Below are 56,292 nucleotides of genomic sequence, written 5' to 3'. Positions count from 1 at the left end.
GAACAGGCGCGTGCGCTCGGCGATGCCGCGGGCGTCCGGGTGACGGAAGCTGACCATCCCGCTGAAGCCCGGCCAGCGGACGTCGGAGGCCTCGGGAGCGTCGCGGAGGAAGGCGCTCACCAGCGCGGCGTTCTCCGCGTGGGCGCGCATCCGCAGCGCCAGGGTGCGCAGACCGCGGTGGGTCAGGAAGCTGTCGAACGGGCCGGGGACCGCGCCGATCGCGTTCTGCACGAAGCGCACCTGCTCGTGGTGCTCGGCGGTCGCGGTGATGACGGCGCCGCCGACGACGTCGGAGTGGCCGGCGAGGTACTTCGTCGTCGAGTGCACGACGGCGTCGGCCCCGAGCTCCAGCGGCCGCTGGTTGACCGGCGTCGCGAACGTGTTGTCGACCGCGACGAACGCGTTCTTCGACCGCGCGACGACACCCGCGACGTCGACGACGTTCAGCAGCGGGTTGGTCGGGGTCTCGACCCAGATCAGGCGCGTGTCGTCGCGGACCGCGCCGGCCAGGGCGTCGAGGTCGGTCTGGTCGACCATCGTGTACCGCAGGCCCCACTTCGTCAGCACCTTGTCGACGAGCCGGAAGGTCCCGCCGTAGAGGTCGCCCGGGATCACGACGTGGTCGCCCGCGGAGCAGATCGCCGTGAGCAGCGCGTGGGTGGCCGCCATGCCCGAGGAGAACGCGGAGCCGTGCCCGCCCTCCAGCTGCCCGAGCGCCCGCTCGAGCGCGGCCCGCGTCGGGTTGGCGCTGCGCGCGTAGTCGAAGTCCTCGACGAACTCGCCGACGCGCGGCTGCCGGAACGTCGACGTCTGGTGGATCGCCGGGATGACCGAGCCGTAGGACGGGTCCGGGTCCAGCCCGGCGTGCACGACGCGGGTGGCCAGGGCGTCGGTGCTCGGGTGCGGGTCGCGGTCGGGGGTGCTCATCGGGCCAGCGACTCCAGCAGGTCGGCGCGGGTGAGGATGCCGGCGGGCCGCCCCTCGCGGGTGACGAGCAGCGCCTGGCGGTCCCCGGACAGCAGCTCCACGGCCTCGCGGACCGGGTCGCCCGCCGAGACCGCCGGGAACGGCACCTCCATCACGTCGACGATCCGCGCGCCGAGGACGTCGGGGTCGGCGACCGCGCGCTTCAGCACGCCCCGCTCCCCGATCGACCCGACGACCGCCTGGGCGTCGCGCGCGGAGACCACCGGGAGCTGCGACACGCGGTGCTCGTGCAGCAGGGCGACGGCCTCGCGGACGGTCTGGTCGGTCCGGACCGTGACGAGCGACGGGATCGTGTCGTCGTGCTTGCGCAGCAGGACGTCGCCGACGGACTCCTCGTCCGCGCGCTCGAGGAAGCCGTACTCGGTCATCCAGTCGTCGGAGTAGATCTTGCTGAGGTAGGAGCGGCCGCCGTCGGGCAGGACCACGACGACCACCGCGTCCGGGTCGTCGATGTCGGCGGCGACCTCGAGCGCGGCGTGCACGGCCGTGCCGCACGACCCGCCCGTGAGGATGCCCTCGGTCATGGCCAGGCGGCGGGTGGTGAGGAACGAGTCGCGATCGCTGACGCGGACCCACCGGTCGACGACGGACGGGTCGAACGTCGTCGGCCAGAAGTCCTCGCCGACGCCCTCGACGAGGTACCCCTTGACGTCCTCCGCGGACGGTGCCGCGTAGATCGACCCGACCGGGTCCGCGCCGACCACCACGAGGTCCGGGTTGCGCTCCTTCAGGTAGCGCGCGGTCCCCGTGATCGTGCCGCCGGTGCCCACGCCGACGACGAGGTGCGTGATCGTCCCGCCGGTCTGCGCCCAGATCTCGGGGCCGGTCGAGGCGTAGTGCGCGGCCGGGTTCGCGGCGTTCGCGTACTGGTTGGGCTTGAACGCGCCGGGGATCTCGGCCGCGAGCCGGTCGGAGACCGCGTAGTAGGACTCCGGGTCCTCCGGCTCGACGTTCGTCGGGCACACCACGACCTGCGCCCCGTACGCGCGCAGCAGGTCGATCTTCTCGCGGGACATCTTGTCCGGCATGACCGCGATCACCTGGTAGCCCTTCAGCCGCGCGGCGATCGCCAGGCCGGTGCCCGTGTTGCCGGAGGTCGGCTCGACGATCGTCCCGCCCGGACGCAGGAGCCCGTCGCGCTCGGCCGCCTCGATCATCGCGACCGCGACGCGGTCCTTGATCGAGCCGCCCGGGTTCAGGTACTCGACCTTCGCGATCAGCTGCGGCGTCAGGTCGGCGCCGATGCGACTCAGCCGGACCAGCGGGGTGCCGCCGATGGCGTCGAGGATCGACTCCTTGATGTCGCTGGCCGGCGGTACGGCGGCGGGCGTCGGCGGATTCATGCAGTCATCGTAACCGAAGCCGCAGTATCTTCGGTGATATGGCCGCTACGCAGAACATTGCCCTGGACGACGTGGACCGGCGCATCGTCGAGGCGCTGGCGGGCGACGCGCGCATCTCCAACGCCGCCCTGGCCGAGCAGGTCGGGATCGCGCCGTCGACGTGCCTGACGCGGGTGGCCCGGCTGCGGGAGCGGGGCGTCCTGCTCGGGTTCCACGCCGAGGTGGACCTCGCCGCGCTGGGCCGCCCGCTGCAGGCGGTCGTCGCGGTCCGCCTGGCGGCCCACGACCGCGGCCAGATCCAGGAGTTCACGGACACGGTCAACGCCCTGCCCGGGGTCCTCATGGTCTTCCACGTGACGGGTCAGATCGACTACCTCGTCTGGGTCGCCGCCACCGACACGCAGGACCTGCGCCGCTTCGTCGTCGACCACCTGACGACGCACCCCGCCGTCGCGCACGCCGAGACGTCGCTGGTCTACGAGCACACCCGGGGGCCTGGGGTCTTCGGGGCGGTCGACGCGGGCTGAGCCCGGCGCTCGGTACGGGCCGGGGCCGGAGGTCGACGCGGGCCGGGGCTCGACGTCGACCGGCCCGCTCCCCGCCCGATCCCCCCCCCGGCCGCGAGGGCCGCGCGGGGGCGCGGGCGGCGCGGGCGCCGCCTACTTCCAGCGGGCGAGCAGCTCCTGCGTGTGCTCGGTCAGCGCGGCCTGCAGCAGCGGGCCGTAGCTGACGCGCCCCACGCCGAGCTTCTGCAGGCGCTCGAGGGTGTGCTTGCCCGGGTGCGCCGTGATGTTCACCGGGACGTCGATCGCCTCCACGACCGCCGCGATCAGGTCGTCGTCGCCGTGGATCGCGACCGGGTAGACCGTGTCGGCGCCGGCGGCCACGAGGGCCTGCAGCCGCTCGATCGCCTCGTCGAGGACGGAGGCCCGGTCCTCGGCGCGGGCGAAGAGGTCCGTCCGGCCGTTGACGACGATCGCCACGCCGGCGTCGTCCGCCGCGGCGCGCAGGCCGCCGATGTACGCGGCGTGCTCCTCGGTCGTGCGCAGGCGCCCACCCTCGGAGTGGACCGTGTCCTCCAGGTTCAGCCCGGCGCCGCCGGCCTCGATCAGGCCCGCGATCAGGTCGGCCGGGGAGGCGCCGTAGCCGGACTCGAGGTCGACCGAGATCGGGACGTCGACCGCGGCGATGATCGGGCGGACCGCGGCGAGGACCTCCTCGAGGGTCTGGCCCTCGTTGTCCTTCCCGCCGCGCGAGTCGGCGAGCGGATGGCTGCCGATGGTCAGCGCGTCGAAGCCGGCGCCGGCCGCGACCTTCGCGGACCAGACGTCCCACACGGTCGGCAGCACCAGGGTCCCTCCGGCTCCGTGGAGCTCCTTCAGGCGCTGGGCGTTCTTCACGGTGCGGTCGTCGGCCATTGCTCGTTCCTCCGTATCGGGGTTCCGGGCGGCGCTCCGCCGCCCCGGGAGGCCGAGTGTCCCATCCGCGTGCCCCCGCCCCGTGGGGACGAGTGCCCGTCGCCGTCCGCGAGTTCATCGGTGCCTTCCCCTACAAGACGCGGCCGTGGGCCCCGGGCGCGAACCGCGACCCGACGCCGCAGCTCGTCGGCGGCACGGAGCTCTCGCTCGAGCGCGGGCTCCTGCGCGACCCGCTCTACCGACGCCTGAAGGCGGTCCGCGAGGGCCGCGTGATCGCCGTCCGCCGCCGACGCGTTCGCCGGCGCGCTCGGCTTCAACAGCCCGCTGAGTCGTCCGTACCTGCTGAAGCAGGCGGTGCCGCGACTCGCCGCGGCGGTCGACGGCGACCCGGCCACGAAGATCGCGGCCACCGAGTAGCGACGCGTCCCGCGGGCGTACGCCGCCCGCGCGCGAGGGACGCCGACCGCGGACCGGCGTCGCGCGTCGGCCGCATCCGGCATGATCAGGCGCATCGTCCCCTCATCAGGCCCATCGGTTCGGCGCGGCCCAGCGGTCCGGCGTCTGCTCATCGCGACCGCCGTGCTCGGCCTGGTCATCGCGTGCATCGTGCTCGCGCTGCGCGCCGGCTCGGCGGACGGGGCGCCCGGCGACTCGCTCGCCGACCTCCTCGGGGTGCCCAACGGCCCGGCCGGCGGGGCGCAGCCGCCCGAGGCCCAGCAGCTCGACACCGGCTGGACCCGCGTGGCGGACCCCGCCGACGACGGCGCCTCGACCGGACGCCCGACCGGGGCCGGCCCGGGCTGGACCTCGGTCACGGTCCCCGACGTCACGCAGCCGGAGACGACCCCGGCGAGCTACGCCGGCGCGGTCTACTGGTACGCCCGCAAGGTCGACGTGCCCGCCGCCACGACCGGCGGGACCTGGGCCCTGCGCTTCGAGGGCGTCCGCCGCGTCGCCTCGGTCTACGTCGACGGCCAGGAGCTCGTCCAGAACGACGACCCCTACTCCCCCTTCGAGGTGGAGCTGCCGGCCGCCACCGCGGGCCGCACCGTCACGGTCGCCGTCCGCGTCGACGGCCGCCGCCCGTCGCCCCTGTCGGAGGGCTGGTGGAACTGGGCGGGCATCGTCCGACCGGTCTCCCTCGTGCCGCGCGCCCGCCTGAACACCGTCGACCCGGCCGTCCAGGGCACCGCGAGCTGCACCGGCCCGGAGCTGTGCGAGCGCTCGATGCGCGTACGGGCCGACGTCCAGAACCGCACCGGCGCCTACCTGCCGCTGCGCGTCCGGGTGGCGGTCACCGACGGCACCGGCGCCAAGATCGCCGGCGAGGACCGCGACCTCGGCGGCGTCGATCCGGGCGCGAAGAAGCCCGTCGCGCTCGACATCCCGGTGCCGAACGCGAAGCTCTGGTCGCCGTCGTCGCCCAACCTCTACACCGCGACCGTCGAGCTCGTCTCCGGCGCCGTCGTCGAGCAGCGGGTCGTCCGGCGCATCGGCTTCCGCACCGTCACCGCGGTCGGCTCGAAGCTCCAGCTCAACGGGCGCGAGCTCCGCCTGCGCGGCGCGTCGATCCAGGAGGACCTCCCCGGCCACGGCGCCGCGCTGACGGACGCGGACATCGCCCAGATCGTCCAGGACCTCGAGATGTCGGGCGCGAACGTCACGCGCGCCCACTACACGCTCGACGAGCGCCTGCTCTCCGCGCTGGACCGCGCCGGGATCATGGTCTGGTCGCAGGCGCCCGTCTACCAGGGCACCTCGCGCTTGTCGGACCCCGACTACCGGGAGCGCGCGCTGCGGACCAACCGCCGCGCCGTCACCGCCAGCCGCAACCACCCGTCGGTGATCGTGCACTCCGTCGCCAACGAGCTCTCCGCGCTCGTCGACAAGTACCCCGGCGCCGTCGGCTACCTGCAGACGGCCCGCCAGGACGCACAGACGCTCGACCCCACCGTCCCGGCGGCCGTCGACCTCGTCAACTACCCGAACTACCCGATCCAATCGGCGTACGGGCAGTTCCCGGTCCTCGGCCTGAACGTGTACTTCGGCTGGTACGACGGCAAGTCCGGCAAGCACTCCACGAAGGACTTCTCCGACTTCGCGCCGCACCTCCGTCGCCTCAAGCGGATGTACCCGAACGCGGCCATGGCGATCACGGAGTTCGGCGCCGAGGGCATCCGCGCGGGCTCGCGGTCGAAGAAGGGGACGCTGCAGTTCCAGCAGGCGTACTTCAACCGGATGATGAACGTCATCGACGGCAACACGAACCTGTCGGGCGCGCTCTACTGGACCGTCCGCGAGTTCGCCATCAAGCCGAACTGGACCGGCGGCACGCCGTCCAAGTCGGCCAAGCGCGACGGCATCCACCGCAAGGGCCTGCTCACGTACTACGGCCGCGCGAAGCCCGTCTGGAACTCGGCGAAGGCGCGTCTGGACGGCAGCAACTGGGGCGTCGGGGCGACGCCGCGCAGCGCCTACGGGCGCTGAGGGCGGGCGGCCCGGCGGCACCCGGGAGGGCGTCGGGCGATCGGTGGCGCAGACCACCGGGCGGGATGCGTCCGGCGGGCCCCGGGGCCCGGCAGGGCGACGCGGCCGGCCGGGCGACGCGGCCCGCAGGGCGACACGGCCGGCCGGGCGACACGGCCGGCCGGGCGACACGGCCGGCCGGGCGACGCGGCCGGTCAGACGCCGACGGCGCGGTGGTGCGCCGACAGGCGGCGCTGGAACGTCGTCATGTCGCGCCACGACCCGACGGCCGACGGCACGGCGCCGAACACGGGGATCGCGCGCAGGCCGCGCGAGCGCAGGCCCTTCGCCGAGAACCGCTCCCGCAGGCCGGGCAGCTGCCGCATCCGCCAGAGCAGGCGCAGCGTCGTCCACGGCGTCCAGCGGTCGGGGACGGCGTCGCGCAGCACCTGCCCGCCGCGGACGACCAGCGCGTCCAGCAGCGAGCCGGGCGACGAGCCGTCGGAGATCGCCTCGGCCTGCGCGGCGTCCTCCAGCAGGGCCCAGGCGACCAGCAGGTCCGACGCGATCTGGGCGTCGGTCCGCTCCGGCGCCCGGTCGACGGTGGCGGCCACCCCGGCGCGCGCCTGCTCGACGAGGCCGACCACCTCGGTCGGGATCAGCCCCGCGGCCCCGAACGCCCCGGTCGCCGCGCCGCGAACCCCGGCGCGGGCCCGGGCGTGGGTCGGGCGCACGCGGTGGCGTCGTCCCTCGTCGGACGTGGCCTCGGCGCGGAGCAGCCCCACGAGCGCGACCAGGACCTGCTCGGGGACCCGCGGCAGGCGGTCGGACCCCGCCCGGGGACGCCACGCGGCGACGGCCGACCCGGTCGCCGCGCCGAGCGCCTTCAGCTGACCCGGGGAGAGCGGGAGGAGCGGTTCGTCGGCCATCGCCGGGAGGCTACGCGGCGCGGTGGCCGGCGGTTGCGCCGGGGCTCGTTCCTCCGTCCCGCGGCCCGCGCCCCTCGACCCTCCGCAGCAGGGGGCGCGCCGCGAAGAGCATCGCCAGGATCGCCGCGACCGCGAGCCAGAGCAGCGGGTCGGTCGGCGAGAGGTGCTCCAGGCGCCCGCCGAGCAGGACGACGATGCACGTCATCGGGACGTAGCCCACGAACGTCGTCCACGCGAACCGCGGCAGCGGCACCCGCAGCGCGCCGGGCACGACGCTGGCGAGCGTGAACGGCACGACGGGCACCAGACGCGACGCCAGGAGCGGGAACGCGCCGGCGTCCTCGAGCATCGCGGCGAGCCGGTCGACCCGGTCCGCCCCGAGCAGGCCCCGGGCCGCCGGGCGCCCCAGCGACCGGCCGAGCGCGTAGCCGAGCAGCCCGGTCAGCAGCCACGCACCGAGCATCAGCGGCACGCCGATCCAGAAGCCGTAGACGTAGCCGGCGACCGCCAGCGCGAGCTCCGCCGGATAGGGGATCACGGTGTGGACGAGGACGAGGGCCACGAGGACCAGGGCGCCCGCGACGCCGAGGTCGCGCAGCTGGTCACGCAGCGCACCCGTGTCGCCGTCGAGGACGTGGCCGAGCGCGTCGTTGAGGGCCGGCACGAAGAGCACGAGCGCGACGAGGACCGCCGTCACGAGGACGGCGACGGCGGCCGCCACCACCTTCGGGCGGAGGTGGCGATCGCGCGCTGCCATCCGAGCGACGGTACGGGCGCCGGGGCCGGATGGGGTGGCCGTGCCGTGAAGGTCGGCCCGCGGTGCGGCCCGCCTCCTGCGGCGCCGTCGCGGGGACCGGCCGGGGCGGGGCGGGGCGGGGCGGGGCGGGCGGCTCTCAGCCCTCCGCGAAGACCCCGCGGAGCCGCTCGAACGCCACCGACGCCACCCGGAAGCGGACGAAGCTGCCGATCTTCTCGCGCTCGACGAGGCCGGCCTTCGCCAGCCGCGCGAGGTGGTGGCTCGTCGTCGGCTGGCTCAGGCCCAGGGCCGCCTGGATCTCGCCGCCGTTCATCGCCCGGTCGGGGTGGTGCAGCAGCAGGCTGACGATCTTCAGCCGCTGCTCGTTGGCCAGCGCGTGCAGGAGCTTGGCCAGGTCGACGGCGTCGTCGTCGGCCAGCGGCGCCTCGGCGAGCGGCTCGGCGCGGTGCAGGAAGGGCAGGTCCACGTCGACAACGTATAGATGCGGGTCGATATTGACAAGCGTAAATATGCACGCTACCTTGGATGTCAGGACATTGATCCCCATCAATACGAAAGGTCTCCTCATGATCCGTCGCTTCGCGTCCGATCTCAGCGTCTTCACCCTCGGGTCCTTCCTCGCCGTCGTCAGTCAGGGCGTCGGCTCCGGAGCGGTCCAGTGGTGGCTCTTCGCCGTCGGCGTCCTCACGATCGCCGCCGGCGCCTACGGGGCGTACGACACCGCCCGCGGTGGCGCCCACCGCAGCGTCGACGCCCTCACCGGCGTCCTCGGCGTCTGGGCCATCGTCGCCAGCTTCGCGTGGAGCGGCAGCACGCTCCTCGACCTCGCCCTCTGGACCGGCATCGCCTACGCGATCGTCGGCGCGGCCGGCCTCGTGATCCACGAGCTCCGGACCGAGCGGGTCGTGCACGCGCTCGAGGTCTCCGCCCCGGCGGCGCACCGCGAGGAGACCCTGGTCCGCTGACCGGGCGCGGTGCGCCCCGGCGGCACGGGAGCGCACCGCAGGAGAACAGGGGGCACGGGGGTCGCGGCCGGGAGGACCGCGGCCCCCGTCGCCGTGTGTGGGCGGGACCGGCCGGGACCGGTCGTCCGTCCCGGCCGCGGGCGAACTCTTCTCCCGACTCGGCGCGTCGGGCGCGGGGATCCTGCGCTGCGCCGTCGTCAGCGTGCGCCCGCTCCTCGCGTCGCGCAGGCGAGGCGAGGCGGGTAGGGCGTGGGGCGGACCAGGCCCTACAGCCCGACGGTCGCCAGGCGACCGACGATCTCGTCGGCGTAGCGCGTGTGGAAGCTCGGGTCGAAGACGACGTCGAGGTCCAGGCCCTCGCAGCGCGGGTCCGCGGCGGCGAGCTGCTTGAGCGGCGTGCGGGTGTCCCACGCGCGCTGGGCCAGCTCCTGCGCGGTGCGGTACGCCTCGTCGCGGACGAGGCCGTTGGTCTCGATCAGCGCGAGCAGCAGGCGCTGCGAGAACAGGGCGCCGGAGGTCAGCTCGAGGTTCTCGAGCATCCGGTCCTCGTGGACGACGAGGCCCGAGACGACGCGCGTGGCGAGAGACTGCATGTAGTCCAGGGCGATGGTCGCGTCGGGCAGGATCACGCGCTCGGCGCCGGAGTGCGAGATGTCGCGCTCGTGCCAGAGGGCGACGTTCTCGACGCCCGCCTGGGCGTAGCCGCGCAGGACGCGGGCCAGGCCGGTGATGCGCTCCGTCGTGATCGGGTTGCGCTTGTGCGGCATCGCCGACGAGCCCTTCTGACCCTTCTTGAACGGCTCCTCGGCCTCGCGCACCTCGGTCCGCTGCAGGTGGCGGATCTCGGTGGCCAGGCGCTCGAGGCCGGCGCCGGCGAGCGAGATCGCCTGCAGCAGCTCGGCGTGGCGGTCGCGCGGGATCACCTGCGTGGACATCTGCTCGGCCTGCAGGCCCAGGCGGGCCAGCACGCGGGCCTCGAACTCGGGCGAGGTCGCGGCGTACGTGCCGACCGCGCCGGACAGCGCGCCGACGGCGACCTGCGCGAACGCGGCCTGCAGGCGTTTGGCGTTGCGGTCGGCCTCGAACGCGAAGCCGGCCAGCTTGATGCCGAACGTCGTGGGCTCGGCGTGCACGCCGTGGGTGCGGCCGACGCAGACGGTGTGGACGTGCTCGCGGGCCTTGGCGGCGAGCGTCTCGGCGACCTCGTGGGCGCCCGTGACGAGGATCTCGCCCGCCTTGCGGATCTGCAGCGCCAGGGCGGTGTCGAGCACGTCGGACGACGTCAGCCCGTAGTGGATCCAGCGGCCGCCGGGACCGGCGTCGGCGGACAGCACGTCGACGAACGCGGCGACGTCGTGGTCGGTGATCCGCTCGCGCTCGTGCACGGCCTCCGCGGTGAACGTGGCCTTGCGGATCTGGACGAGATCGTCCTCCGTCGGCCCGTCCATCTCCTCGCACGCGGCGACCTCGACCTCCCGCCAGCTCTCGAACTTCGCGTCGTCGGTCCAGACGGCACCGATCTCGGGGCGGGTGTAGCGCGGGATCATCGCGGCCGATTCTCGCGGATCGGGGGCCGCGGGCGCGGTGCGGCGGTGGTCGTCGGACCGCGGGGCGGGGCGTGGGTGCTGCGCGGCGGGCGTGGGGCGGAGCGGGCCGGCGTCCGGCGCGCGGCGCCCCGCCGCCCTCAGCCCACCACCCGCGGCAAGAACTCCGGTCGGTCAGCCCCCAGCGTCGTCGTCGCCGCCCAGCGGGGGACCAGGTCGCCGATGCGGCCCGGCGGGGCGACCACGCGGACCGGGCGGGGTGCGCCGGCCAGGGGGACGAGCAGGTCGCCGGGGGCCGGGTCCTCGCCGCTGCCCGTCCGCTCGCCGGTGCCGACCGAGCAGAGCCAGTGCGCCGTCCGGGCGAGCGAGAGCGACGCCGGGCGCGGGCGCACACCGCGGGCGACGGCCGCGAGACCGAGCAGCGCCGCGGCCGCGGCGAGGTAGCCCGTCGCGTGGTCGAGCGCCTGGGCCGGCAGTGCGCCCGGGGCCCAGTCGTCGCCCTCGATCGCCGCGATGCCCGTCGGGCACTGGACGAGCGAGTCGAACCCGCGCCGACCGCCCCACGGGCCGACGCCGCCCCAGGCGGAGAGGACCACGACGACGAGGTGCGGGTGTCGGGCCGCCAGCTCGTCGGCGTCGAGGCCGAACCGGGCCAGCGCGCCGGGCCGGTACCCGTGGACGATGACGTCCGCCTCCCGCAGCAGGCGCTCGAGGGTCTCCCGTCCGTCGGGCGTCCCCAGGTCGAGGTCGGTGCTGCGCTTGCCGGAGAGGGTGTCGACCGCCGTGGCCGGCGACTCCGGCAGGTCCGGGCCGTCGATCCGCAGCACGTCGGCACCCCAGGCGGCCAGGGTCCGCGTGGCGACCGGGCCGGCGATCACCCGCGTCAGGTCGAGGACCCGCAGGCCCCGCGCCGCGCGGCCGGGGACGCCGGGGGCCGCGCGGCGACGGTCCGCCGCACCGCCAACGGCCGCCGCACCGCGACCGTCCGCCGCGCCGCCACCGCCGGACGACGACGAGCCGCCTCCCCCGGCCCCGAACCGCACCAGCGGCTCACCCGCCACCGCCCGGCCCTGCGGATGCCGCGCCCACTCCTCGAGCGTGCGGACCGCGAAGCCGAGCGCGCCGGCGGCCGCCAGAGCGTCCTCGAGCTCGACGGCCCGCCACCCGGCGATCGCCCGCGCCACCGCGTCCGGATCGTCGCTCGTGCCGAGGAGCTCGAGCGCGCGGCGGCGGTGCCAGGGGTAGTTCGCGTGCAGCCGGATCCAGCCGTCGGAGGTCGCGAAGAAGCGCGAGAGCGGTGCGAACGACGACGAGGACGGCTCCCCCTCGACGCGGGCGAGCCGCTCGCTGCGGGCCGCGAGGGCGACGTGCCGGAGGTCGACGCCGACCAGGTCGGGATCAGTCCTCCGGTGGGCTCCGGCGACCCCCGAGCCATCGACGTCGCGGCCACCGTTGGCTCCCGCGCCGCCGATGTCACGTCCCCCGGCGACCGCCGGGCCGTCGACGTCGCGCCCCGCACCGGCGTCCGGGGCGAGCGCGTCGCCGCGACCGGCGTCGAACGCCTCGCGAGCGTCGCTGCCGCGCCGACCGCCGCCACCCCGCGCCGCATCGAGCACCGCGGCCGCCATCGTCGACGCCGCGATCGCCGCGGTCATCGCCGGGAGGACCGGCAGGCGGGACGGGAGCGCGCCGACGTCCTCGCCGGTCACCTCCAGCGCCGGCCGGGACGCGCCGGGCCCCGCCAGGGCGGTCCAGGCCTCGTCGAGCAGCGCGGCGGTCGGGTCGGCGGGCACGCCCATCCCCCGAACCTAGATGATTGATTCCGCGATCCCGCGCGCAGCGGCAGGCCCGGTGCGTGGCTGACCGGCTCGCCGGGTCCCGCGCGCCGCAGGACCCGCACGCCACGATCGCGGCACTCGTCGGGCCGACGCCCTGCCCCCGGCATGCGACCCGCCTCCCGGACCGGCCGCGGCCACGGACCGGCCTTCGGGCCCCGCCGCCGCGAGCGGTCGCCGGCCCGTCCCGCCGTCCTCAGCCCGCCAGCGTCTGCGCGCGCTCCGCCACCTCGGCCGAGCGCAGGAAGCCCGGGCGGTCGCTCGTGATCGCGTCGATGCCCAGGGCAGCGGCGCGGCGGGCCAGCTCGAGGTCGTTGATCGTGCCGCTGGTGACGCTCAGCCCGCCCAGGCGGAGGTCCTCGACCAGGCGGGCGTGGAGGAGCTGGGGCTCGACGCAGACGCCGCCGACGCCGTGGCCGATCGCCCAGTCCAGCAGCGCCGGCGTGGGGACGTCGGACCAGACGACGAGCCGGGCGTCCTCGCCGCGGGCGGCGGCGACCTCGCAGGCGACCGCGTGGAACGAGATGACCTCGACGCCGTGGCGCTCCGGACGCCCCTGCAGGGCGTCGCAGACGGCCTCGGCGGTGCGGGCGGCGAGGTCCGGGTCGCCGTGCGCCTTGACCTCGAGCTGCAGCGGCATGCCGTTGGGGATCTGGTCCCACAGGTCCTCGAGGACCATCGGCTGCTGGGCGGTCTTCACGCCGTGGCGGTCGCGGAGGTACGAGGCCTCGATGTCCGCCCAGTCGGTCTCGTGGGCCCAGCCCTTGATCGTCGTCCCGAGCTGGAGCCACGGGTCGTGGATCACGGCGATCCGGCCGTCGGCCGTCAGGCAGACGTCGGTCTCGAGGCCGTCGACGGGGCCGGCGAGCGTGCGGCGCAGGGCCCGCCGCGACGAGTCGGGGCCCTTGTCGCGCCCGAAGCGGTGGGCGTAGAGCGGCGGGAGTCCGGCCATGGACCCAGATTCCGCCTCGGCGCGGCACGGGATGTCACCGGGAAGTGACCGCCGCGTGGTGCCGCTGTGAACGGCCGCTGTGCAGGGATTCCGTGTCCGGCCCGCTGCGGCGGGCAGCGGGCCGGCGGGCCGGTCCCCATCGTGTGGCGCCGACACGTGCCCGGGCCGCGAGAACACCGGCTGCGCGGCCGCCCGTCCCCGCCCCGAGCGGGTGGACGATGCGCCCCACCGGCAGGGCCCGGGCCGGGGGCCCACTAGGTTCTGGGCATGGCCTCGGTGCAGTACCCGCAGATCCTGGAGGACCCGCTCCGCAACCGCGGGACCGCCTTCACGGCCGAGCAGCGTCGCGTGCTCGGGCTCGACGGGCTGCTGCCACCGGCGATCGAGACGCTCGACGAGCAGGTCAAGCGGTCCTACGAGGTCTTCTGCCGCCGGCGCAGCGACATCGACAAGTACGTGAACCTGCGCGAGCTGCAGGACACGAACATCGTCCTCTTCTACCGGCTGCTGGTGAACCACCTGGAGGAGGTGCTGCCGATCGTCTACACGCCGACGGTCGGCCTCGCCTGCCAGCGCTTCCACCGGCTGTTCCGCCGCCCCCGCGGGCTGACGCTGAGCTACCCGATGCGCGACCGGCTGCCGGAGCTCCTGCGCAACCGGCGCCAGAAGGACGTCGACGTCATCGTCGTCACCGACGGCGAGCGGATCCTCGGCCTGGGCGACCAGGGCGCCGGCGGCCTGGGCATCCCGATCGGCAAGCTCGCGCTCTACACCGCGATCGGCGGCCTGAACCCCGGGCGGACGCTGCCGATCGTGCTCGACGTCGGCACGAACAACCAGGAGCGGATCGACGACCCCGGCTACCTCGGCTGGCGCCACGAGCGGATCCAGGGGCAGGAGTACCACGACTTCGTCGAGCAGTTCGTCACCGCCGTGGAGAACGAGCTGCCCGGCACGCTCGTGCAGTGGGAGGACTTCGCGTCGACCAACGCGCGGCCGCTGCTCGACCGCTACCGCGACCGGATCTGCACCTTCAACGACGACATCCAGGGCACCGCGGCGGTCGCGCTCGGCGCGCTGATCGGCGCGGTCAAGGTCGCCGGTCACCCGCTGGAGGAGCAGCGCGTCGTGATCCTCGGCGCGGGGTCGGCCGCGATCGGCGTTGCGGACGAGGTCCGCGCGGCGATGGTCGACGAGGGCCTCACGCCCGACGAGGCCCGCCGCCGCTTCTGGGTCGTCGACATCGACGGCCTGCTGACGACCGACCGCACCGACCTGACCGACGCCCAGCGCGTCTACGCCCGCGACGACGCCGGGGACGCCGTCCCCTCGGGCCCGGCGCCGCGCGGGACGACCGCGGGCGACGGGGCCGCGCCCGCGCACCTCGTGGGGCCGTTCCCGCCGAACGCCGGGCTCGCCGACGTCGTCCGCGCCGTCCGGCCGACGGCGCTGATCGGCCTGTCGACCGCCCGCGGCGCGTTCACCGAGGAGGTCGTCCGCGAGATGGCCGCCCACGTCGACCGGCCGATCATCCTGCCGCTGTCGAACCCGACCGCACGCGCCGAGGCCGACCCGCGGGACCTGATGCGCTGGACCCGCGGCCGCGTGCTGATGGCGACGGGCTCGCCGTTCCCCGAGGTCGAGTACGAGGGCCGCTCGGTCCGCGTCGCGCAGTCCAACAACGTCTACGTCTTCCCGGCGGTCGGGATGGGCGTCGTGGCCGCCCAGGCCGCGCGGGTGACCGACCCGATGCTCCGGGCCGCGGCGCGGTCCCTCGGGTCCCTCTCCCCCGCGCTGACCGACCCGCACGGCACGCTGCTGCCGCCGATCTCCGAGCTGCGCGACGTCGCCGACCACGTCGCCCTGGCGGTCGCGCTGGCCGCGGTGCAGGACGGCGTCGCCCCGCACCGCGACGAGGACGACCTGCGCGAGCGCATCGCCCGGGCGCGGTGGGAGCCCTCCTACGCGGAGTAGGCGGACGGCGGTCGCGTCGAGTTCTGGACCTCCCGGGTACCGAACTCGACGAGTCGCCGGTGGCGGCCCGCGGCCGGCGGCCGGCGGCCGGTCGCATCGACTTCTGCACCTCCCAGGTACCGAACTCGACGAGTCTCCGCCGCCCGCCCCCACCGGCGGCCGGTCGCATCGACTTCTGCACCTCCCAGGTACCGAACTCGACGACGACGGCGACCACCCTCAGCCGATGAACGGCCGCGCCAGGTGCCAGGTCGCGACCGTCGCCGCGTCGATCACCTCGCCGCCGGACACCATCGCGTCGAGCTCCGCCGGGGTCACGGTGCGGGAGCGGAGCATGCCCTCCTCCTCGGCGTCCGGGCGGGCGGCGCCGGGGCGCAGGTCGGTCGCCAGCCAGGCCGTGAAGATCTGGTCGGACATGCCCGGTGCGAAGGCCAGGTCCGCCAGCCGCCGCAGGTGCCCGGCGGTGTAGCCGGTCTCCTCCTGCAGCTCGCCGCGGGCGATCGCCTCGTGGTCCTCGTCCGCGCCCTCCTCGTGGTGGGCGCCCTGCGGGAACTCCCACGACCAGCGGTCGATCGGGTACCGGTGCTGGCCGACGAGGTGGACGACCTCGCCGTCGAACGGCACGACGACCGCCGCATGGGGCTTCATCACGACCGCGTACATCCCGGGACGCGGCGTCCCGTCCGGGTGCGGGCGCTCGATCACGTCCTCGCGCACCACCATCCACGGGTTCCGGTACGCCTCGCGGCTGGAGACGGTGCGGGCGCGCGGCTGGTCCTCGGGCGTGGTCACCCCGGGGAGTCTGGCGGACGGGCCGGGCGGCGCCGACGTCGCCCCGGTGCCCGTCCCGCCCCACACCGAGGTCGTCGACCGCACCCGCGCCCGCCTCGACAGCGCCGGCCCACCTCCACCCGATCACGACGCCGCGCCCGCCTCGACAGCGCCGGCCCACCTCCACCCGATCACGACGCCGCGCCCGCCTCGACAGCGCCGGCCCACCTCCATCCGATCAGGACGCCGCGCCCGCCTCGACAGCGCCGGCCCACCTCCACCCGATCAGGACGCCGCGCCCGCCACCGCCCCGAGCCCCAGCAGCTCGATCGACCGGTCGCGCATGACGTTCTCGCGGACCTTGCCCGTGACCGTGAGCGGGAACTCGTCGGGCCGGCGTCGCGCCGCCCGGCCACCCGCGGGGCCGCGCCCCGACGACCCGGCCGCACGCCCGGGCCCCGGCCGCCGGAAGCCGGGTCAGCCCTCGTACCGCTCCACCGCGCGCTCGGCGATGTCGCGGCGCAGCTGGCGGCCGTCGAAGATCACGCCCTGCGCCGTCGCGTAGGCCGACTGGCGCGCGGCGGACGGGGACTCGCCCAGCGCGGTGACGTTCAGGACGCGTCCGCCGGCGGTGACGACGCGGCCCTGCTCGTCCAGCGCGGTGCCGGCGTGCGTGACCTCGGCGCTCGAGGGTGTCGCGTCCAGGCCCTTGATGACGTCGCCCTTGTGCGCCGACGCGGGGTAGCCGCGGGACGCCAGCACGAGCGTGACGGCCCAACGCGGGTCCCACGCGAGCTCGACGCCGTCGAGGCCGCCGGGCTCCGCGTCCGGGCCGCCGGCCGCGGCGGAGGCGAGCGCGTAGAGGTCGCTCTGCAGGCGCGGCAGGACGGCCTGGGTCTCGGGGTCGCCGAAGCGGGTGTTGTACTCGAGGACCTTGACGGTGCCGGTCTCGGCGTCGACCATCAGGCCGGCGTAGAGGACGCCCGTGAACGGGATGCCGCGGCGGGCGAGCTCGTCGACGACCGGCTGGTGGACGGCGGCCGAGATCTCGGCGACGCGCTCGGGGCCGACGCCGACGACGGGCGAGTAGCTGCCCATCCCGCCGGTGTTCGGGCCGCGGTCGCCCTCGAAGATCCGCTTGTAGTCCTGCGCCGGGGCGAGCGGGACGGCGCGCTCGCCGTCGCAGATCGCCAGCAGCGAGACCTCCTCGCCGCCGAGGAACTCCTCGACGACGACGGCCGCGTCGCCGAACTGCTGGTCCTCGAGCATGTCGACGAGGGTCGCGCGGGCGGTCTCCTCGTCCTCGGCGATCACGACGCCCTTGCCGGCGGCGAGCCCGTCGTACTTCAGGACGACCGGGTAGCCGGCGACGGCCGCCATCCCGGCGTCGACCGTCGTGACGGTCTCGTAGCCGGCGGTCGGGACGCCCGCGGCGATCATGATCTCCTTCGCGAACGCCTTGCTGCCCTCGAGCCGCGCGGCGGCCGCGGTCGGCCCGAACGCCGGGATCCGCTCGGCGCGCAGCGCGTCGACGAGGCCCGCGACGAGGGGGACCTCGGGCCCGACGACGACGAGGTCGGCGGCCAGCCCCTGCGCGAGCGCGACGAGCCCGGGGACGTCGTCGGCGGCGACGTCGTGGACCTGCGCGTCCGCGGCGATCCCTGGGTTGCCGGGCGCCGCGTGGACGTCGAGGGCCTCCACGGAGGTGCGGAGGAGCGCGCGGACGATCGCGTGCTCGCGACCTCCCGCACCGACGACGAGAACCTTCGGCATGCCCGGCACGCTACCGGCGCGGAGGCGGCGCCGCCCGGCGGGGAGCGGCGTTCACCGACTCGCGGCCGACCGGCGCCGGGCGCGCCGGCGCGCCGCTACGGCGCCGCGGTGCGGTCGCTGTAGAGCGCGGACGCGCGGAGCTTGCCCTTGACGATCACCGCGCGGGTCCAGGCGACGGTGAAGCGGCCGTCGGGGAGCGCGCCGATCGCGGCGGACCCGAACGCGTTGCTGCGGTCCAGGAGCTGCTCGTCGGTGAACTGGTCGATCGTCTCGGGCGTGCCGAGGGTCCCGCCGGCCGGCCGGAATGCCGCCTGGACGGCGACGCCGCGGTCGCCGTTGGAGCCGCCGATCGGGCGCTCCTGCTCGCGGACGAGGACCAGGCCGGTGGCGCCGGTCTTGTCGGAGGAGGTGATCGCGTGGATGCGGCCGGCGGCGGCGATGTCGCGCGGGGTCCCGAGCGGGCCGGTGGCCTCGCCCTCGGCGACCCGCGGGATGTCGTGCGCGGTGCCGTCGGAGACGCTGCCGACCTGTTGGTTCCAGGCGACCGTGGGCCGGCCCGCGCCGTCGACCGTGGAGACGAGCGCGCCGCCGGGGGCGCGCACCGCGGTGCCGCCGTTGTCGATCGGCTTGGGGACCGCGAAGCGGACCTTGTCGGTGTCGCGCGTCGTGGCGCGCACGACGTAGGGCTTGGTGCGCTCGGTGGCGGCGTCCTGCTCGCCCCAGGCGACGACCGCGCGGCCCTTGCCGCCGATGGAGGCGGTGGCGGCGGGGAACCCGGGACCGCCGCGGCGCAGCGTCTGCGGCTTGCCGAGCTCGTCGCGGCCCATCGAGAGGGAACGCACGTAGAGCCGGCGCGTCTTGTCGGTCGCGCCCACCTGATAGACGATGACCGCGCGGCCGCCGGCGCCCGCGGCGACGGCGAGCAGGCGGCTGGACTTCGACGTGCTGATCTTCTTCGGCTTGCCGAGGCGGACGGTCTTGGCCTTCGCGTCGCCCTTGCGCCAGCTGGCGTAGACCCGCACGACGCCGTCGTCGCCGACGTCGCTCCAGGCCATCACGACGCTGCCCTTGGCGTTCCCGGCGATCTGCGCGGGCTCGTCCAGGACGGCCGTGCCGTGCGAGCGCTGGACGCCCAGCTCCGCCGACGCCGTCTTGCCGACCGAGACGCCGAGCCGGTAGTTCGTGAGGGTCAGGCTCTTGGTGCCGCCCTTGCCGTCCGGGACCGTGCGCTTGACGGTGCCCATCGGCTTCTGCCGCGCCCAGACGAGGCCCGTCCCGTCGTACATGACCGGGTCCTGGATGAGGCCGGAGAGCGTGCGCAGCGCCCCGGGGGAGCCGTCGGCCTGGACGCCCATGAGGCGCGTGTTGACCCTCTTCTTGGCGGAGCCGCGGGCCCCCACGATGCGGGAGCCGGAGGGATCGACCGTCAGGCCGGTGACGCCGACCCCGGTGTCGAGCTCCACCCCGGGTGACCAGTCCGCGGACGCGGCGGCCGGCACCGCGAGACCCAGCACCGCCGCGGCGAGAGCCACTGCGGGCGTTCGAGGGCGGACACGGGGCGAGAGAGGCACAGGAGATGAGGTATTGGTCCCCGGACGGACGGGCGCCCGCCGGACCGACGACGGTAACGCACATCTGCGCCCTGTCACGCCGGTGAGAGCCGCCTCTCACGGAACCCTCACGCGCCGGGGTGACTGCCGCGGGTGGATGCCAGGCGTCGTGGACCGAGGAGGTCGGTGCTGGCGACGCGAGAGCGGTACCCGGCCGGCGGTGCGGGTGGATGCCAGGCGTTCGTGGACCGAGGAGGTCGGTGCGGGCGACGCGAGAGCTGTGCACCCGCACTGCCGAGTGTCGCCCGTGCCGAGATCCGAAGCGTCCACGGACGCCTGGCGCCGCCCGCCTAGATGCCGGCGATGAAGTCGTCGACCGGGATCGCGGTCAGCGTCTCGAACGAGCCCGTGCCGCGCGAGGACAGCTCGAGCGAGATCCGGGCGATCGTCTGCTCGTCGGGGGCCTCGACGACGTTCACGAAGTCGTACTGGCCGAGCACGGCCCACTGGGCGGTGACGGTGCCGCCGAGGGCCTCGACCTCCTTGTTGACCTCGCGGATGCGGTGCGGGTTGTTCTTGATCGTCTGCACGCCGTCAGGGGACAGGCGGGTGAGCAGCACGTAGGTCGGCACGGATCGGCTCCGGTATCGGGTGTGGGCCATCGCGACGACGACCCGGGGACTGCGCTCGTTCTACCCGATAGCGGGGACGATGTGGGCCCGGATCGTCACGGACTCGGTCGCGTTGTGTGAGCAAAGCACGCTCTTATGTGTGACGCGTACGATGGCCCGCATGTGGAGCGGCCCGTCGTGACGCGCAGGACGAAGATCGCCACCGGCGCGGCGGCGGTGGTCGTCGTCGTCCTGATCCTCGCCGTGGCGGTGCTTCCCGGCGTCGCCCGGAGCGCGGCGAAGGACAAGGTCCGCGACCGCGTCGGCGACGACAGCGCGAAGGTGTCGGTCAAGGGCTCGTGGCCGAAGCTGCTGACGGGCAAGGCCGACGAGGTCGTCGTGGACACGCCGACCGTCGCGGGCAGCCAGGAGGCCCCGCTGGGCGAGCTGCTCAAGGACTCGAAGAAGGTCGGGAAGACCGACGCCCGCATCGGCCGGATCCAGGTCCAGGGCCTGACCCTGCGCGACGTCCACGCGATCGTCCAGGACGGCCGCGTGCAGGCCACCGCGAAGCTCTCCATCAAGTCGCTGACGAAGCTCGTCCCCCTCGGCGGCACGCTCAAGTCGCTGCCCGCCGGCGCCGAGGGCCAGCCCCGGTTCCAGGTGACGGTCGACGTGCCCCTGCTCGGGTCGACCACGGTGAGCGCCGCGGTCGCCGCCGTCGACGGGGCCGTCCAGGTCGCGGCGGAGAACCTGCCGATCCCCGTCGCCATCACGGTCTTCTCGGACCCGTCGATCTCCGTGACGTCCGTCGAGGGGCGCGCGAAGGGCGACGAGCTCAGCATCGCCTTCACCGGCGCCGTGAACTGAGCCGCACCGTGGCGCGTCGCGATCCGGTGGAGCGCGACGCCTTCGGCCGCCCGGTCGAGCGGCGGACGGGCCCGCCGCGGCCCGCGGGGCCCGGGGGCCGCCCATCCGCGTCGCCGGTGCGACCGTCGACCCCCGCGTCGCCCGCGGACGCGCGTCCCGGCCGGCCCGAGGAGCGGCCGGACCTCCGCGTCCCTCCGCCCGAGGAGCGGCCGGACCTCCACGTCGCCCCGCCCGGGGACCGCGAGCGCGGCCATCCCGTCCTGCGACCGGTCCACGACCCGCCGGCCGCCCCGCCGGCGCACGACGGCCTGGCGCCCGCGTGGACCGCTCCGCCCCCGGACCGCGATCGCGGCCACCCCGTCCTGCGCCCGGCCTCGCCGTCGGGCGACGTGTCGTCCCCGGAGGGCCACGCCGTCCCCGCCGGGACCGGCTGGGTCCCCGACGCGCCCGTCCCCGCCGGCGCCGTCCCCGCCGGGGGCGTCGGCGCGTCCAACGGGACGGCCGGGATGGCCCTCGTGCTCGCGATCGCCAGCCTCGTGGTCCTCCCCGTCCTGCTGTCCGTCCCCGCGATCCTGCTGGGGGTCCGCGGCCGGCGGCGGGCGCGCGAGCTCCCGGGTGCCCCGGGCCTCGGCACCGCCACCGCCGCCGTCGTCCTGGGGACCGCGACGCTCGTCCTGCCGATCCTGTTCGTCGTCGGCCTGGCCGCCGCGTCGGCCGGTCCGGTGGCCGGCTGACCGTCCCGTCCGTCGCGCGAGCGGCGGGGCGCCCGCCCGGCCCTGCCCCGGCCGTCCGGCCGGACGGCGCACGGGACAAGGCCGCCGACACCGCTTGGGCCACCGGTCCAACCAACCGACCCGGTCGCCCCCGTACGCTGGTCTCCAGTGATCGAGAAGTCCTTCGCCGCACTCCCCGATGCTCCGCGGAGCGTTCCCGTCCCCGCCGAGCACCGTCTCTGCCCCGGAGCCGGCGCGTCGCTCCTGCTCGACGGCTTCCGCCTCGTCGGCGTCGCGGCCGACGTCCCCGCCCGCGGCGGACGCCACGCGATCGTCGCCGGCCGCGAGCTCGCGATCTTCAACGTCGGCGACCGCTTCGTCGCGGTCGACCGCGGCTGCTATCACGACCACCTCGACCCGTTCCACGGTGAGGTCGTCGACGGGCACCTGACGTGCCCCGACCACCGCTGGAGCATCGACTCCTGGAGCGGGGCGGACGCCGACGGCGGCCCCCCGGTCCGCATGCACGACGCGCTCGTGCGCGACGGCCTGCTGTACGTGCGGCTCGCCGCCGACCTCGACGTCTGATACGCATTTGCTTTCAGGGTGAGGGTGTTGTGGCCCACGCGCGTCGTGTGAGGATTTTGAGGCGTTCGGGGATGTCGGTCAGCCAGGTCAGGGCCTTGGTGAGGACGGTTTCGACGGCGTCCATCGAGCGCATGATCTGGTTGTCGAACCAGTGCTTTCGGAGGAGCGCCCAGATCTGTTCGACGGGGTGCAGTTCAGGGCTGTAGGGCGGCAGCGTGATCAGCTCGACGTTGTCGGGAACGTCGAGTTCGTGGGTGATGTGCGAGCCCGCACCGTCGGTGATCAGGCACACCAGGTCGCCTTCGAACCGGCCGGCAAGCGTGTCCAGGAATGCCTGGAAGCACTGCTTCTCCATCGACGGCAGGATCAGCGAGCACGTCTGGCCGTCGGAGGGCGAGACAGCGGTGTAGGCGTCGGTGTACTGCCGGATCACTTGGCAGCCGTCGACCGGCCGGACGCCGGGTGGTGCCCAGCACCGCACGGGGCGGTTCATTCGTCCGAACCGGGCTTCGTCCATGAACATCAGTCGCACCGGGAGGCCGCTCCCGTTGCGGGCGATCGCTGCTTGGATCAGCTCTGGGAGGTTTCCTGAAACGCCTTCCGGCGGGCGGGGTCGCCGTCGGGGTGCGTCGGTCTGTGAGCCAGCCGCCGCGCCTGACGGCGCATCGGGATCTCGTGGGGTCGCCAGACGGCCCCACGACTGTTCCGGGCGGGGACCGTCGTGGAGACTTCGCACTCGAGGTGCAAGGTTTTCCGGTCCCGCCGGCCACTTAGACGACATGAACGACGCCCAGCGAGAAGCCGCGGTGCGCAGAGCGATGCCAATCGCCCTGCGCACCGCCGCGGGAATCCTCGGCAGCCGCGAGGAAGCCGCCGACATTGCGCAGGAGGTCGCGATCGACGTCTACAAGACCGCCGAGAGTCTTCGCGACCCGGGCGCGTTCGATTCGTGGGTGCAGCGCATCGCGGTGCGCCGAACGATGCGGGTTCTACGCAAGCAGAAGGATCGCCAGACCGTTCCTCTGGCGCTCGCGCTCGAGCTCGAGGGGTTGCCGGAGAACGGCACAGACCGAGAGCTCGCGATCGCGGCCCGTGCGGCGCTGATCCAGGCGTTTGCGCAACTCCCCGATCGGCAACGTGTCGCCCTCGCGCTGCGCTACATCCATGACCTCTCCGACCACGAGATCGCCGAGGCGATGGGGTGCCGGACTGGCACCGTGCATTCCCTCCTCTCCCGCGGGCGCGCCACTCTGCGTCGCTCGCCCGCCCTGCGCGAACTCGTCCTCGACCTGGAGCCGCTCCGATGACCGTCACCCCGCACGACCCGACCGACCCCTGGGCGCAGGCGGTGCGCAACGCGATGAGCCCCGCCCGCGCACTGGAACCCACCGAGGACGAGATCCAGCGCGCACTCACCGCCGCGCGCGCTCAGGCCGCTCCGCGCCGGCGCGTTGCGTCGCGCTTCGTGACCTCCACGACGATCCTCGCGACGCTCTTCGGCACCATCGCAGTGGTCCCGGCCACCCGCGCCGCCGTGAGCGACGCGTACGGCACGCTCAGCGAATGGGTGTCCGGAGACGGCAGCGAGCAGCCCGGGCGGGCCGTCACCGCCGACGACGAAACGCCCGAGTGGATCACGGCGAAGACCGAGGGGACCAAGCGCTTCATCGCTGGCAGGAACGGCGCCAACATCTACGTCGTCCGCGACGGCGATCAGCTTTCGATCGCCTTCGGCAGCGGCTCCGGGATCGGCTCGACGATCGACGAATGGCGTGAGCGCTTCCACGCCGACAAGATCGTGCCACTCGGCTTGGGTACGTTCGCTCGAGGGCGAGACGTGGACGGGGTCTCTCTCGACAGCAAGAATCGCCGCGCGTTCATGGGCCTCACCGCCAAGATCGTCACCCGCGTAGAGCTGAGCTACACCACCGGCGCTCCGACGACTGTCGACAACGTCCACGACGGCTTTGTGCTCCTGGCGGACGCCACGCGGCGCCCCGACAAGCTGACCGCATACGACAGCCACGGCGCGACGGTAGAGACCCGAGACGCAAGCAACCTCGATCTCCGCGTCTGCAGCGACGCACGCGGATGCCCTCCCGGCACCCCCAAGCCGAACGTCGAGTATCGCCCGGAGATCGAACCCGGCGCCGCGTTCCTGCCTCAGACCCACTGAGAACCGAGAAGAGGCGACCGCGGAAGCGGTCGCCTCGAGCACGAGCCCGTCGACAAGCCACTGGCGCAGGGCCTCTCCACTCAGGTTGGGGCAGTCCTAACGAACTGCTGGCCACCGCCACCCGGTCGGCCCGCAACGACGGGTTCGAGCAGCTGCTGCTCTGGACCCGCAAGCACGCCTCGGGCGACGAGCCGGGGTGACGCTCCTGTGGCGTCGCGCTGGGCGGTCAGGCTCAGCGGCGCAGGAGCCGCACCGCGTGGTCGACGACCGGGCCGAGCACCGGGACCGCCTCGGCGGCGGCCTTCGGCGAGCCCGGCAGGTTGACCACGAGCGTCCGTCCCCGCGCCGCCGCGACGCCGCGGGAGAGCGGCCAGGCGTGCGTGTGCTCGCGGGACTCGAGGCGCAGGGCCTCCGCGATGCCGGGAACCTGCCGGTCGCAGGCGTCGAGCGTCGCCTCGGGGGTGACGTCGTCGATCGTGCAGCCGGTGCCGCCGGCGGTGAGGACGAGGTCGCAGCCGTCCTCGTCGGCGAAGCGCGCGATGGCCGCGGCGATCGCGGCGCGGTCGTCGGGGACGCGGTGGGCCACGGCGACGTCGGCGTGCAGCGCGGCGGCGAGGTCGCGCAGCGCGAGGCTGCCCGGGTCGTCGGGCGGGCCCTCGGCTCGGGACGTGGAGACCGTGAGAAGGCCGACGCGGATCGGCGGGTCCAGCGGCTTGGGAGCGTCGCGGGCGCCCGGGACGGCCTGGGCCGGGGAGGCGGCGGTCGCGGCCTGCGTCGCCGGGGTGACGGGCGTCCCGGGGGCCGGCGGGACCACCGCGACCGGAACGGTGTCCCCCGCCGTCCCGGCGCCGGCCGCCGGCGGGGCCGGGACCGGCGTGAGGAGCGTCGCCGCGGTGAGGGCCTGGACCGGGACGCCGACGGTGCCGTCGCCCGGCCGGAAGCGGGCGTCCCACGGGGCCGGGCCCGCGAAGTCGCCCGTCCGGCCGCCGCTCTTGGCGATCAGCGCGACCGGGCCGACCGCGATGCCGCGCTCCACGCCCTTGACCATGTCGTAGACGTTGATCGCGGCGACCAGCGCGGCGGTCATCGCCTCGATCTCGACGCCGGTCTTGCCGACGGTGCGGGCCTCGGCGTGGATCCGGACCTGGCCGAGCCCCGGCACGACCTCGGCGGAGACGTCGACCTTCGTCAGCGCCAGCGGGTGGGCCAGCGGCACGAGGTCCGGGACGCGCTTGGCGGCGGTGATCCCCGCGATCCGGGCGACGCCGAGGACGTCGCCCTTCGGCAGGTCGCCGGCCGCGATCCGGGCGGCGGTGGACGGCGTCGTCGTCAGCAGCGCGGCGGCGACGGCGCGGCGCTCGGTGATCTCCTTGCCGCCGACGTCGACCATCGTGGCCGACCCGTCGGGGCGCAGGTGCGGCAGGTCCCCGCCGGGGTGGCGCTCGCCGGGATCGCCGCTCGCGCCGACGCCGGCCGGCGCGGGGGCGGCGGGCGTCGCGGAGCCGACCGGCGCCGCAGTGCCGCCGGTGCCGTCCGGTGCGCCGCCCGTCGGCGGGACCGGGGCGACGGGCGACCCGACCGGCGGGGGCGTCCCCGCCACCCACGTGCGCTCGTCGCCGTCGACCTCCTGCTTCCAGATCGGCGCCTCGGCCTTGATGCGGTCCAGGGCCTCGCGGGCCGCGAGGAACGCCTCGCCGCGGTGCGGGGCAGAGACCGCGACGACGACCGCCGCCTCGGGCCACGGCACCGCGCCGACCCGGTGCTCCGCGGCCGCGGAGACGGCCCCGTGCTTCGCGACGACCTCGCCGAGGATCGTGGCGATCCGCTCGGCGGCCATCTGCTCGTGCGCCTCGTAGTCCAGCTGCGGGACGTCGCGCGGGGTCCCCGCGAACGTCACGATCGCGCCGGCCTCGCGCCGCGCCACCAGGGCGTAGAGAGCCGACTGATCGATCGGGGCGGCGGTGGCCGCGGCGCGGACGACGCCCGGGGGCAGGTCCGTCGCGTAGGCGCTCGCGGGGGCGGCGGGGACGGCCGGGGGCGTCGGGTCGCCGGGACGTCCCGCGCGCGGGCGATCGGCGGCGTCGCTGGACGCCGCGCCGGGGCTTCCCGTGCCGTGACCACCGCCCACGTCGCCGGGCGCCGCGCCGGTCCCGGCATCGTCGCCGCCGTCCGGCGCCCCGCCGCTGACCGGCGGGATCAGCGCGAGCTCGACGTCGTCACGCAGCACCGTCGTGCCGTCGGCGTACTCGCGGTCGACCGCCAGGACGATCGACGCGTCGTCGCCCGGGGCCGCGACGCCCAGGGACGACCAGAGCGCGGCCGCGGCGTCCGCGGCCGTGGCGCCGGCCGGGAGGTCCAGCTCGGCGCGTGCGACGCCGGCGTGCTCGCGCAGGCCCGCGAACAGCCGCACGCGGACCCGGATCGTCCCGGCGCCGCCGCTCCGGTCGTGTGTCGAGGCGCTCACGGTCGTCGCGTCACTCATCGCCGCGGATGGTCGTGCACGGAGCCCCAGGCGTGCGCCCAGCCGTCCGCGGCGTCGAGCGGGACGACGTCGACGACCGCACCGGCGGGCTGGTCCTCGCCGGCCGGCACGATCGCCAGGGCGTTGGCGCGGCCGAGCGAGCCGAGCAGGTGCGACGCCTGTCCGTCGAGGACCGAGACCGCCAGCGTGCCCTCGGGGTAGACCTGGACGCAGGCGCGGCGGGCGGCGGTGCGATTGCGCAGTGCGGCGGCCGGGGCGGTCAGGCGCCCGCGGAGCGGCAACGCCGGCGGGCGGCCCAGCGCGGCGTCCAGCGCGGCGCGGACGAGCAGGACGGCGGTGACGAAGACCGACGCCGGGTTGCCCGGCAGGCCGATCACCGGGACGTCGGCGGGACGGTCGGGGCCGGCGGGCAGCGCCCCGAGCCACGTCGGCTTGCCCGGCTGCAGGGCGATCCGGAAGAGGTCCTGGCGGGCGCCGAGCGCCTCCAGCGCGGGTCGGACGTGGTCGTGGGGGCCCATCGACATGCCGCCGCAGACGACGACCAGGTCGCCGGTGGCGGCGGCGATCGCGGCGACGGTCGCGGCGCGGTCGTCGGGGAGCGCCACGGCCTCGGCGACCTCGCAGCCCCACGAGCGCACCAGGGCCGGGACGACGACGCCGTTGACGTCGTGGACCGCGCCGGGCGGCAGCTCGGCGTCGGGGCCCGCGCCGCGGACGACCTCGTCGCCGGTCAGGAAGACCGACACCCGCGGACGCCGGCGGACGCTGACGTGCGTGAAGCCCGCGCCCGACAGCGGCGCCAGGTGGTGCGGCTCGATCCGCGTGCCGGCCTCGACGATCGCGCCACCGGCGGCGAGGTCGGTCCCGGCGGCACGGACGAAGGCGCCCGCGCGCGGGGCGGCGGAGAAGCCCGCGCCGGCGTCGGACTCGGCGACGTCCTCGTACGGGACGATCGCGTCCGCGCCGTCCGGGATCACGGCGCCGGTCGCGATCCGGATCGCCCGGCCCGCGCTCAGCGCCCGGTCCGCCGGCACGCCCGCGCGGGACTCGGCGTCGACGGGCAGCGTCACCGGGGCGTCGGCCGTCGCGTCCGCCAGGTCGGCGGCGCGGACCGCGAAGCCGTCCATCGCGGAGCTCGCGAAGCCCGGCAGGGCGTGGATCGCCGCGACATCCGCCGCGGTGGTCCGGCCGACGGCGTCGGGCAGCGCCACGTCCTCCGGCGGCAGGTCGAGCCCGGCGCCGAGCCGGCGCGCGAGCGCGATCGCGTCGTCCAGCGGCGTGAGGTGCTGGGGTGGGCTCATCCGCCGATGGCGCTCATCGGGCGATCCGGCGGGCGGAAGCCGGGCTTGTGCATCTCGTGGCCCCACTGCTTGCCCGCCACCGCGCGGCGGATCATCGCGACCAGCTCGTCGCCGGACGCCCCGTCGCGCAGCGCGCCGCGCAGGTCCGTCTCGTCGTGCGAGAAGAGGCAGGTGCGCAGCTGGCCGTCCGCGGTCAGCCGCAGCCGGTCGCAGTCGGCGCAGAAGGACTCCGTCACCGACGAGACGAAGCCGACCTCGCCGCCGCCGTCGCGGAAGCGGAAGACCCGCGCGGTCGACGACGGCGCGCGCTCCAGCGCGTCGACCGGCCAGCGCGCGTGGATCAGCGCCCGGACCTCCTCACCGGTCAGCACGTGGTCCTCCGTCCAGGCGCCCGAGGCGTCCAGCGGCATCACCTCGATGAACCGCAGCTGCAGGCCGCGGGCCCGGGCGAACGCGACGAGGTCGACGCACTCGTGCTCCGTGATGCCCTTCAGGGCGACGGCGTTGAGCTTCACCTCGACACCGGTCCGTGTGCCGTCGGGCCGGACGGACCGGTGGCGGTCCAGCGCCGCGATGCCCTCGAGGACGGCCGGCAGGCGGTCGCGCCGGGTCAGCTCCGCGAAGCGCCGCTGGTCGACCGAGTCGATCGACACGTTGAACCGCGACACCCCGGCCGCGACCAGCGCGTCGGCGTGGCGGGCCAGGCGCACGCCGTTGGTCGTCATCGAGATCTCCTCGATGCCCTCCACCGCGGCGATCCGCTCGATCAGTGCGGGCAGGTGGGCGCGCGCGAGCGGCTCGCCGCCGGTGATCCGCACCGTCCGGACGCCCAGGCCGGCGAGGACCTCGACCAGGCGGACCGTCTCGTCGTCGTCGAGGCGCTCGTCCTTCGGCAGCCACGAGATCCCCGACTCCGGCAGGCAGTACGTGCAGCGCAGGTTGCAGACGTCGGTGACCGACACGCGCAGGTCCGTGACCACCCGGCCGAAGCCGTCCGACAGCGGGGCGACGGGGGGACGCGGGGCGAGGGCCGGGGTCGCGGCACCCGTGGGCTCCGGGGTCACCCGACCGAGTGTACGGGCGCCCGGCGGCGGCGAGCGAGGCGCGGGCTTGGCCGGATCGACAGCGGCGGCGTCCTCCCGGGCCGATCGGCCCGGCCCGGGCGACCGCGCGGACGCCGAAGGACCCGCGGCGGGCTGTCGGTCACTCGACGAGCAGGTACGTCACGTCGGTCTCCCACTTCCACGGATCGTGCTCCTCGAACGGGCCGACCCGGAAGTGCTCGACGGACCCGCGAAACGCGGTGCCGTCGGGCGCGGGGCTCCTGGCGACGGTCTCCCGCTCCTCCTCCGCCCACTCGTGAACGACGCGGTGGGCGCCCGCGAGCCCCGCGTAGCCGCCGCGGTGCAGGACGACGAGCCAGCGGCCGGCGGGCAGCTCCCCCGCGTGGACGACGCCATCGCCGTCGACCGGGCCGGCGAGCGGGACGGCGCTCTCGAACGTCGCGGGCGGCGGGCCGTCCCCGGGGACCGCGGTCTCGTCGACGACGAGGTAGCGGATGAACGGGGCGCCGGCGGGCGCCAGGCCGTGCGCCTCCGCCCAGCGGAAGACCGCCGGCATGTCGCGGTCCACGGCGGCCCGGAACTCGGCCTCCGTCGTCGCCCTCGCGGTGATCGCCGCGTAGTGCTGCGCGGGCCGGCGCTCGATGCGGGGCTGGTGGTGGGCCCGCGGCGTCTCGGTGCTCATGGGCCCAGGACGGTGCAGGGCGCGGGAACTCATCGGTCGACGTGCAGAGGACGCGGCGCGGCGACCGTCACGACGTGGTGCCGTGTCGGCTCGGGGCCTTCGCGAAGGACCAGACGATGGCGATCGACGTCGACGTCAGGGTGGCGAAGGCCGCCACCTACGTCGTGCGCGCCGAAGGGCCGGATCGCGCTGGCCGGGGTCGACGAGGGCGTCGAGGCGGGCGGGACGCAGGACGTCTTCCTCGGCAGGACCAGCGCGGCGCCGAAGCGGATCCGCGAGGGCCCGAAGGGCGGCCGGCGGCGGCGGGTCGCCGACGAGGCGGGACGGTCCCGTCACCCCTCCGCGCCGCGCTCGACCATCACCGACGTCGACTTGACGGTGGCCGTCGCGGGCATCCCGGGGACGAGCCCGAGCTCCTCGACGGCGTCCCGCGTGACGACCGACGTGATCCGGTGGGGCCCGGCCTCGATCTCGACGACGGCCATCACGCCGTCGACCTCGACGGACAGAACCGTCCCCGGGAAGCGGTTGCGGGCGGAGAGCCCGTCGCCGGTGCGATGGCGCTCGGGCGACGGGCTGAGGCGCGTGATCTCGGCCCGCGGCACCCGCCGGCGGTTGCGCTCGTCGCGGGTGGTGGCGATGCGGCCGGAGGCGTCCCAGCGGCGCAGGGTGTCGGCGCTGACGCCGAGGGCCTTCGCGGCGTCGCCCAGGGAGAGGTCGTCGCTCATGAGGGCGCAGCGTTGCACAGGCCCCGCCCAGGCGTGCGGAGCATCGGACGTCCGGCGAGCTCCGCCTCAGGCCGCCGCGGCCGACCACTCCTCGCGCGCGCGAGGGCGCTCCACGGGCCGCTCGTCGACCGGGATCCCCGCGCGCCAGAGCGTCTCGCGCTCCGCGTCCGTGAGCTCGGCCGGGCCGTCGGTCAGGACGACCACGTCGGCGCTCCAGCCCCTCAGGAGGACGGCGCGGCGACGACGGGGCCGTCGTCGAGCGTCAGCGCGAAGCACGAGGCCGTCCGCTCGCCGCTCACGACGCGGCCGTCGCGGACCTCCACCGTCGGGTAGGCGGCCAGCTCGGCACGACCGCGCGCGTAGAGCTCGGCCGGGGGCAGCCCGTCGTGGCCGAGCAGCCCGCCGATGCCGTGGGCCGGCCGGTTGCTCTGCTCCCCGGCGTCGATCAGCAGCACGCGGCGGCGGGCGCGGCCGAGCACGAGGGCCGTGCTCAGCCCCGCCGCGCCGCCGCCCACGATCACGCACTGCCAGGGGGTCGTCTCGTCATCCATGCCCCGATCGTGGCGCCGGCCCGACGATCTGGCAATCTTTCGTGCCATGTCGGCACATCACCCCGCAGAACCGGCCGATGATGGGATCGCGTCCCGCGCCGCGTCGTCCCCGGAGCCCGCCGCGGACGACGTGCAGACGCGGGTCCGGGCGCGGCTGCGGGCCCTGCGGACGGAGCGCGGGCTGACGCTCGCCGAGGCCGCCAGGCGCGCCGGGATGGACCCGTCGAGCCTGAGCCGCCTGGAGTCCGGCGCCCGCCGCCTGACGCTCGACCACCTGCCGGTCCTCGCCCGCGCCCTGGGCGTGACCGTCGACGACCTCCTCGAGTCGCCCGCCGCCCAGGACCCGCGGGTGCAGGCCGTCCCGCGCACCCGCGACGGCATGACGTTCTGGCCCCTGAACCACCACCCGTCCGGGTCCGGCCACCACGCGTTCAAGATCCGGCTGCCGAGCGACCGGCGCGAGCCGATGCCGCGCGAGCACGAGGGCTACGACTGGCTCTACGTGCTGTCCGGGCGGCTGCGCCTGGTGCTCGGCGAGGAGGAGTTCGTGCTCTCCCCCGGCGAGGCCGCGGAGTTCAGCACCCGGACGCCGCACTGGATCGGCGTCGTCGACGAGCCGGTCGAGCTGCTCGGGCTGTTCGGCCCCGAGGGCGAGCGCGTCCACCTACGGGCGTGAGCCGGAAGCTGGGATCGCTTCTCGCGCGCGTCGGTGCCACGCTTGCCGCATGAGCGACCCAGGGAGCGACCGGACGTGAGCGCCGCGGACACCCACGCGGGCCACGACCACGTGCCGGGTGACGGCCCGGACGACCACGCCGGGCACGACCACGGCGCGGCGGGCGACCACGCGGGGCACGACCACGGCGGCGGCGGGCACGGCCACGTCCACGGGGTCTCGGCCGACGCGAACGTCCCGAAGCTCGCGACGGCCCTGGCGCTGATCCTCGGCTTCATGGCCGTCGAGGTCGTCGTCGGCCTGATCTCCGGGTCGCTCGCGTTGCTCTCCGACGCGGCGCACATGCTCACCGACGCGGCCGCGATCGCGCTGTCGCTCGTCGCCGCGAAGCTCGCGCGTCGGCCGGCGAAGGGCGCGATGACGTTCGGCCTCAAGCGCGTCGAGATCCTCTCCGCGCAGGCCAACGGGGTCACGCTCCTGATCCTCGCGGTGATCATCGCCATCGAAGGCGTGCGCCGGCTCTTCGACCCGCCGGAGGTCGAGGGCGGGCTGATCCTGGTCGTCGCGCTGGCCGGCATCGTCGTGAACCTCGCGGCGACGTGGGTGCTCGCGCAGGCCGACCGCCGCAGCCTCAACGTCGAGGGCTCGTTCCAGCACGTGCTGACGGACCTGTACGCGTTCATCGGCACCGCCGTGGCGGCCGGCGTGATCATGGCCACCGGCTTCGAGCGGGCCGACCCGATCGTGTCGCTGATCATCGCCGCGCTGATGCTGCGGTCCGGCCTGGGCCTCGTGCGGGCGTCGGGTCGGGTCTTCCTCGAGGCCGCCCCGCGCGGCGTGGACCCGGACGAGATCGGCCGGTCGCTGGCGGCCGAACGCGGCGTGGTCGAGATCCACGACCTCCACGTGTGGGAGCTGACGTCGGGCTTCCCGATGCTCTCCGCCCACGTCCTCGTGGGCCGCGACGCCGACTGCCACGGCACCCGGCGGTCGCTCGAGCACCTGATCCACGAGCGCTTCGGGATCGAGCACACGACGCTCCAGGTCGACCACGAGGGCGGCGACCTGCTGAAGATCGAGCCGCGGGCGGGGTAGGCGTCGACCCTCTCCGGGCGCCGTAGGACCACCGATGCGCCCGTTCGACCTGACCGGGCAGCGGCCGCGGATCACGAAGCGGGTCAGGCCGTTGCGCGACCCGTTCTCGATCGGCGTCGACACCGGGTCGGGCCGGCTGGCGGTGGCGTCCCGGAGCGACGGGACGCTGCAGCTCGTCGACCCGTGAGGAGGCCGGGCGCTCAGGTCGTGCGGAGGTCCCGGTCTCACGACGGTGCGGGTTCCACCGCCCCGAGCCGGCCGTCCGCCATCGCCGACACGCGCGCGGCGAGCCGCACCGCGTCGCCGGCGTCATGGGACACGACGACGGCCGGGATCCGCCGCTCCGACACGACGTCGCGGACCACCCGTGCCGCGGCGGCGTGCGCCTCGGCGTCGAGCGCGGAGAACGGCTCGTCGAGCAGCAGCGCCGACGAGCGACGGGCCAGGGCGCGGGCGAGCGCCACCCGCTGGCGCTGACCGCCGGAGAGCTCCCCCGGGCGTGCGTCGGCGTGGTCGGCGAGCCCCAGGCGTGCAAGCCAGTCCAGCGCCTCGGCGCGACGCTCGGCGCGGCCCCCTTCGCCCCCGATCGCGAACGCGACCGTGCGCCAGGCGCTGAGGTGCGGGAACAGCGCGAGTTCCTGGGCGACGAACCCCACGGCCCGGTCCCGCGGCCGGACGTCCACCCGCCCGTTGCGGGCGAACCACTCCTCGTCGCCACACCGGATCGTGCCCTCCTCGGGGCGCAGGAGCCCGGCGAGTGACCGCAGGACCGACGTCTTCCCCGACCCGGACGGGCCGACGACGAGCACGATCTCGCCGGCGCCCACGCGCAGGTCCGCGGCGAACAGCCGGTCTCCGCGCCTCACCCGCAGGTGGGCGTCAAGCACGGGCGTCCACCTCGCCCCGCGCCGTCAGGAACCGTGCGAGCAGCAGGAGCAGCGCCGAGATCACGACGAGGACCGCGGACAGCGCCAGCGCACCCGGGAAATCGGTCGCGAAACGCGTGTAGACCTCCAGCGAGGCCGTCCGCGTCACCCCGGCGAGGGAGCCGGCGAACATGAGGGTCGCGCCGAACTCGCCGATCGCCCGCGCGAAGGTGAGCGTGGCGCCCGCCCCGAGCCCCGGCGCGGCGAGCGGCACGGCGACCCGCAGGAACACCGCGCCCTCCCCCGCGCCCGACAGCCTCGCGGCGTCGAGGACCGCCGGGTCGAGGGCGCCGAACGCGCTCTGGGCCTGGCGCAGGTGGAAGGGTCCGGCCACGAAGACGAGGGCGACCACGACCGCTGCAAACGTGAGCGGCAGGCGAACACCGGCGTCGTCGAGCGCCCCGCCGACGACCCCCTGCGGCCCGAAGGCCGCCAGCAGACCGATCCCCGCGACGGCGGGGGGCAGCACCAGCGGCAGCTCGAGCAACGCCCCGAGCAGGGTCCGTCCGGGGAAGCGCGTCGTCGCGAGCACGTACGCCGCCGGAGTGCCGACGACGACCACCACCAGGACGGCGATGCCCGAGCCGAGGAAGCTCAGGCCGAGCGCCGTCAGCGACGCGTCGGAGCGCAGGCTCGCCCAGAGCCGGGCCGGCGCCGTGTCGGTGAGGATCGCGACGAGCGGGAGCGCGAGCGCCAGGACGACGCCGACGAGGGCGGCGGACGCCAGGACGCCGAACGGCGTCGGGCGCCGGCCGCGCACCTCAGCCCGCGGCGCCGGGGGCGAGAAAGCCGGCGGAGCGCAGGGCCTGGCCGCAGGCCCCGGTGCGCAGGTCGGCGAGCAGCGCGCGGGCCGCGTCGGCGTGCTTGGAGCCCGTCACGACGGCAGCCTCGTAAGAGACCTTCGGCTGGATCGCCGCCGGCAGCGCGACGGCCCGGACGGCGCCCTTGGTCGCCTGCACGTCGGTCCGGTAGACGAAGGCCGCGTCGACCACGCCCTGCTGGAGCTTGGCGAGCACGCTCTTGACGTCGGGTTCCTCCGTCCGCACCCGCGCCAGGATCGCAGAGCGTTGCTTCTCCGGCAGCCGACCGAGCGCCTTGCGGGTGTAGCTGCCCACGGGCACGGACGGGGCACCGACGGCCAGGCGAGCACCTTCGTCGGACGCGAGCGCGTCGAGGTCCGCGACCTTCGCGCCCTTCGCCGGCACGGCGAGGACGAGCTCGTTGCCCGCGAAGGCCTCGGGCCGGCCGACCTTGCCCTCCGCCGCCAGCTGCTGGGGCAGGGTCGCGTTGGCCGCGGCGAAGAGATCGCCTCCTGCCCCCTGCCGGATCTGGGCGGCCAGCTCGTCGGACCCGGCGAACGACAGCCGCACCTTCGCGGGCGCGTAGTCCTTCGTGCAGGCGGTGAGCGCGCCGGTCAGCGACGCGGCCGCTTGCACCGTGAGGGTGGGCCGTTCGGCGTCCTTCGCGCCATCGTCGTCGGACCCGCAGGCCGTCAGCCCGGCGAGCGCAGGAACGAGCGCCAACAGCGCCAGCGAGCGAGTGCCCCGCGGACGCGACGATCGGCGTGGACGAGGATGTGCGGACGAGGCGACGAGCGGCATCGTGCCCAAGCATTGCATGGGCACATGCGCCCCGCCATCCACCGCCACCAGGGCGACCGGTGTAGGCAGCGGAGGTGCTCCCTGCGACCCCGCCGCCTGCGGCGGGCCGGTCACCGGCGTCAGCCCACCAGCCGCACCGTCGCCCGCCGCGTCGTCGCCGGGGCCGTCCCGGCGCGGGCGCGGGCGGTCACGCGCACGACGATCCGTCCCCCGGACCGCACCGCCCGGCGCAGCGACAGCGGGGCGCGGAGCCGCACGGTCGTGGCGGCACCGGGGGCCGCGACCGTCCGCGGCACCGGGCGCGGCGAGCGGACCCGGACGCTCCGGCCGCCCGGCAGCCGCACCCGAACGGGAGCGCGCACGGTCGTCCGCAGGGCGCAGGCCGGCTCCGTCGTCGTGCAGCGGACCCGGAGCGCGAACGTCCCCGACGCCCCGACCCGGACTCGCCGCGTCAGCACCCGGACACCAGGCCGGGGCGGCGCCGTGATCCCCGCGCCGTCGCTCTCGTGGCCGTAGACCGCGGGCGTGCGGGCGTAGGCGCGCAGCGGCGGCTCGGCCGCGACGCCGCGGGACCCGACCGCGGCCGGGAAGCTCGTGAGGAACCCGGCCAGGGCGATCGGGACCTTCAGGTTGACGACGTCCCCCAGCAGCCCCGGCAGGAAGGCCTCGCCGCACGCGCCCGCCGGCAGGCGGGACGGGTCGGCGGGACCGGGGTGGTCGATCGCGTCGAGCAGCAGCCGGTAGGTGATCGCGTCTCCGAGGATCGCGAAGTGGTCCGAAGGCCGGTTCGGACAGACGTCCTGGAGCGCGATGTTCCGCGCGCCCGGCAGGGTCGAGGCGCGCGGCTGCGGGGAGACGAGCTCGTCGAACCGGCTGGAGATCGTCGTGAACGCCAGGCCGCCCTCGCCCGTCGGCAGCGGGTCGCGGTTGATCCGGCGCAGGAACGCGGACCCGGGCGTCGCCTGCCACGCGGACGGCGGGCAGGCTCGGCCGCCGGAGCACAGGCCGGCCGTCAGCTCGGTGCCCTGGTCCGGCGCGGCGATGCCGACGACGTCGCTGACCGACGCGGCCACGTCCGGCCAGAACGTCACCGCCCAGCGCTCCGCCAGCGCGATGAAGGCGTGCCCGACGAGGACGACCGGCCGGCCGCTGCGGGCGCGCATCTCGCGCACCGCGTGGACGACGTGCTCGGCCTCGTCCTGCAGGTCCTCGGTGCCGGGGTGCTCGAGGTCCAGCGTGCAGACCGGCACGCCGACGGCGGGCAGCTGCCGGGCGAGGTTCCAGCCGTAGGACTGCTCCGACGTGGCGTAGTCCGGGGCGAGCAGGACCGGCGGGCGGCTCGCGGCAGCGAGGTCGCCCCGGCAGTTCAGGGAGACGGCGAGCTCGGCCGCCGGGACCGTGAGCGCCGGGCCGGAGGACGCGGCCGCGCGAGGCGTGGCGGCGGGCGCGACGACCAGAGGACGGGCGGCGGTCGGGGACCTCGGAGGGCCCGTTTCGGCGCGGGCCGGGCCCGTCGCCGTAGGGCTGCGGCCCGTCCCGGCATCGCCCATGGCCGGCGCAGCGCCGACGAGCGCGACCGCGAGGGCCGACGCCGCCGCGACCGCCTCGCGGATCACCGCATGGTCGGCGCCGAGGCGATCATCGCGCCGCCCCGGCCGGCGCGGTCGATGCCGCGGTTGGCCAGCTTGCGAAAGGCGCTGCCGTCGCGCTCGAACGCGTCGGCGGCGCGGCGCACCGCGGCGGTCGTGTGCGCGCGGCGCAGGCGCTTGGCCGCCCGGCGCGCGGCCGCGGCGTAGCGGTCCGCGGCCTTGGAGAGGTCGTCCAGCCCGGACAGCACGAGCTCGCGGCCCGCGCCCGCCTGGGGCGTATCGGCCGGCTCGGCGCCGAAGTCGCGCAGCAGCCCGGCGGCGGTGCGGCCGACCTTGGCGTGCACGCGGGCCACGCGGTCGAGGTACGAGAGGTACGACCGCAGCGTGACCTTGGCGGGCGGGCGGACGGCGCCGATCTCGCGCTCGACCTTCTCGCGGGTCAGCGCCGTGGTCGTGACGAGGGCGCGCAGCCCGTCGTCGCTGGCGGACGCCGGGGCCGACGTGCCGAGCAGCCCGCCCAGCACGACGAGCACGAGGGCGAGGACCCGGGGTGGACGGCGCATGGACCGACGGTACCCGGCCGCGGCCCGGCGTGTCCCGGGCGCGGTCTCCCGAACGGGACGCGCCCCGCCCCGTTCCCGCGCGGCGGGCAGGGGCCGTCCACCCGTACGGCCCCGTGGACCGAGACTCAGCCGCCGAGGCCGAGCAGCCCGAGCAGGCCGCTCAGGAGGGCGCCGAGGCCGCCGGCGTCGGGCGCGGGCGCCGGGGCGGGGGTCGGCGTGGGCGTGGGCGCCGGGGCGGGGGTCGGCGTCGGGGCCACCGGCGCGTCGGGCGCCGGCGCCTTGGTGATCAGGGAGCGGCCGCGCTTGAGCCGGTCGTCGCCGCGATCGGAGAGCTTCTTCGTCGCGCCGCCGCCGTCCAGGGTCCCGGCGATCCGGACGATCGCCTTGGCGGTGCGGGCCTTGCGCGTCTTGCGGACGGCCTGCAACACGACCTTGCGCTGCTGCGTCAGAGCCTTCGAGCCGTCGCGGAGCCCGCTGACCATCAGCGAGCGGCCGCGCTGGGCCTCGGGCGTCTGGAACGCCTCGCCCGCGAACTTCTTGCGGTAGCGGTCGTAGCTCGCGCTGACGCGGGCGAAGACCTTCGCGGTTTCGCCGTAGAAGCGCACCACCCGCGACCGGTACACCTTCACCGACGACGGCGAGCCCAGCCGGCCGGCGGCGGTGTCCAGCTGCGCCTCGAAGCGCTTCTCGGCGGCCCGCTGCGCGGTGACCAGCGCCTTCAGCCCGGCGTCGCTGGCGGACGCCGCGGCGGGCGGGCCGAGCAGCGCCGCGAGGGCGACGAGGACGAGGAAGGATCGGCGGAGCGACACGCGGCGCATGAGCGCCACCGTACACCCGCGGGCGACGTCGGGCATCCCCAGGACGGACGTTCCACACCGCCCCGCGGGCCGCGGGCCGAGCTGTGGACGGACCGGCCATGCCCCGGCGCTTGTCCAACGGGCCAACCGCACCCGTCCCGTCGTCCAACACCCGGGGGACAACACCCGCCCGGCAGCCTGGACGGCTGTCGAAACGCCGGGCCGACGCCCGATGTCAGGGTCATCCGTGGTGCACGACGTCGACGCGACCCCCGAGGCAGAGTTCGCCCTGCGCACCGCCAAGCGCCGGGACGTGCGCTTCGTGCGGCTGTGGTTCGTGGACGTCCTCGGGCTCCTGAAGGCGGTCGCGATCCCGATCTCCGAGCTCGAGGGCGCGCTGGAGCGCGGCGTCGGGATCGACGGCTCAGCCCTGGACGGCACGTTCCGCGGCCTGGAGCGCGACGTCATCGCGGTGCCGGACCCGTCGACCTTCCAGGTGCTGCCCTGGACGCCGGACGAGCGGGTCGCCCGGGTCTTCTGCAACATCCAGAAGCCCGACGGCTCCCCGTCCGCCGGGGACTCGCGCGCCGCGCTGGACCGCGTCCTCGCCCAGGCGGCGGAGCTCGGCTACGAGCTGCAGGTCGGCGCCGAGGTCGAGTTCTTCCTCTTCGACCAGGAGGGCCGCCCGACCGACGACGGCTCGTACTTCGACTTCCAGGCCCAGGACTCCGGCTCGCCGGTCCGCCGCCGCACGATCGAGCACCTCGAGGGCATGGGGATCCCCGTCAAGGCGTCGCACCACGAGGCGGCGCCGTCCCAGCACGAGATCGACCTCGTCCACACCGACGCGCTGTCGATGGCCGACGCGATCGTCACGCTGCGCGCCGCCGCCAAGCAGGTCGCCGCCGAGCACGGGGCGCTCGCGTCGTTCATGCCCAAGCCGCTGACCGGCGCGTTCGGGTCCGGCCTGCACCTGCACCTGTCGCTGTTCGAGGACGGCGAGAACGCGTTCTTCGACCCCGACCCGCTGCGGCCGCTGTCGCCGCTGGGCAGCGCCTTCCTCGCCGGGGTGCTCGCCCACGCCCGCGAGTTCACCGCGCTGACGAACCAGTGGTCGAACTCCTACAAGCGCCTGGCCCCGGGCTTCGAGGCGCCCGAGGCCACGACGTGGACGCTGCACGGCCGCTCGTCGCTGGTCCGCGTGCCCAGCAACCGTCCGGAGCTCGCCGACGCCGCCCGGATCGAGCTGCGCTCCCCGGACCCCGGCTGCAACCCGTACCTCGCGCTCGCCGCCGTGATCGGCGCTGGCCTGCGCGGCGTCGAGGCCGCCTACCAGGCACCGGTGCCGGACGAGGACCCGCCGACCGCGCCGCCGCTGCCCGCCACGCTCAACGAGGCCGCCGACGCGCTCGACGGCTCCGAGCTCGTCCGCGACCTCCTCGGCGACCGGCTCGTCGACGCCGTCCTGCGCAACAAGCGCGGCGAGCTCGAGGCCGAGCGGGCGACCGTCACCGAGTACGAGCGCACGACCCTCCTCAGGCGGCTGTGAGCGACGCCTGGATCATCGGGGACGACGAGGGCGTCGTCTCGGAGACCGCCCGCGCCGTGGCGGAGCTCGGCTTCCGGCCGCTGCGCGCGCACGCGAACGGCTCGATCGACGTCGACCAGGGCGCGTCCCCCGGCCGCGGCACCCCGGACATCGCGATCGTCCTGGGCAACGTCGCGTCCGTCGCGTCGCTGCGCGCGGCGCCCGACCTGCAGGACGTCCCGATCGTGCTGTCGCTCGGGCCCGAGCAGCTCGACGACGCGGGCGCCCTGATCGGCGTCGACGAGCTGCTCGTCACGCCGTTCCTGCCCGCGGAGTTCCGGATGCGGATCGCCCGGGCCCGCAAGCAGGTCAACGGCATCAGCGCCGACGACGTCGTCCGCGCCGGCACGCTCGAGATCGACCTCGCCACCTACCAGGTGACGATCGACGCGACCCCGGTCGACTTCACCTACACCGAGTACGAGCTGCTGCGCTTCCTCGCGACGCACCCCAACCGCGTGTTCTCGCGCGAGGCGCTGCTCACCAGCGTCTGGGGCTACGACTACTACGGCGGGGCGCGGACGGTCGACGTCCACGTCCGCCGGGTGCGGGCGAAGCTCGGCGTCGAGCATGCACAACGCCTGAAGACCATCCGGTCGGTCGGGTACCGATTCGAGATCCTGGAGTGCAGCCCATGACGGTCAGGAGCATCCCGCGACGGTCGATCTACACCGGCTTCCGCGCCTACATCAAGACCGTCGGCACGGGCGAGCGCGGCCGCCGCCCGCTGACCCGCGAGGAGGCCCACGACGCCACGCGGATGATCCTGGCCGGCGAGGCGACGGACGTGCAGAGCGCAGCGTTCCTGACCGCCATGCGCATCAAGGGCGAGAACCCCGAGGAGCTCGCCGGGATGGCCGACGCGCTGCGCGAGCGCGCGACCCCGCTCACGGCCCGCACCGACCGGACGCTCGTCGCGTGCGCGGGCGGCTACGACGGGTGCGTCGACGCCCCGTCGCTGTCGCTCGCCGCCGGCGTCGTCGCGGCGGCCGCAGGCGCCGGGGTCGTGATCCACTGCGGCACGACGCTCGGCCCGAAGTACGGCGTCACGCCCGCCGACGTCCTCGGCGTCCTCGGCGGGCCCGCGCGGCCGACGGGCCCCGAGAGCGAGGCGATGCTCGAGCGCACCGGCGTCACCGTCGTCCACGTCGCCGAGCTGCTCGCCGGCTGGCAGAGCGTGGCGACGATCCGCGACGAGGTCGGCCTGCGCAGCCCGATCCACTCGGCGGAGAAGCTCGTCGACTGGTTCGGCGCGAAGCGCTTCATCGTCGGCTACGCGCACAGCCAGTACGCGGCCCGCCTGTGCGGGGCGCTGGACCTGCTGGGCGCCGAGCGCTCCTACGCCGTCCGCGGCCCCGAGGGCTCGGACATCATGCGGCCGGGCCGCCCGTCGGCCCATCTGAACGGCGAGAAGATGGACCTGCCCGAGTCCGTCGGCGACAACCTGGCGCCGGCGCCCGGCGCCGAGGCCGCGGCCGCGATGACGCGCGCCGTGGTCGACGGTTCCGCCGACCGCATCGTCGCGTCGACCGTGACGCTCAGCGCCGGCCTGCGCCTGCACGCCTGCGGCGTCGCGCCGACGGTGCTCGCCGGCGTCGCCGCGTCGCGGGCGGCGATCGCGGACGGGCGCGCCGCGGCGACGCTGGACGCGCTGACGGTCTGAGCGGCCCCGGACCCCGCAGGCCGACGACGTTCGACGCGGTGGTCCGCCGCGCTCACTCTCCGGCCGGCGGCCCGAACCACCGCGCCAGCGCGTCCTCGAGTCCGGCCGCCGGGCCGTCCCCGACCCAGGCGACGTGGCCGTCCGGCCGGATCAGGACGGCGTCCGGCGCCGCGACGGCGCCGAGCACGGGGAGCTCCCACGCGCCGTCGTGACGCGCATCGACCAGCCGGACGCGGTCCGACCACCCGGCGACCCCGAGGCGGCCCGGCACCCCGAGGTGCAGCAGCACCGGTCGGGCGTCGTGCAGCAGCGCGAAGGCGCGGACCGGGCCGTCCGCGGTCTCCAGGTCGAGGTCGGGCATGCGTCGCCCGAGCAGCGGATGGCCCTCGCCGAGGTCGTAACGGACGTCGAGGCCGGAGGCGAGTCCGGTCAGCAACCGTCGCGCGTCCGGGAGCGCGGCGAGCTCCGAGACCGTCTCGACCAGCGCGTCCATGTGCCCGTCGCGGCGCTGCATCGTCCCCATCGCCATCGTGTGGCGGAGCACCCGCGCGACCGCCGGACGACGCTCGGCGTCGTAGGTGTCGAGCAGGCCCTCGGGGGCGTGCCCGGCGGCGACGGCGGCCAGCTTCCACCCGAGGTTCACGGCGTCCTGCACGCCGAGGCCGAGGCCCTGCCCGCCCACCGGGTAGTGCACGTGCGCCGCGTCGCCGGCGATCAGGACCCGGCCCGCCCGGGACGCCGCGGCCTGCCGCGTCGCGTCGGTGAACCGCGAGATCCACGCCGGGCCACCGGCGCCGAAGTCGGTGCCGAACGCGGCCGCCAGCGCGGACCGGAGGTCCTCGGGCGTGGGCTCCGTCCCCGGACCGACGGCCCGCTCCGTGACGACGACCGAGAACGTGCCGTCCCCCGCCGGGACGATCCCGTGGACACCGGCGGCGTCGTGGCGCAGGCCCACCGGCGGCTCCTCGGCCATGGCGACCCCCTCCGCGATCAGCGTGCTGCGCGTCGCGTCCCGGCCCGGGAAGGCGATGCCGGCCTCCTTCCGGACCAGGCTCCGCCCGCCGTCGCAGCCCACCAGCCAGCCGGCCCGCAGCATCCGGCCGTCCGACAGCCGCACGTCCACCCCGGTCGCATCCTGCGCGAAGTCCGTCACCTCGATCCCGCGGAGCACCGGGACCGACAGGTCGGCGGCCCAGGCGCCCAGCAGCCGCTCGACCCGCTCCTGCGGGATCCCGACGACGTACGGGTGGCGCGACGGCAGATCGCCGAGGTCCAGCCGGGCCGTGCCGAACGGCACGACCGCGTGCGTGTGGGCCTCGGCGAGGAACCGTCCGGCGACCCCGCGCTGGTCGAGCAGCTCGATCGTCCGTGCGTTGAAGCCCTTCGCCCGCGACCCGACCGGCTCGTGGCCGGTCCGGCGCTCGACGACCGCCACGTCGGTCCCCGCCAGCGCCAGCTCGGCCGCCAGCACCAGCCCCGTCGGGCCTCCCCCGGCGATCACCACGTCGTGCTCCGTCGTCCCCATCCCGCTCCTCCGATGTCCGCATCCGAGCCCCTGCGACGGACGAGTATGGGACACGGATCACGGCCTCATGAGGCCTTCGTGTGCGCTATACATTGGCTATGGAGGGGACGGTTCGCCGTCCCCTCTCGGCGTTCCGGGCGCCGCGCGCCGTGGGCACCGTCCGGCGCCGCCGGGCGTCGAAGGCGGCGCCCGTCCGCCGCGGACATCACGCGACGGGACCACCCTCCGTGCACCGTGATCACGGCCTCGGTGACGACCGTCACAGGTCCTGAAACAGAGCAGCAACACGACCGTGCGCCTTCCGTCATGCAACGGGCACGGTGCGGTCACGGAGGCTCCGTAGAACCCTCGTCATGGCCGTCACCACCGAACCTCCGCGCACCTCGCTGCCGCCCTCCGGTCCCTCGCAGACGCCATCCGGCTCGTCGCGCCGGGGCCGCTGGATCGACGACTGGAACCCCGACGACGAGGCGTTCTGGGAGTCGACCGGCAAGAAGATCGCCAAGAAGAACCTCGCGTTCTCGATCTTCGCCGAGCACATCGGCTTCTCGCTCTGGGTCATCTGGGGCGTCATCGCGATCAACCTCGTCAACGTCGGCATCACGCTCAGCCTCTCCGAGCTGTTCTGGCTGACCGCGCTGCCGAACCTCGTCGGGTCGTTCCTGCGGATCCCCTACACCTTCGCGGTCCCGCGCTTCGGCGGACGGGCCTGGACCGTGGTCAGCGCGTCGCTCCTGTTCGTCCCGGCGCTGCTCCTGGCGATCGTCGTCCCGAGCGGCTGGCTCGCCGACCAGTCCCACGACACCCAGCTCTGGGTGCTGATGCTCTGCGCCGCGACGGCCGGCGTCGGCGGAGGCAACTTCTCCTCCTCGATGGCCAACATCTCGTACTTCTACCCCGAGAAGCACAAGGGCGCGGCGCTCGGCCTGAACGCCGCCGGCGGCAACCTCGGCGTCGCCGTCGCCCAGCTCGTCGTGCCGCTGATCATCATCGTCGGCGTCCCCGCCGCGGCCGTGAAGGCGATGCCCCACGAGGTCCACCTCGCCTACGCCGGCCTGATCTGGATCCCGTTCATCGTCATCGCCTCGCTCGGCGCGTACCTCTACATGGACTCGCTGTCGCAGGCGAAGGCCGACAAGGCGTCGTACGTCAAGGCCGCCAAGCAGCCGCACGCCTGGATCATGTCGGTGCTCTACATCGGCACCTTCGGCTCGTTCATCGGCTACAGCTTCGCGCTGCCGCTCGTCATCAAGAACACGTTCCCGGAGTTCCTCGCCAACCACACGTTCATCGCGACGTACCTCGCCGGGCTCGGCTTCATCGGCGCGCTGATCGGGTCGATCGCCCGCCCGATCGGCGGCTGGCTGTCGGACCGCGTCGGCGGCGCGAAGGTCACCCTCGCCTGCTTCGTCGGGATGGCGCTCTTCACGCTGCTGGCGATCGTCGGCGTCAACGACCGCAGCTTCGGCCTCTTCTTCGGCGCCTACTGCGTGATCTTCCTGCTCGCCGGCGCCGGCAACGGCTCGACGTACCGGATGATCCCCGCGATCTTCTCGGCGCTCGGCCGCCGCGAGGGCGAGGACGCCGCCACGAAGCTCGACTTCAAGCGCCAGGCCGCGGCGGTCATCGGCATCGCCGGCGCGATCGGCGCGCTCGGCGGCTTCTTCATCCAGCTCGCCTTCCGCCAGGCCAGCCTCGGCGTCACCGCCGCGGTCAAGGCGGCGGACACGCCGGCCGAGAAGGTCCAGGTCGCCGCCGCGAACGCCGACTGGTCCGTCGGCGCGCTCTGGGTCTTCCTCGGCGCCTACGTCGTCATGGCGCTCATGACCTGGGCGTTCTACCTGCGCCGGTCCTCGGCCACGGGGCCGGTCCCCAGCGTGGCGGAGGCGTCGGTCTGACCCACGCCGGGCGGCCACCGCGGCCCCCGCTCCCGCCCGACCCCGGGCGCCGCCGCCCCTCCCCCGGGCGGCGCGCCCACGTCGTCCGCGGCCCCGTCCGACCGTCCCCACCGTCCCTTCCCTCACGATCACGAGACCTTCGATGACCACTCCCCAGCACACCCACACGGACCTCCTGGTGATCGGCGGCGGCATCGCCGGCCAGGCGGTCTGCGAAGCCGTCCGCGAACGCGACGCCGCGACGACGATCGCGATGGTCTGCGAGGAGCCGCGGCTCCCGTTCGACCGCGTGTCGCTCTCCCACCTGCTGGTCGACGGCAAGGATCCCGAGGCCCTGCAGCTGCGGCCGGACGAGTGGTACGAGGACCAGCGCGTCGCCGTCCACGTGGGCGACCGCGTCGCCACCCTGGACGCCGACGCCGGCCTCGCGACCCTCGCGTCGGGCGCGTCGATCACGTTCCGCCGGACGGTCCTCTGCACCGGGTCCGAGCCGCTGATGCCACCGCTGCCGGGCATCGAGCTGCCCGGCGTCATCCCGTTCCGCGGGCCCGAGGACTGCCAGACGATCCGCAAGGCCGCGGCCGACGGGGTCGAGGTCGCGGTGATCGGCGGCGGGCTGCTCGGCCTCGAGGCCGCCTACGGCGTCGCGTCGCAGGGCGCGTCGGTCACCGTCGTGCACCTGATGGACCGCCTGATGGAACGGCAGCTGGACGACCCGGCCGCCGAGCTCCTCGAGCCCGCGCTGAAGGAGCTCGGCGTCACCGTCCTGCTCGAGCGCCAGACCCGGTCGATCCTGGGGCCCGACCGCGCCCGCGGCCTGCGCTTCCAGGACGGCGAGCAGCTCGACTGCGGCCTCGTCGTCGTCGCGATCGGCATCCGCTCCCGGACCGACCTGGCGAAGGCGTCGGGCCTGGCCGTCGAGCGCGGCATCGTCGTCGACGACCGGATGCTGACCTCGCACCCGCGGGTCCTCTCCGTCGGCGAGTGCGCCCAGCACCGCGGCATGGTCTACGGCATCGTGGCGCCGATCCACGAGCAGGCGCTGGTCGCCGCCGAGACGATCGTCGCGCTCGCCGCGGCGGGCGAGACGATGGACGCCGAGCTGCCGTCCGAGGGCGCCACGCGCGCCTACGAGGGCTCGATCCTGTCGGCGAAGCTCAAGGTCATGGGCGTCGACCTCGTGTCGATCGGCGACGCCGACGCGTCCGGCGCTCCGCCGCCCGGCTCGCCGCCGACCGTCGGGCACGCGACGTCCGCCGCCGTCCACGACCGCGAGGCCGGGATCTACCGCAAGCTCGTCGTCCGCGACGGCCGGCTCGCGGGCGCGATCCTGATGGGCGACACCCGCGGCCACGAGCTGCTGCTCGACGGCGTCAAGAACGCCATCGAGGTCGAGGACCCGCTCGCCCTGCTGGCCGAGGCGTCGCAGGCCTCCCCCGCCGACCTGCCCGACACCGCGCAGGTCTGCAACTGCAACGGCGTCTGCAAGGGCGACATCGTCAAGGCGATCGTCGAGAACGACCTCGGGTCCACCCAAGAGGTCGTCTCCACCACGCGCGCCGGCGCCGGCTGCGGCTCGTGCAAGCCGGTCGTGTCGGAGATCCTCAAGGTCGTCCGCGGCGGCAAGGTCGACGAGGCCACCTACCTCTGCCCGTGTCGCAAGCAGACGCGCGACGACCTCGCCGCGGTCGCCCGCGAGCAGGGCTGCGAGTCGGTCTCCGAGCTCTCCGCCGCGTGCGGCGCCGGCCGCGACTGCGGCTCCTGCAAGCCGGGCCTGGCCTACCTCGTCTCCGAGGTCAACCAGAACCAGCACCGCGAGGAGCGCCACGCCCGCTTCATCAACGACCGCGTCCACGGGAACATCCAGAACGACGGCACGTTCTCCGTCGTCCCGCGCATGCGCGGCGGTGTCACCACCCCCTCCGAGCTGCGCCGGATCGCCGACGTCGCCGAGCAGTTCGAGGTCCCCCTGGTGAAGGTCACCGGCGGCCAGCGGATCGACCTGCTGGGCATCAAGAAGGAGGACCTCCCCGCGGTCTGGGAGGCGCTCGACATGCCCTCCGGCCACGCCTACGCCAAGTCCGTCCGCACGGTCAAGACGTGCGTCGGCACCGGCTTCTGCCGCTTCGGCCTCGGCGACTCCATGAACGCCGGGATCGAGCTGGAGCAGATGATCGAGGGCCTCTACACGCCCCACAAGGTCAAGCTCGCGGTGTCCGGCTGCCCGCGCAACTGCGCCGAGTCGCTGATCAAGGACATCGGCATCGTCGCGATCGAGGGCGGCTGGGAGATCTACGTCGGCGGCGGCGGCGCCGGTACGATCAAGAAGGGCGAGCTGCTCGCCACGATCGAGGGCAAGGACGAGACGCTGAAGACCGCGTGCATCTTCCTCCAGTACTACCGGGAGCACGCGGAGTACCTCGAGCGCACGATGCCGTTCGTCGAGCGCGTCGGCCTCGAGACGATCCAGACCGCCGTGCTCGACGAGGAGCACGGCGAGCCGGCCGAGCTGTACGAGCGCTTCAGGATCGCCAAGGCGGCGAGCGACCCCGACCCGTGGCGCGAGCGCCGCGCCCCGGCCGTGCCGAAGCAGTTCGAGGAGCTCGACACGGCCGCCACGCCGATCGGCCCGCCCCCGGGCGCCGCCGTCGACGGTCCGGACGACGGCGGTGGCGGCTCCGTGGAGCGCCCGCTCGTCGTGCACCGCGTCGAGGGCGGCCGCGCCGCCGGCGCGCTGCGCCCCACCACCCCGACCCGCCAGGAGACTCCCGATGCGTGACGTGACGATCGCCCGTTCCCCCGTCGCCGAGGCGGGGACCACCAGCCCCGCCGACCTCGAGGCCCTGCGCGCCGGCGGCTTCACGGACGTCGGCTCGTCCGCGGACGTCCCGATGCTCGAGGGCCGCAGCGCCACCGTCGACGGCCGGCGCGTCGCCGTCTTCCGCCTGCCGACGGGCTTCGCCGCCACGGACGCCGCGTGCCCGCACAAGGGCGGCCCGCTCTCGGACGGCCTCGTCGCCGACGGCTGCGTCACCTGCCCGCTGCACAACTGGCGCCTGGACCTGACGACCGGCGAGGTCAAGGGCGACGACACCGTCGTCCCGATCCACGACGTCGTCGTCGCCGGCGGCCGGCTGTGGGTCCGGATCGCCGCCGGTGCCGGAGCGGCGCCCGCGCCCGCCCCGCGCGTGACCGCCGGCGCGATCGGCGCGGCGATCGCGGCCTCACCCACCGGCGACGCGAACCCGTTCGTCGCGACGCGGCGCCCCGCATCGTCCCCGTCTGCGTCGGCGGCCGGAGGACCGCCCCGGCGACCGTCGTCGACCGCCGGGACCCCGACGCCACGGTCCGCGTCCGAAGACCCGTCGCCGCGATCCTCGTCGACGGCGGCCGCGTGACGGCGCAGCGCACCGTCCGCACGGCTTGCCCGTACTGCGGGACCGGCTGCGGGCTGAAGGCGACCGTCGAGCGCGGACGGCTGGTCCGCGTCGAGGGCGACGAGGAGCACCCCGTCAACCGCGGTCGCACGTGCGCGAAGCCCCTGGCGATGCCCGGGGCCGCCCACTCCCGCGACCGCGCCACGACGCCGCGCCGGCGCGAGGTCGCCGACGGCCCGTGGCGCGACGTCACGTGGGACGAGGGCCTCGGCTGGGCGGCGGAGCGCCTGCGGGCGATCATCGACGAGCACGGCCCCGAGGCCGTCGCGTTCTACGTCTCCGGGCAGCTGATGACCGAGGACTACTACGTCGTCAACAAGCTCGCCAAGGGCTTCATCGGCACGAACACCGTCGACTCGAACTCCCGGCTGTGCATGAGCTCGGCCGTCGCCGGCTACAAGGCGACGTTCGGGTCCGACGGGCCGCTCCCCAGCTACGACGACATCGACGAGGCCGACTGCATCCTGCTGCTCGGATCCAACGCCGTGGCCTGCCACCCGATCGTGTGGAGCCGGATCCGTGACGCCCAGCAGCGCCCCGAGCGCGACGGTCGTGGGCCGTGCCAGGTCATCGTCGTCGACCCGCGTCGCACGCAGACCGCCGAGCAGGCCGACCTGCACCTGCCCGTCCGTCCCGGTGGCGACGTGCCGCTGCTGCTCGGGATGCTGCACGTGATCGAACGCGACGGCCTGACCGACGAGGCGTTCCTGGCCGACCACACCGAGGGCTGGGAGGACCTGCGCGCCCAGGTCGGCGAGTGGCCGGTGGAGCGCGCGGCCGAGGTCTCCGGCGTCCCCGCCGCGCTGATCGAGGACGCCGCCCGCCGCTTCGCGACCGCCGGTGCCGCGATGACCTGCTGGACGATGGGCGCGAACCAGTCGGTCGTGGGCACGGACAAGAACCGCGCGCTGCACGCGCTCTGCCTGACGACCGGCCACGTCGGTCGCCCCGGCGCCGGCCCGCTGTCCCTGACCGGCCAGCCCAACGCGATGGGCGGCCGCGAGGTCGGCGGCCTGTCGACGTTCCTGCCGGGCTACCGCAACGCGGCGTCCGCCGAGGACCGCGAGACCGTCAACACGTACTGGCGGCTCCCCCCGACCGCCGCCGGGATCAGCGAGCGCCCCGGGCTCGTCGCGACCGACCTGATCGACGCCCTGCACGCCGGGACGGTGAAGGCCGTCTGGATCATGGCCACGAATCCCGCGGTCTCGTTGCCCGACAGCGCGAAGGTCTTCGAGGCGCTCCGCCGCGCCGACCTCGTGGTCGTCCAGGACGCCTACCACCCGACGGAGACCACCGCCGTCGCCGACCTCGTCCTGCCCGCCGCGCAGTGGCTGGAGAAGTCCGGGACGACCACGGGATCCGAGCGGCGAGTGACGCTGATGCGCAAGGCGATCGATCCGCCCGGCGAGGCGCTGCCCGACTGGCAGATCCTGGCGCGGCTCGCGGCCGCGATGGGCTGGGAGGAGCAGTTCTCCTGGCCCGACGCCGCCGCCGTCCACGCCGAGTTCGTCGGCCTGACCGCGGGCCGTGTCTGCGACCAGACCGGCCTGACCCACGGCCGCCTGGGCCGAGACGGCAGCGTCCGCTGGCCGTTCACCGCCGAGGACGCCGAGCGGGCCGAGCGGCTCCGGGACCCGGTGCTCGCCGGGGACGATGCTGCGACCGTCGCGGCGGATGGTTCGCTGGGCGACGCGGTGGACGCTGGGCAGACCGCGGCTGCGGACGCCTCGCGCGCCGACCCGCGCTCGCCGTCCGGCGACCGAGCCCCGAGCAGACCCGACCGCGCGCACCACAGCCCGCGGCTCTACCCCGACCACGTCTTCCCGACCCCGTCGGGCCGCGCGCGCCTGGGCCGGCTGGACGAGGGGCCCGTGTTCGAGGCCACGGACGACGACCATCCGCTGATCCTCACCACCGGACGCGTCGGCGGCCAGTGGCACACGATGACGCGGACGGGCAAGTCGCCGCAGCTGCTGGCGGCCGACCCCGAGCCGTTCGTCGAGCTGCACCCCGACGACGCCCGCCGCGCCGGCGTGACCGACGGCGAGCGCGTGCGCCTGGTCTCGCGCCGCGGGGAGGCCATCGTCCGGGCGCGGATCCCGGCCGAGGACCCGAGCGACGCCGTGCGCTCCGGCGGCGCGCTGCGCGGCGGGGCGATCCGGCCGGGCGTCGCGTTCGCCCCGTTCCACTGGGGGCTCCTGCATGCTCCGGCCGGCGACGGCCAGCTCAACGCGCTCAGCCACGACGCGACCGACCCCGTGTCGCGCCAGCCGGAGCTCAAGGCGATGGCCGTGCGCGTCGAGGCGCTGGTGGCCGCGCTGCCGACGCGCGAGCGTCCCGCCGACCGCGAGCGAACCGGCCCCGCGGACGGCGGCGACCGACCGGACGACCAGGGCGCCCCGCCCCGGAACGACCCCCCGGCCGGATCCGCCGGGCGCCGCGAGCGGCCGGGCCGGCGCCGCGAGCGCCTCGTGATCGTCGGCGGCGGCATGGCGTCGATCGCCGTGATCGAGGCCGCCTTCGCGCACCGCCCGTCCGCGCACTGGGAGGTCACCATCCTCTGCGGCGAGGCGGACGCCCCGTACGACCGCGTGCGGATCTCGCACCTGATCACGCCCGACCCGCGCGAGGACGTCGCCCTGCGCCCGCAGGAGTGGTACGCCGCGCACGACATCGACCTGCGGCTGTCCACATGGGTCAAGCGGCTGGACACCGGGGCGATGGAGGTCGAGCTCGAGAGCGGCGAGCGGATCCCGTACGACCGCGCGGTCATCTGCACCGGCTCGCAGCCCGCGACGCCGCCGATCCTCGGGCTCGACCTGCCGGGCGTCGTCCCGTTCCGCACCCGCGCGGACGCCGGGCGGCTGAACCGGATGGTCCGCCGCGGCGCGATGGCGACCGTCATCGGCGGCGGGCTGCTGGGCCTCGAGGCCGCGGCCGGCCTGGCCGAGCACGGCGCGTCCGTCACGATCGTCCACCGCGGCAACCGCCTGATGGAGCGCCAGCTGGACCGCGGCGCCGCGCGCCTGCTGGAGCGCCGGATCCGCGAGCTCGGGATCCAGCTCCTGTTCGAGCAGCAGACCGACCGGATCGTCGGCGGCAAGCACGTCACGGGCGTGCGCTTCGCCGACGGCGACGAGCTCGCGTCGGACCTCGTCGTCGTCGCCACCGGCATCCGGCCGGAGATCCGCGTGGCGAAGCGCTCGGGCATCGCCTGCGACCACGCGATCGTCGTCGACGACGAGCTGCGCACGAGCGCCCCGAACGTCTGGGCGGTCGGCGAGTGCGCCCAGCACCGCGGCATCGTCTACGGCCTCTGGCCGCCGATCGCGGCCCAGGCGCGGACGGCCGGCGCGACGATCGCGGGGGTCCCGGCGGGCTACCAGGGCAGCCCGCTGGCGACGACGCTGAAGGTCGTCGGCATCGACCTCTTCGCGTGCGGCCACCCGTGGGCGAACACGGACGACGACGACGTCGACGAGGTCATCTCCGTCGACACGCGGCGCGGCAACTACCGGCGCCTCGCGCTGCGCGACGGCCGACTCGAGGGCGCGGTCCTGCTCGGCGACCTGTCCCTCGCCGCGGAGCTGACCGGGCTGACCGCGGGCGGCCCGGTCGGCGTCGGCGGAGAGCTCGTCCCCGACGACCTGCTCGACGCCCTGGTCGGATCCGGAGGCGCCCCGCGCGCGGTCCCGGACACCCAGCTCGTCTGCTCCTGCAACCAGGTCACGGCGGGCACCATCCGCGGCGCGATCGGCGACGGCTGCGCGACCCTCGGCGCGGTCAAGGACGCGACCGGCGCGTCGGGGGGCTGCGGCGGCTGCGCGACCCAGGTCGAGGCGCTGCTGGCGGCGCAGGCGGCGGAGGCGGTCGCGGGGTAGGCGGGGGTCGGGTAGGCGGGCGCCGGGTAGGCGGGGGGCGCCGGCCGCCGGGGGGGGGGGGGCGGGCGCCGGGGGGGGGGGGGGGGGGGGGGCCCCGGCGGGGGGGGGGGGGGCCGGCTCGCTCCGCGGCGGGGGCCGGGGGGCCCGGGCCCCGCGGGCCGCCCGGATCCGCAAGGCCCGCCCGTCGCGGCCGGGCGTCCGCCAGCAGCGGCCCCCGGTCGTGGCCGCGCGAGGCCGGCCGCGCGCCCGGGTCAGTCCCCGCTGGGCGCCGACGCCGACTCGTCCGCCGTCTCGACCGCGTCCGCCGCCCGCGCGGCGTCGTCCTCGGCCGACCAGCCGGACTGCGCCGCCCGCGGCGCCAGCAGGTAGTGGGAGACGATCCACTCGTTGCCGTGCTGGTGGCCCCAGACCTCGTCGGTCGAGAGCAGGAACAGCCGCCACGTGCCGAAGAGCCGGCGCGCGCCGCGGCGACCGCGCTCGGGCTCCAGCAGCGCCAGCGCCGCGTCGCGGTTGGAGTCCAGGCGCTGGAGCCACTCCTGCAGCGTGCGCGCGTAGTGGGTGCCGGAGACCGCCCAGCGCTCCGTCAGCGCCAGGTCGTCCTGGAAGCGCTCGAGCAGGTCGTGCGACGGCATCGTGCCCTCGGTGAAGAACCGCTCCGACGCCCAGGAGTCCGTGAAGCGGTACGCGAGGCGGCGGTGCGAGAAGACGTGCACGAAGAGCCGGCCGTCGGGGCGCAGCCAGCCGGAGATCCGCCGCAGCAGCTCCTTCCAGTTGCGCAGGTGCTCGAACATCTCGACCGAGACCACCCGGTCGAACGCGTTCTGCGGGAGCTCGAGGACGTTGACGTCGGTCGTCTGCACGTGGACGCGGTCGGCGACCCCGAGCTCCCGGGCCCTCGCCTCGATGTACTCGCGCTGCGGACGCGAGTTCGACACGGACGTGACGGTGCAGTGCGGGAACCGCTGGGCGACGTAGAGCGACACCGAGCCCCAGCCGCAGCCGAGGTCCAGGACGTCCATGCCGTCCTCGATGCCGGCGCGGGTGACCGTGAGGTCGAGCATCGCCTCCTCGGCCTCGTCGAGCGTCGTGACCCCGTCGGACCACAGGCAGCCGCTGTACTTGCGGCGTGACCCGAGGAACAGGCCGAGGAAGGCGGCAGGCAGCTCGTAGTGCTGCTCGTTGGCCTTCTCCGGCAGCTCGGCGACGTTGCCGGTCGACATCCGCTGCACGAGCTCGGCGAGCCGGCGGTCCTGGGCCTCGACCCCGTCGCGCTCCTCCCGCCGCAGGCGCTTGGCGGTGCCGAAGCGCGTCCCGATCCGCAGCACCGGGTCGGGCAGCAGGCCCTTCTCCAGCAGCAGGTCGAGGGCGGCGTAGCGACGCGGCGTCGAGCGGGTCATCGGGCGGGTGCCTCCATGGAGGGTGAAACGGACGCGGGCGGCGGTCGGATGCGGCGTCGCGGCGGGCCCCGAACCCTGACGGGTCGCGCGGCCGATCACCACCGGGCGGACGGACGTCGGCGCCGCTCGCGGCCCGGGCCACGACGGCCGCGACCGTGGACCGCCGCCGGGCTACGCTGGCGCCATGTCGACCGAGCAGCCCGACCTCCCGCCGAGCGTCTACCAGTTCGAGATCTACGGGAAGGGCCTCGGCGGCGAGAAGCCGCTCCTGCCCACGACCTACGAGGGGATGCGCGCGCGGGCCGAGCAGGAGCTGTCCCCCGCCGAGTACGGCTACGTCGCCGGCGGCGCCGGCGACGAGCGCACGATGGACGCCAACCGCGAGGCGTTCGACCGGGTCCGGCTCGTGCCGCGGATGCTCGGCGAGGTCGGCACGCGCGACCTCTCGACGATCGTCCTGGGCACGAAGCTCAACGCGCCGATCCTGCTCGGCCCCGTCGGCGTGCTGTCGATCGTCCACCCCGACGGCGAGGGCGCGGTCGCCCGGGCCGCGAACGCCACCGGCGTGACCCACGTCCTCAGCAACGCGGCGTCGTCGACGATCGAGGAGATCGCCGCCCTGACGCCGGACGCGCCGCGCTGGTTCCAGCTCTACCCGCCCAACGACCCGGAGGTCCGGCGCAGCCTGGTCGCGCGCGCCGAGGCCGCCGGCAACGAGGCGATCGTCGTCACGCTCGACACGCTGACGATGCCGTGGCGGCCGCGGGACCTGCAGAACGCGTACCTGCCGTTCCTGCTCGGCGAGGGCATCGCGAACTACACGTCGGACCCGGCGTTCCGCGCGAAGCTCGAGCGCACGCCGGAGGAGGACCCGCAGGCCGCGATCGGCATGTGGGCGATGACGTTCCCGAACCCCGAGATGTCGTGGGACGACCTCGCGGCGCTGCGCTCCGAGACGTCGCTGCCGCTGCTCGTCAAGGGGATCATCCACCCCGACGACGCCCGCCGCGCGGTCGAGCTGGGGATCGACGGGATCGTCGTCTCCAACCACGGCGGCCGGCAGGTCGACGGCTCGGTCGGCGCGCTGGACCAGCTGCCGGCGGTCGTCGCGGCGGTGCCGGAGACGGTGCCCGTCCTCGTCGACTCCGGGGTGCGGACCGGGTCCGACGTGCTGAAGGCCCTGGCGCTCGGCGCTCGGGCCGTGCTCGTGGCGCGGCCGTGGGTCTGGGGCTTGGCGCTCGAGGGCCGGGAGGGTGTCGAGCAGGTCGTGCGCTCGCTGCTCGCCGACCTCGACCTGTCGCTGGCGATGTGCGGCCTCTCGAGCGTGGCGGACGTCGGCCCGGACGCGATCGTCGCGCGGCCGTAGGGACCCCGGGAGCGCCGCCCCGGATGGCTCGCGGTCGCGGGATCGCCCGCCCACATTGTGATTTCCCGCAACCTCCCGGAGGTTCCTCACGCAACCATCCACCGGTTCCGGACGTTCCGAAGGGGTAGCGGTCGCGCATACCGACCCCGGACCGTCCCGCCCGAGGAGCACGCATGTCGACCACCGAGTACTGGTTCGCAGGATCCACCGAGGAGTTCACGCCGCCGCAGCTGGTGGCCCAGGCCGTCGCCGCCGAGGAGGCGGGGTTCGACGCGCTCGGGCTCTCCGACCACTTCGGCCCGTGGTTCCCCGGCGGGCAGGGCTCGCAGGCCTGGGTGACCCTCTCCGCGATCGGCGCCGCCACGACGCTGCCGCTCGCCACCGGCGTCACGCCGGTGCAGCACCACTACCACCCGGGCGTCATCGCGCAGTCCTTCGCCGCGCTCGCCAGCCTCTATCCGGGCCGCATCACCCTCGGCGTCGGCTCGGGCGAGTCGGTCAACGAGTCACCGCTGGGCCTCGACTGGCCGTCGGTGGCGGAGCAGCAGGCGCGCTTCGATGCGGGCCTCGAGGCGATCAACCGCCTGTGGGCCGGCGAGACCGTGACGATGGACGGCGGCTGGTTCCGGCTGAAGGAGGCCAAGCTCTTCACGCTGCCGGAGAACCCGCCGCGGATGATCGTCTCCGCCTTCGGCCCGAAGGCCGCGAGGATCGCCGCCGAGCGCGGCAGCGGCCTCTGGACCCTCGGCGACCCCGAGCAGGCGCCGGCGGTCATCGACGCCTACAGGGCCGCGTGCTCCGACCTGGGCAAGGAGCCCGGCACGATCGTCCTACAGAGCGGCATCTCCTGGGCGGCGACCCAGGACGAGGTGCTGCGCGGCGCCCGCAAGTGGAAGCCGACGCAGCTGCCGGAGCTCTACACCGCGGACATCTCGGGCCAGGCCGACATGCAGCAGCTGGCGGACCGCACGATGACCGACGAGGAGTTCGCGCACGAGGGCTTCATCGCCTCCGCCGACCTCGACGAGCACGTGGCGCGGATCAAGGAGATCGAGGACCTCGGCGCCGACGCCGTCTGCCTCCAGCTGATCGGCAGCGCGGACCCGATGGGCACGATCAAGGCGTACGGCCGGACGGTCCTGCCGGCGCTCGTCGGCGACTGAGCCTGAATCCACCGGTGTGCCGGTAATCGGCGGCCCCGATCATGAGATCGCGGCGTTTGAGTGATCGAGGGCCGCGAAGCGGCCCTCGATCTGG

50 protein-coding genes (1 of these 50 only partly in view) are annotated in these 56,292 nt (G+C 75.2%); 21 read left to right on the top strand and 29 right to left on the bottom strand.

Annotation, left to right across the window (positions count from 1 at the left end):
* Both AB0L40_RS03675 and AB0L40_RS03670 read right to left on the bottom strand, forming a co-directional pair.
* Positions 1–927 carry the 5' portion of a PLP-dependent transferase gene (locus AB0L40_RS03675; protein ID WP_364349330.1) on the bottom strand. 180 nt of this gene lie to the left of the window's left edge, so only the first 927 of its 1,107 coding nucleotides appear in the window; it begins with the start codon at positions 925–927; the stop codon falls past the left edge of the window.
* The gene (locus tag AB0L40_RS03670; RefSeq protein WP_364349327.1) at positions 924–2,330 is read right to left on the bottom strand and encodes a cystathionine beta-synthase; all 1,407 of its coding nucleotides are present in this window, start codon (positions 2,328–2,330) and stop codon (positions 924–926) included. Before AB0L40_RS03670 ends, AB0L40_RS03675 begins: the two co-directional genes overlap by 4 nt.
* Before the next feature lie 38 nt (positions 2,331–2,368).
* Here AB0L40_RS03670 and AB0L40_RS03665 point away from each other — a divergent pair, with 38 nt between their 5' ends.
* Positions 2,369–2,857 carry an Lrp/AsnC family transcriptional regulator gene (locus tag AB0L40_RS03665; protein WP_364349324.1) on the top strand — a complete coding sequence of 163 codons (489 nt, stop codon included), beginning with the start codon at positions 2,369–2,371 and terminating at the stop codon, positions 2,855–2,857.
* Positions 2,858–2,989: 132 nt separating this feature from the next.
* Here the strand turns inward: AB0L40_RS03665 and AB0L40_RS03660 are convergent, their stop codons facing one another.
* Positions 2,990–3,748, bottom strand: coding sequence for an isocitrate lyase/phosphoenolpyruvate mutase family protein (locus AB0L40_RS03660; protein ID WP_364349321.1), 759 nt, complete (start codon positions 3,746–3,748; stop codon positions 2,990–2,992).
* Between the two features lie 579 nt (positions 3,749–4,327).
* Here AB0L40_RS03660 and AB0L40_RS03655 point away from each other — a divergent pair.
* Positions 4,328–6,235 carry a glycoside hydrolase family 2 TIM barrel-domain containing protein gene (locus tag AB0L40_RS03655; protein ID WP_364349318.1) on the top strand — a complete coding sequence of 636 codons (1,908 nt, stop codon included), beginning with the start codon at positions 4,328–4,330 and terminating at the stop codon, positions 6,233–6,235.
* A gap of 194 nt (positions 6,236–6,429) precedes the next feature.
* Here AB0L40_RS03655 and AB0L40_RS03650 read toward each other — a convergent pair whose 3' ends face one another.
* From AB0L40_RS03650 to AB0L40_RS03640, 3 genes are all read right to left on the bottom strand, one after another.
* A complete protein-coding gene (locus AB0L40_RS03650; protein WP_364349315.1) occupies positions 6,430–7,143 on the bottom strand; it encodes a hypothetical protein in 714 nt (237 codons plus the stop codon).
* Between the two features lie 10 nt (positions 7,144–7,153).
* Positions 7,154–7,900, bottom strand: coding sequence for a VTT domain-containing protein (locus AB0L40_RS03645; protein ID WP_364349312.1), 747 nt, complete (start codon positions 7,898–7,900; stop codon positions 7,154–7,156).
* Positions 7,901–8,036: 136 nt separating this feature from the next.
* Positions 8,037–8,366 (bottom strand): metalloregulator ArsR/SmtB family transcription factor, encoded by a 330-nt coding sequence (locus AB0L40_RS03640; protein ID WP_364349309.1) that lies wholly within the window; start codon positions 8,364–8,366, stop codon positions 8,037–8,039.
* Positions 8,367–8,466: 100 nt separating this feature from the next.
* Between AB0L40_RS03640 and AB0L40_RS03635 the strand changes: the two genes are divergently transcribed.
* Positions 8,467–8,865: a hypothetical protein gene (locus tag AB0L40_RS03635; protein ID WP_364349306.1), complete on the top strand. Its 399-nt coding sequence runs from the start codon at positions 8,467–8,469 to the stop codon at positions 8,863–8,865.
* A gap of 266 nt (positions 8,866–9,131) precedes the next feature.
* Here the strand turns inward: AB0L40_RS03635 and purB are convergent, their stop codons facing one another.
* The 3 genes from purB to AB0L40_RS03620 form a co-directional block, all read right to left on the bottom strand.
* Complete coding sequence (gene purB / locus AB0L40_RS03630; RefSeq protein WP_364349303.1) at positions 9,132–10,412, bottom strand: adenylosuccinate lyase; 1,281 nt, start codon at positions 10,410–10,412, stop codon at positions 9,132–9,134.
* Between the two features lie 137 nt (positions 10,413–10,549).
* Positions 10,550–12,208, bottom strand: a complete 1,659-nt coding sequence (locus AB0L40_RS03625) for a CoA transferase (protein WP_364349300.1) — start codon at positions 12,206–12,208, stop codon at positions 10,550–10,552.
* Positions 12,209–12,440: 232 nt separating this feature from the next.
* Entirely contained in the window at positions 12,441–13,196 is a 756-nt protein-coding gene (locus AB0L40_RS03620; protein ID WP_364349297.1) for a glycerophosphodiester phosphodiesterase, read from the bottom strand.
* A gap of 267 nt (positions 13,197–13,463) precedes the next feature.
* On the opposite strand from AB0L40_RS03620, the gene AB0L40_RS03615 reads away from it, so the two are divergent.
* Entirely contained in the window at positions 13,464–15,170 is a 1,707-nt protein-coding gene (locus AB0L40_RS03615; RefSeq protein WP_364349294.1) for an NAD-dependent malic enzyme, read from the top strand.
* Between the two features lie 219 nt (positions 15,171–15,389).
* Here AB0L40_RS03615 and AB0L40_RS03610 read toward each other — a convergent pair whose 3' ends face one another.
* The 4 genes from AB0L40_RS03610 to AB0L40_RS03595 all read right to left on the bottom strand — a co-directional run bounded on the left by AB0L40_RS03610 (position 15,390) and on the right by AB0L40_RS03595 (position 19,896).
* A complete protein-coding gene (locus AB0L40_RS03610; protein WP_364349291.1) occupies positions 15,390–15,962 on the bottom strand; it encodes an NUDIX hydrolase in 573 nt (190 codons plus the stop codon).
* Between the two features lie 456 nt (positions 15,963–16,418).
* A complete protein-coding gene (gene purD / locus AB0L40_RS03605) occupies positions 16,419–17,714 on the bottom strand; it encodes a phosphoribosylamine--glycine ligase (RefSeq protein WP_364349289.1) in 1,296 nt (431 codons plus the stop codon).
* A 95-nt stretch (positions 17,715–17,809) separates the two neighbouring features.
* Positions 17,810–19,246, bottom strand: a complete 1,437-nt coding sequence (locus tag AB0L40_RS03600) for a hypothetical protein (RefSeq protein ID WP_364349286.1) — start codon at positions 19,244–19,246, stop codon at positions 17,810–17,812.
* Between the two features lie 368 nt (positions 19,247–19,614).
* Positions 19,615–19,896: a GYD domain-containing protein gene (locus AB0L40_RS03595; RefSeq protein ID WP_304787241.1), complete on the bottom strand. Its 282-nt coding sequence runs from the start codon at positions 19,894–19,896 to the stop codon at positions 19,615–19,617.
* Between the two features lie 162 nt (positions 19,897–20,058).
* Between AB0L40_RS03595 and AB0L40_RS03590 the strand changes: the two genes are divergently transcribed.
* The 3 genes from AB0L40_RS03590 (at position 20,059) to AB0L40_RS03580 (ending at position 22,046) form a co-directional block, all read left to right on the top strand.
* Positions 20,059–20,745: a hypothetical protein gene (locus AB0L40_RS03590; RefSeq protein WP_364349282.1), complete on the top strand. Its 687-nt coding sequence runs from the start codon at positions 20,059–20,061 to the stop codon at positions 20,743–20,745.
* 116 nt (positions 20,746–20,861) lie between these two features.
* Positions 20,862–21,479, top strand: a complete 618-nt coding sequence (locus tag AB0L40_RS03585; protein WP_364349279.1) for a DUF4190 domain-containing protein — start codon at positions 20,862–20,864, stop codon at positions 21,477–21,479.
* Between the two features lie 147 nt (positions 21,480–21,626).
* Complete coding sequence (locus AB0L40_RS03580) at positions 21,627–22,046, top strand: Rieske 2Fe-2S domain-containing protein (protein WP_364349276.1); 420 nt, start codon at positions 21,627–21,629, stop codon at positions 22,044–22,046.
* 13 nt (positions 22,047–22,059) lie between these two features.
* Here the strand turns inward: AB0L40_RS03580 and AB0L40_RS03575 are convergent, their stop codons facing one another.
* Positions 22,060–22,578 carry an IS630 family transposase gene (locus AB0L40_RS03575; RefSeq protein WP_364349273.1) on the bottom strand — a complete coding sequence of 173 codons (519 nt, stop codon included), beginning with the start codon at positions 22,576–22,578 and terminating at the stop codon, positions 22,060–22,062.
* A gap of 247 nt (positions 22,579–22,825) precedes the next feature.
* Between AB0L40_RS03575 and AB0L40_RS03570 the strand changes: the two genes are divergently transcribed.
* A complete protein-coding gene (locus AB0L40_RS03570) occupies positions 22,826–23,353 on the top strand; it encodes a sigma-70 family RNA polymerase sigma factor (RefSeq protein WP_364349270.1) in 528 nt (175 codons plus the stop codon).
* Positions 23,350–24,222: a hypothetical protein gene (locus AB0L40_RS03565; RefSeq protein ID WP_364349267.1), complete on the top strand. Its 873-nt coding sequence runs from the start codon at positions 23,350–23,352 to the stop codon at positions 24,220–24,222. The genes AB0L40_RS03570 and AB0L40_RS03565 overlap by 4 nt, the downstream gene beginning before the upstream one ends.
* 232 nt (positions 24,223–24,454) lie before the next feature.
* Here AB0L40_RS03565 and moaC read toward each other — a convergent pair whose 3' ends face one another.
* From moaC to AB0L40_RS03530, 7 genes are all read right to left on the bottom strand, one after another.
* Positions 24,455–26,704 (bottom strand): cyclic pyranopterin monophosphate synthase MoaC, encoded by a 2,250-nt coding sequence (gene moaC, locus AB0L40_RS03560; RefSeq protein WP_364349264.1) that lies wholly within the window; start codon positions 26,702–26,704, stop codon positions 24,455–24,457.
* Positions 26,701–28,005, bottom strand: a complete 1,305-nt coding sequence (gene glp / locus AB0L40_RS03555) for a gephyrin-like molybdotransferase Glp (protein WP_364349261.1) — start codon at positions 28,003–28,005, stop codon at positions 26,701–26,703. Before glp ends, moaC begins: the two co-directional genes overlap by 4 nt.
* The gene (gene moaA / locus AB0L40_RS03550) at positions 28,002–29,069 is read right to left on the bottom strand and encodes a GTP 3',8-cyclase MoaA (RefSeq protein ID WP_364349258.1); all 1,068 of its coding nucleotides are present in this window, start codon (positions 29,067–29,069) and stop codon (positions 28,002–28,004) included. Before moaA ends, glp begins: the two co-directional genes overlap by 4 nt.
* 139 nt (positions 29,070–29,208) lie before the next feature.
* Positions 29,209–29,751 carry a GyrI-like domain-containing protein gene (locus AB0L40_RS03545; protein ID WP_364349255.1) on the bottom strand — a complete coding sequence of 181 codons (543 nt, stop codon included), beginning with the start codon at positions 29,749–29,751 and terminating at the stop codon, positions 29,209–29,211.
* A gap of 332 nt (positions 29,752–30,083) precedes the next feature.
* Positions 30,084–30,479: a helix-turn-helix transcriptional regulator gene (locus tag AB0L40_RS03540; RefSeq protein WP_364349252.1), complete on the bottom strand. Its 396-nt coding sequence runs from the start codon at positions 30,477–30,479 to the stop codon at positions 30,084–30,086.
* A gap of 66 nt (positions 30,480–30,545) precedes the next feature.
* Positions 30,546–30,683: a hypothetical protein gene (locus AB0L40_RS03535; protein WP_364349249.1), complete on the bottom strand. Its 138-nt coding sequence runs from the start codon at positions 30,681–30,683 to the stop codon at positions 30,546–30,548.
* A 17-nt stretch (positions 30,684–30,700) separates the two neighbouring features.
* Positions 30,701–31,030, bottom strand: a complete 330-nt coding sequence (locus AB0L40_RS03530; RefSeq protein ID WP_364349246.1) for an FAD-dependent oxidoreductase — start codon at positions 31,028–31,030, stop codon at positions 30,701–30,703.
* A 46-nt stretch (positions 31,031–31,076) separates the two neighbouring features.
* On the opposite strand from AB0L40_RS03530, the gene AB0L40_RS03525 reads away from it, so the two are divergent.
* The 3 genes from AB0L40_RS03525 (at position 31,077) to AB0L40_RS03515 (ending at position 32,988) form a co-directional block, all read left to right on the top strand.
* Positions 31,077–31,706, top strand: coding sequence for an XRE family transcriptional regulator (locus AB0L40_RS03525; protein WP_364349243.1), 630 nt, complete (start codon positions 31,077–31,079; stop codon positions 31,704–31,706).
* Positions 31,707–31,781: 75 nt separating this feature from the next.
* Positions 31,782–32,801: a cation diffusion facilitator family transporter gene (locus AB0L40_RS03520; protein ID WP_364349240.1), complete on the top strand. Its 1,020-nt coding sequence runs from the start codon at positions 31,782–31,784 to the stop codon at positions 32,799–32,801.
* A 34-nt stretch (positions 32,802–32,835) separates the two neighbouring features.
* Complete coding sequence (locus AB0L40_RS03515; RefSeq protein ID WP_364349237.1) at positions 32,836–32,988, top strand: hypothetical protein; 153 nt, start codon at positions 32,836–32,838, stop codon at positions 32,986–32,988.
* A 37-nt stretch (positions 32,989–33,025) separates the two neighbouring features.
* On the opposite strand, the gene AB0L40_RS03510 is transcribed toward AB0L40_RS03515, so the two are convergent.
* From AB0L40_RS03510 to AB0L40_RS03485, 6 genes are all read right to left on the bottom strand, one after another.
* Positions 33,026–33,688, bottom strand: coding sequence for an ATP-binding cassette domain-containing protein (locus tag AB0L40_RS03510; protein WP_364349234.1), 663 nt, complete (start codon positions 33,686–33,688; stop codon positions 33,026–33,028).
* Complete coding sequence (locus AB0L40_RS03505; protein ID WP_364349231.1) at positions 33,681–34,487, bottom strand: ABC transporter permease; 807 nt, start codon at positions 34,485–34,487, stop codon at positions 33,681–33,683. The genes AB0L40_RS03510 and AB0L40_RS03505 overlap by 8 nt, the downstream gene beginning before the upstream one ends.
* 1 nt (position 34,488) lies before the next feature.
* Positions 34,489–35,250: a molybdate ABC transporter substrate-binding protein gene (modA, locus tag AB0L40_RS03500; RefSeq protein WP_364349228.1), complete on the bottom strand. Its 762-nt coding sequence runs from the start codon at positions 35,248–35,250 to the stop codon at positions 34,489–34,491.
* A 197-nt stretch (positions 35,251–35,447) separates the two neighbouring features.
* Positions 35,448–36,944, bottom strand: a complete 1,497-nt coding sequence (locus AB0L40_RS03495) for a hypothetical protein (RefSeq protein WP_364349225.1) — start codon at positions 36,942–36,944, stop codon at positions 35,448–35,450.
* Positions 36,941–37,480: a hypothetical protein gene (locus AB0L40_RS03490; RefSeq protein ID WP_364349222.1), complete on the bottom strand. Its 540-nt coding sequence runs from the start codon at positions 37,478–37,480 to the stop codon at positions 36,941–36,943. The genes AB0L40_RS03495 and AB0L40_RS03490 overlap by 4 nt, the downstream gene beginning before the upstream one ends.
* 125 nt (positions 37,481–37,605) lie before the next feature.
* On the bottom strand, positions 37,606–38,298 hold the full coding sequence (locus AB0L40_RS03485) for a hypothetical protein (RefSeq protein WP_364349219.1): 693 nt from the start codon (positions 38,296–38,298) through the stop codon (positions 37,606–37,608).
* 226 nt (positions 38,299–38,524) lie between these two features.
* Here AB0L40_RS03485 and AB0L40_RS03480 point away from each other — a divergent pair, with 226 nt between their 5' ends.
* The 3 genes from AB0L40_RS03480 to AB0L40_RS03470 are packed head-to-tail and all read left to right on the top strand — an operon-like array spanning position 38,525 to position 41,528.
* On the top strand, positions 38,525–39,826 hold the full coding sequence (locus AB0L40_RS03480) for a glutamine synthetase family protein (RefSeq protein ID WP_364349216.1): 1,302 nt from the start codon (positions 38,525–38,527) through the stop codon (positions 39,824–39,826).
* Positions 39,823–40,503, top strand: coding sequence for a response regulator transcription factor (locus tag AB0L40_RS03475; protein WP_364349214.1), 681 nt, complete (start codon positions 39,823–39,825; stop codon positions 40,501–40,503). Before AB0L40_RS03480 ends, AB0L40_RS03475 begins: the two co-directional genes overlap by 4 nt.
* Positions 40,500–41,528, top strand: coding sequence for a hypothetical protein (locus AB0L40_RS03470; RefSeq protein ID WP_364349211.1), 1,029 nt, complete (start codon positions 40,500–40,502; stop codon positions 41,526–41,528). Before AB0L40_RS03475 ends, AB0L40_RS03470 begins: the two co-directional genes overlap by 4 nt.
* Positions 41,529–41,580: 52 nt before the next feature.
* Here AB0L40_RS03470 and AB0L40_RS03465 read toward each other — a convergent pair whose 3' ends face one another.
* On the bottom strand, positions 41,581–43,053 hold the full coding sequence (locus AB0L40_RS03465) for an FAD-dependent monooxygenase (RefSeq protein ID WP_364349208.1): 1,473 nt from the start codon (positions 43,051–43,053) through the stop codon (positions 41,581–41,583).
* 353 nt (positions 43,054–43,406) lie between these two features.
* Here AB0L40_RS03465 and AB0L40_RS03460 point away from each other — a divergent pair, with 353 nt between their 5' ends.
* The 4 genes from AB0L40_RS03460 (at position 43,407) to AB0L40_RS03445 (ending at position 52,272) form a co-directional block, all read left to right on the top strand.
* Positions 43,407–44,951, top strand: coding sequence for an MFS transporter (locus AB0L40_RS03460; RefSeq protein ID WP_364349205.1), 1,545 nt, complete (start codon positions 43,407–43,409; stop codon positions 44,949–44,951).
* Between the two features lie 142 nt (positions 44,952–45,093).
* Positions 45,094–47,730, top strand: a complete 2,637-nt coding sequence (gene nirB, locus AB0L40_RS03455; RefSeq protein ID WP_364349202.1) for a nitrite reductase large subunit NirB — start codon at positions 45,094–45,096, stop codon at positions 47,728–47,730.
* Complete coding sequence (locus AB0L40_RS03450) at positions 47,723–48,349, top strand: Rieske 2Fe-2S domain-containing protein (RefSeq protein WP_364349199.1); 627 nt, start codon at positions 47,723–47,725, stop codon at positions 48,347–48,349. Before nirB ends, AB0L40_RS03450 begins: the two co-directional genes overlap by 8 nt.
* Positions 48,346–52,272, top strand: coding sequence for a molybdopterin-dependent oxidoreductase (locus AB0L40_RS03445; RefSeq protein WP_364349196.1), 3,927 nt, complete (start codon positions 48,346–48,348; stop codon positions 52,270–52,272). Before AB0L40_RS03450 ends, AB0L40_RS03445 begins: the two co-directional genes overlap by 4 nt.
* A gap of 251 nt (positions 52,273–52,523) precedes the next feature.
* On the opposite strand, the gene AB0L40_RS03440 is transcribed toward AB0L40_RS03445, so the two are convergent.
* Complete coding sequence (locus AB0L40_RS03440) at positions 52,524–53,669, bottom strand: cyclopropane-fatty-acyl-phospholipid synthase family protein (protein ID WP_364349193.1); 1,146 nt, start codon at positions 53,667–53,669, stop codon at positions 52,524–52,526.
* A 184-nt stretch (positions 53,670–53,853) separates the two neighbouring features.
* Here AB0L40_RS03440 and AB0L40_RS03435 point away from each other — a divergent pair, with 184 nt between their 5' ends.
* Both AB0L40_RS03435 and AB0L40_RS03430 read left to right on the top strand, forming a co-directional pair.
* Positions 53,854–55,035 (top strand): alpha-hydroxy-acid oxidizing protein, encoded by a 1,182-nt coding sequence (locus AB0L40_RS03435; RefSeq protein ID WP_364349190.1) that lies wholly within the window; start codon positions 53,854–53,856, stop codon positions 55,033–55,035.
* Between the two features lie 173 nt (positions 55,036–55,208).
* Entirely contained in the window at positions 55,209–56,198 is a 990-nt protein-coding gene (locus AB0L40_RS03430) for a TIGR03557 family F420-dependent LLM class oxidoreductase (protein WP_364349187.1), read from the top strand.
* Positions 56,199–56,292: the final 94 nt, after the last annotated feature.

The organism is Patulibacter sp. NPDC049589 (assembly GCF_040675535.1).
GTDB lineage: Bacteria > Actinomycetota > Thermoleophilia > Solirubrobacterales > Solirubrobacteraceae > Patulibacter.
This window is presented reverse-complemented; position numbering and strand designations above follow the sequence as displayed.

Excerpts from the sequence above, each read along its gene's own strand:
- AB0L40_RS03670 (WP_364349327.1), bottom strand. The coding sequence starts at position 2,330 with ATGAATCCGCCGACGCCCGCCGCCGTACCGCCGGCCAGCGACATCAAG.
- AB0L40_RS03665 (WP_364349324.1), top strand. The coding sequence starts at position 2,369 with ATGGCCGCTACGCAGAACATTGCCCTGGACGACGTGGACCGGCGCATC.
- AB0L40_RS03660 (WP_364349321.1), bottom strand. The coding sequence starts at position 3,748 with ATGGCCGACGACCGCACCGTGAAGAACGCCCAGCGCCTGAAGGAGCTC.
- AB0L40_RS03650 (WP_364349315.1), bottom strand. The coding sequence starts at position 7,143 with ATGGCCGACGAACCGCTCCTCCCGCTCTCCCCGGGTCAGCTGAAGGCG.
- AB0L40_RS03645 (WP_364349312.1), bottom strand. The coding sequence starts at position 7,900 with ATGGCAGCGCGCGATCGCCACCTCCGCCCGAAGGTGGTGGCGGCCGCC.
- AB0L40_RS03635 (WP_364349306.1), top strand. The coding sequence starts at position 8,467 with ATGATCCGTCGCTTCGCGTCCGATCTCAGCGTCTTCACCCTCGGGTCC.
- purB (WP_364349303.1), bottom strand. The coding sequence starts at position 10,412 with ATGATCCCGCGCTACACCCGCCCCGAGATCGGTGCCGTCTGGACCGAC.
- AB0L40_RS03625 (WP_364349300.1), bottom strand. The coding sequence starts at position 12,208 with ATGGGCGTGCCCGCCGACCCGACCGCCGCGCTGCTCGACGAGGCCTGG.
- AB0L40_RS03620 (WP_364349297.1), bottom strand. The coding sequence starts at position 13,196 with ATGGCCGGACTCCCGCCGCTCTACGCCCACCGCTTCGGGCGCGACAAG.
- AB0L40_RS03615 (WP_364349294.1), top strand. The coding sequence starts at position 13,464 with ATGGCCTCGGTGCAGTACCCGCAGATCCTGGAGGACCCGCTCCGCAAC.
- purD (WP_364349289.1), bottom strand. The coding sequence starts at position 17,714 with ATGCCGAAGGTTCTCGTCGTCGGTGCGGGAGGTCGCGAGCACGCGATC.
- AB0L40_RS03570 (WP_364349270.1), top strand. The coding sequence starts at position 22,826 with ATGAACGACGCCCAGCGAGAAGCCGCGGTGCGCAGAGCGATGCCAATC.
- AB0L40_RS03565 (WP_364349267.1), top strand. The coding sequence starts at position 23,350 with ATGACCGTCACCCCGCACGACCCGACCGACCCCTGGGCGCAGGCGGTG.
- moaC (WP_364349264.1), bottom strand. The coding sequence starts at position 26,704 with ATGAGTGACGCGACGACCGTGAGCGCCTCGACACACGACCGGAGCGGC.
- glp (WP_364349261.1), bottom strand. The coding sequence starts at position 28,005 with ATGAGCCCACCCCAGCACCTCACGCCGCTGGACGACGCGATCGCGCTC.
- AB0L40_RS03545 (WP_364349255.1), bottom strand. The coding sequence starts at position 29,751 with ATGAGCACCGAGACGCCGCGGGCCCACCACCAGCCCCGCATCGAGCGC.
- AB0L40_RS03540 (WP_364349252.1), bottom strand. The coding sequence starts at position 30,479 with ATGAGCGACGACCTCTCCCTGGGCGACGCCGCGAAGGCCCTCGGCGTC.
- AB0L40_RS03530 (WP_364349246.1), bottom strand. The coding sequence starts at position 31,030 with ATGGATGACGAGACGACCCCCTGGCAGTGCGTGATCGTGGGCGGCGGC.
- AB0L40_RS03525 (WP_364349243.1), top strand. The coding sequence starts at position 31,077 with ATGTCGGCACATCACCCCGCAGAACCGGCCGATGATGGGATCGCGTCC.
- AB0L40_RS03515 (WP_364349237.1), top strand. The coding sequence starts at position 32,836 with ATGCGCCCGTTCGACCTGACCGGGCAGCGGCCGCGGATCACGAAGCGG.
- AB0L40_RS03490 (WP_364349222.1), bottom strand. The coding sequence starts at position 37,480 with ATGCGCCGTCCACCCCGGGTCCTCGCCCTCGTGCTCGTCGTGCTGGGC.
- AB0L40_RS03485 (WP_364349219.1), bottom strand. The coding sequence starts at position 38,298 with ATGCGCCGCGTGTCGCTCCGCCGATCCTTCCTCGTCCTCGTCGCCCTC.
- AB0L40_RS03470 (WP_364349211.1), top strand. The coding sequence starts at position 40,500 with ATGACGGTCAGGAGCATCCCGCGACGGTCGATCTACACCGGCTTCCGC.
- AB0L40_RS03465 (WP_364349208.1), bottom strand. The coding sequence starts at position 43,053 with ATGGGGACGACGGAGCACGACGTGGTGATCGCCGGGGGAGGCCCGACG.
- AB0L40_RS03460 (WP_364349205.1), top strand. The coding sequence starts at position 43,407 with ATGGCCGTCACCACCGAACCTCCGCGCACCTCGCTGCCGCCCTCCGGT.
- nirB (WP_364349202.1), top strand. The coding sequence starts at position 45,094 with ATGACCACTCCCCAGCACACCCACACGGACCTCCTGGTGATCGGCGGC.
- AB0L40_RS03450 (WP_364349199.1), top strand. The coding sequence starts at position 47,723 with ATGCGTGACGTGACGATCGCCCGTTCCCCCGTCGCCGAGGCGGGGACC.
- AB0L40_RS03440 (WP_364349193.1), bottom strand. The coding sequence starts at position 53,669 with ATGACCCGCTCGACGCCGCGTCGCTACGCCGCCCTCGACCTGCTGCTG.
- AB0L40_RS03435 (WP_364349190.1), top strand. The coding sequence starts at position 53,854 with ATGTCGACCGAGCAGCCCGACCTCCCGCCGAGCGTCTACCAGTTCGAG.
- AB0L40_RS03430 (WP_364349187.1), top strand. The coding sequence starts at position 55,209 with ATGTCGACCACCGAGTACTGGTTCGCAGGATCCACCGAGGAGTTCACG.